We start from the raw sequence: 41,927 nt of genomic DNA on the forward strand, positions 1-41,927 counted from the left end.
CGCGAAGGGTCGTCGCGCGCCCTACTCCGCCGAAATCGCCATCCCCGCAGCCGCTGAATCCGCGAACTGTAGCTCGGCCAGATGGCGGTAGAGCGGGTTGCTCTCAAGCAGCTCGGAATGCTTGCCTTCGGCGATCAGGCGGCCGTCTTCCAGCACCAGGATGCGGTCCGCTTTCAGCACCGTGGCGAGGCGGTGGGCGATGACCAGCGTGGTACGGCCCGGCATGATGGCTTCGAGCGCCTTCTGCACGGCCCGCTCGCTTTCGGCATCGAGCGCGCTGGTTGCTTCGTCCAGCAGCAGGATGACCGGGTCGCGCAGGATGGCGCGGGCGATGGCGATACGCTGGCGCTGGCCGCCGGAGAGGCGCACGCCTTTCTCACCAAGGTGGGTTGCGAAACCTTCCGGTAGGGCCTCGATAAAGCTTTTCGCATTGGCTGCCTCGGCGGCGGCGATCACCTCTTCATCCGCCGCATCCGGGCGGCCGTAGCGGATATTCTCCATCGCATTGTCGGAGAAGATCACCGGCTCCTGCGGCACCAGGCCGATCAGCGAGCGGAAGGCGCGCGGGTCGGCCTCCGTCAGATCGACTCCGTCGATCCGGATATGCCCCGCCTGCGGGTCGTAGAAGCGCAGCAGAAGTTGGAAGATGGTCGACTTGCCGGCGCCGGACGGGCCGACGATGGCGACCCGCTCGCCGGGCTTCACGGACGCGGTGAAACCGGAAAGCGACGGGATGTCCGGCCGGGCCGGATAGCAGAAGTCGACATCTTCAAAACTGACCAGCCCCTTTGCCGGATCGGTCAGGGGCACAGGATTGGCCGGTGCGGAGACGTCGCTCTCCGCCTGCAGGAGGCCCATTAGACGTTCCATGGCGCCTGCGGCCCGCTGCAGGTCGCCAAGGACCTCTGAGAGGGCTCCTGTGGAGCCTGCGACGACGGCAGCATAGAAGACGAAGGCTGAAAGCTCGCCCGCACTGATCCGGCCGGCCAGAACGTCCCGGCCGCCGATCCAGAGAATCACGGCGATGGAGCCGAAGACCAGTGATATGACGATAGCGGTAAGAGCAGCGCGGGCCCTGATCCGGCCGAGGGCGGCACTCAACGCATTCTCGACCCGGGAGCCGAACCGCTCGCGGTCCACCGGCTCGTGCGCAAAGGCCTGGACCGCACGGATCCCGTAGAGCGTTTCCTCCGCGTAGGAGCCGAGATCAGCCACCCGGTCTTGGGTATCGCGGGACAGCCGCCGCACCTTGCGGCCAAGCACGATGATCGGGATCACCACGATGGGCACGACCAGCAGGACATAGCCGGACAGCTTGGCACTGGTGATCAGCAGCATGACCAGCGCGCCACAGAACAGCAGCGTGTTGCGCAAGGCGATGGAGACGGAGGAGCCGACCACGGTTTGCACCAGCGTGGTGTCGGTGGCCAGGCGGGACAGCAGCTCGCCCGTGCGAGTGGTTTCAAAGAAACCGGGGCTGAGGGAGATCACATGGTTGAACACGGCCTTGCGGATATCCGCCACCACACGCTCGCCGATCCAGGAGACCAGGAAGAACCGCGCATAGCTCGAACCGGCCAGCAGAACGACGACGCCCATCAGGACGATCACCGCTCCGTCCAGCAATGCCGGATCGCCTGCGGAGAATCCCTTGTCCACCAGCAGGCGCAGCCCGTTGCCCATGGCCAGCACCGTGACGGCGGCGACGATCAGCGCGACCGCGGCACCGGCAACCTGCAGCCGATAGGGCCGGATGAACGGCAACAAAGCCCTCAGGGGACCAAGATTGCGCCGGCTATTCTGTTCGCTCATATCGGATTCCCACAAAAACAGGTCCCTTCGCCCTTGCGCTCGGTCCCTGTCTCCTTTATATCGTCGCGCTCTTATTCACGGATTGATACCCGCGCCCATGAACGCTCGGGGGCAGGAGTACGAAAAATGAAGGCTGATATCCATCCCGAATATCACGCGATCACAGTCGTGATGACCGATGGCACCGAATACCAGACCCAGTCGACCTGGGGTAAAGAGGGCGACGTGCTTCGGCTCGAAATCGACCCGCTGACCCATCCGGCTTGGACCGGCCAGCACCGGATCCTCGACAGTGGCGGTCAGGTTGCGCGCTTCAACAAGCGCTTCGCCAACCTCGGTATCTAATACCAAGACGAATTGCCGCAGGCTTCGGCCGGCGGAAACTGAACGGGCGTCCTTCGGGGCGCCCGTTTTTGTTTGCGTATTTTTCCCTCTTGAATCCGTTTTCCCGCTTTCCCAGATCTTGGTCAGCGCCGTTGCCACCTTCGGGACGGTGCAATGAAACGCCACCCGGCCAGCGATATGGCGGGTGACAGATTGACGACCATGTTGCTTGGAAAGGATATGGATCCAATGCGTACGATCGATTTTTCTCCGATGTTCCGTAATTCCGTCGGTTTCGACCGCATGGCGCAGCTTGCCGATGCGGCACTTCGCGCGCCTGCCACCGGCAGCCAGCCAGCCTACCCGCCCTACAATATCGAGAAAGTCAGCGAGGACGACTACCGTATCTCAATGGCTGTCGCAGGATTTGCCGAAAAGGATATCGACGTCACGGTGAAAGAGAACTCTCTCATCATCACCGGCAAGGTCGAGAAGACCGAGGATGGCGAGGGCCGGGAATTCCTGCATCGCGGCATCGCCGAACGCGCTTTCGAGCGCCGGTTCGAGCTCGCCGACTTCATCAAGGTGACCGGCGCCAATCTGGAGAATGGCCTGCTCCATGTCTCCCTCGTGCGCGAAGTCCCCGAAGAGGCGAAGCCGCGCAAGATTGAAGTACGGCCATCCGTGAAGGCCATCGAAGGTAAGAAGGCGGCCTAACCCCCCACCGCTTTCTGCCCCCCGAACAAAGAATGCCCGGACCGCCTCCACTCGGTTCGGGCATTCTGTTTTTTTGCTCCGTCACCGCCCGAGTTCGATGAAATTTCATGAAAGACAGGCGCGCCCGACGATCGGTGGATCCCGACCTGCGTCGGGATGACGATTGCTTGTGGCTAATACTTAGCGAACTGTCAGACAGGAAATCCTCAAGCGCCCACCCCCTCCCCGTCATCCCGACGCAGGTCGGGATCCACGGACGGCAGGGTAGAGGCCGGTTTCAAGCAGCGACGGGCTGCAGCTCCAGCGCCGTCTCGCAGCGTGCAATCCAGGCTGTGAGGTTTGGTCGGACCGACAGATCGAAGCCACCCTCTCCGGCCAACCGCGTATAGGCCAGTAAGGAGATGTCGGCCACGGTAAGGGTCTCGCCGACAAGGAAGCTCTTGCCCGCGAGCTGGCTTTCCATGTGATCCAGCGCCTGCTCGCCCCGCTCCACCCGCCAGGCTTCCCGCTGATCGGCGGATTTTCCCTGATAGACCATGTGGAAACGGCAGACGGCGGCATAGGGCTCGTGGCTGTACTGCTCCCAGAACAGCCATTCGTTCACCTTGGCCCGCAGGAACGGATCCTGCGGCAGCAAGGCCGTATTCTCAGCCAGATAAAGCAGCACAGCGTTCGACTGGGCCAGCGTTTTGCCGCCGCCGAAATCAACTGCCGGCACCTGTCCCGCCGGGTTCACCGCCAGGAAGTCCGGTGTCCGGCTTTCGCCTGTCATGATGTCGACATCGACAAACCGGTAGCCGAGGCCGAGCCAGTCCGCCGCATAGACGATCTTCAGACAATTTCCGGAACGCCGGTCCCCATAGAGCGTGAATGCGGGCGCGCTCACGCACGCTTTTCCCGGCTGGAATAGCTGAGCGGCTGCGGCAGGCGGGCAATCATTTCCTTCGGCACGACCTGCCAGAAATGCCCAATCTCCTGCCCCCAGTTGATCAGCAGACGCTCGGCGAAGCGGGATTGAGTCTGCTCCACATGCTCCTGCACCAGACGCTTCAGGGCCGCTTCCCAGTAATCCGTCTCGATCCGCTGCCAAAGCACCGACTCCGGATTGACGTTACGCTCGAAACTGCCGTCCGAATCGTAGATGAAGGCCATGCCGCCGGTCATGCCGGCGGCGAAGTTCTCGCCCACCGGGCCAAGCTGCACGACGGTTCCGCCGGTCATGTACTCGCACCCGTTCGAGCCGCACCCCTCGACCACCGCATCGGCGCCGGAGTTCCGAACCGCAAACCGTTCACCCGCCTGACCAGCAGCGAAGAGCTGCCCCGCCGTCGCCCCGTAGAGCACGGTGTTGCCGACGATGGTGTTCTCGTTCGAGGCAAAGCGTGCCGCCGTCATCGGCCGAATCACGATCGAGCCACCGGAGAGGCCCTTGCCGACATAGTCGTTGGCATCGCCGAACACTTCCAGCTTCAGGCCCTGCACCGCGAAGGCACCGAGGGACTGGCCGGCGGAGCCGCGCAGACGCACGGTGATGTGCCCCGGCTGCAATCCGAACATGCCGTATTTCCGGGTGATCCGGGAACTGAGCTTGGTGCCGATGGCGCGCAGCGTGTTGGCGATATTGTAGGTGAGCTGCATTTTCTCACCGCCCTCAAGCGCCGGCTGCGCATCCTTGATCATCTGCGCGTCCAGCGTCTCCGGCACCTCGTTCCGGCCTTCGACCGCATTCATCACCGGCAGCCCGCCACTGTCGGCGCGCACCAGAATCGGGTTCAGGTCGAGATCGTCGAGGGACGGATCGCCGCGGCTGACCTGATGCAGCAGGTCGGTCCGGCCGATCACTTCTTCCAGCGACCGGACACCGAGTTCGGCGAGAATCTCACGCACTTCCTCGGCCACGAAGGAGAACAGGTTCACCACCTTTTCCGGCGTGCCGTCGAACTTGGCGCGCAGGCTCTGGTCCTGGGTGCAGACCCCGACCGGGCAGGTGTTGCTGTGGCACTGACGGACCATGATGCAGCCCATCGCCACCAGAGAGGCGGTGCCGATACCGAATTCCTCGGCCCCGAGAATGGCGCCGATGACCACGTCCCGGCCGGTCCGGAAACCACCGTCGACACGCAGCGAAACCTTGTGCCGGAGCCGGTTCAGGGTAAGCACCTGATGCACCTCGGAGAGGCCCATTTCCCACGGAATACCAGCATACTTGATGCTAGTCTGCGGGCTGGCGCCGGTACCGCCGCCATGGCCGGAAATCAGGATCGTGTCCGCTTTCGCCTTGGCGACACCGGCGGCAATCGTGCCGATGCCGGAGGAAGCCACCAGCTTCACACAGACGCGCGCATCCGGGTTGATCTGCTTCAGGTCGTAGATCAGCTGCGCCAGATCCTCGATCGAATAAATATCGTGGTGCGGCGGCGGCGAGATCAGGGTCACGCCCTCGGTCGAGTGCCGCAGCTTGGCGATCATGGAATTGACCTTGATACCCGGCAGCTGTCCGCCCTCGCCCGGCTTCGCGCCCTGGGCGACCTTGATTTCAAGCTCGCGGCAATTGTTCAGGTACTCCGCCGTGACGCCGAAGCGGCCGGAGGCGACCTGCTTGATGGCCGAGCTCGGATTGTCGCCGTTCGGGCGCGGCTTGAAGCGCGCAGGATCCTCGCCGCCCTCACCGGAATCCGACTTGGCGCCGATCCGGTTCATGGCGATCGAGAGGGTCTCGTGCGCTTCCGGACTGAGCGCGCCGAGAGAGATGCCCGGCGCCACCAGCCGCTTGCGGATCTCGGTGATGGAAGAAACATCTTCCAGCGCCACTTCCTCGCCGGTCGGCTTGAAGCCGAGCAAATCACGGAGATTGATCGGCTTCTGAGCGTAGATCTCGTTCGCGTACTTCTTGTAGAGGTGATAGCTGTCCGTCGCGACCGCGTGCTGCAGGGCATGCATCATCGGCCCGTCGAAGGCATGCCGCTCGCCCTGGCGGCGGAACCGGTAGAGCCCGCCGATCGGCAGCGTCACCACGGTTTCGTCGAACGCCTTGCGGTGCTGTTCCAGCGCCTTTTTCTGGATGCCGGGCAGGCCGAGGCCGGAAATCCGCGAGGACATGCCCGGGAAGAACCGGGCGACCAGCGAACGGGACAGCCCGACGGATTCGAAATTGTAGCCGCCGCGATAGGAAGACAGCACGGAGATGCCCATCTTGGACATCACCTTCAGGATGCCGTCCTGGATCGCTTTACGATAAGCGCCGACACAGTCGCTGAGCGTCTTGTCGCCGAACAGCCCGCGGGCATGCCGGTCCGCAATCGCTTCCTGCGCCAGATAGGCGTTCACCGTCGTGGCGCCGACACCGATCAGCACACAGAAGTAATGCGTATCGAGGCATTCGCCGGTCTGCACATTGACCGAGGTGAAGGTCCGGAGCTGCTGGCGCACCAGATAGGAGTGCACCGCACCGGTAGCCAAGATCATCGGGATCGCCGCCCGCGTCGCGCAGATCGCCTTGTCGGAGAGCACGACATGGGTGCAACCGCCGCGCACCGCGTCTTCCGCCTCGCGCTGAATCCGGTCGATGGCTTCCGCGAGCGCTGAGTCACCGCCGGAGACGTCGAAGGTGCAATCGATCTCCTCCGCCGTGTCGCCCATATAGTCCCGCATCGCCTGGAACTCGGCGTTCGACAGGACGGGGGATTCAAGCAACAGGTGTTCGCACTGCTCCTCGGTCTCATCCAGGATGTTGCCCAGATTGCCGAGGCGGGTCCGCAGGGTCATCACCCGGCGTTCGCGCAGGGAATCGATCGGCGGGTTCGTCACCTGGCTGAAATTCTGCCGGAAGAAATGGTGCAGGCCGCGGTATTTCTCGGACAGCACCGCCAGCGGCGTATCGTCCCCCATCGAGCCGATGGCTTCCTTGCCGCCATCCGCCATGGGCTGCAGGATCAGTTCCATATCCTCAAGCGACCAGCCGGAAACCACCTGGCGGCGGCGCAGGTCGTCGCGCTCCAGACCCGGCTTCTCCTCGTGGTGGCTCTTGATCAGCTTGTCGATCTTCGTGCTCTGCTTGATCCACTTGCCGAACGGCCGGGAAGAAGCGAGATGCGCCTTCAGCTCGGCATCGTGGTAGAGCTTGCCGCTGACCAGATCGACCGCAATCATCTGGCCCGGATCGAGCCGGCCCTTCTCGATGATGTTCTTGTCCTTGATCCGCACCATGCCGGTTTCGGACCCGGCGATCAGCAGGCCGTTATCGGTGACGCTGTAGCGCATCGGGCGCAGGCCGTTCCGGTCCATGCCGCCGAGCACCCAGTGCCCGCCATAAGCGGCAATCGCCGCCGGGCCGTCCCACGGCTCCATGACCGCGTTGCAATAGGCGTAAAGGTCGCGCAGTTCCTGGGTCAGGTTGCCGCCATCGGCGACCGCCTCCGGGATCATCATGCTCTTCACCATGGGCAGAGACCGGCCAGCCCGGACCATCAGCTCGAACACCGCGTCCAGCGCGGCGCTGTCAGAGCTGCCGTCCTGGATTACCGGCTTGATGTCCTCGATCTCGTCGCCGAACGTATCCACAGCCATACGGGTCTCGTGACTGCGCATCCAGTTCCAGCAGCCTTTCAGCGTGTTGATCTCGCCGTTATGGGCAAGCACGCGGAACGGCTGGGCAGCGCGCCAGGCCGGGAAAGTGTTGGTCGAATAACGCTGGTGATAGATCGCGAAATTGGAGACGAAACGCTCGTCCAGCAGATCCGGGAAGAACTCGGAAACCTGCTCGGCCAGGAACATGCCCTTGTAGATGATCGACCGGCAGGACAGCGAACAGATGTAGAAATCGGTGATGTTTTCGGCCAGCGCGGCGCGCTCGATCCGGCGCCGGATCAGGTAGAGATCACGCTCGAACTTGGTCTCATCCGCCCCGGCAGGACCGGAAACCATGATCTGCTCGATTTCCGGCCGGGTGGCGTTGGCCTTCTCGCCGATCACCTCGACATTCACAGGCACCTGGCGCCAGCCATAGATCTTGTAGCCGCGCGAGAGAATCTCTTCCTCGACGATACAGCGGCAGCGTTCCTGCGCCGCCAGATCGGTACGCGGCAGGAACACCATGCCGACGGCGATCAGACTGTCGCCTACCGCCTGCCCGGCACGTTCCACATGCTCGCGGAAGAAGTCCTGAGGGATCTGCAGATGGATGCCGGCGCCATCACCGGTCTTGCCGTCCGCATCGACCGCGCCCCGGTGCCAGATCGCCTGCAGGGCCTGAATGCCGGCCTCGACCACGTCGCGCCGCGGGGTGCCGTCGATGGAGGCAACGAAACCGACGCCGCAATTCTCGTGCTCGTCCGCCGGGTTGTAGGCGTGGGCGGCCTCAAGCCTCTCCACATTCGCCTTCCAGTCAGCCACGAAGGCGTCGCCGCCGGTCATCGGAAATTGGTTATCCTGTTTCATATCGATCACCCTCGGCTCAGGAAGCGAGATCGAGCGCGGCGTTGGCCTGTCGCTCGATATAGGCATGCATTTGATCGGCAACGTCACGACCGTCACGAACGGCCCAGACCACGAGAGACGCACCGCGCACGATGTCACCCGCGGCGAAGACGCCGTCGAGGCTGGTCATCATGGACGAGAAGTCGATCGAGAGAGTTCCCCAGCGGGACACCTTCAATTCTTCCTCGCCGAACATGGTCGGCATGTCCTCCGGATCGAAGCCGAGCGCCAGGATCGCCATGTCAGCCGGGATCGTGAAGCTGCTGTCCTCGACCACTTCAGGCGCCTGACGCCCGGTCGCGTCCGGCACACCGAGATGAATGCGGTGGCACCGCACACCGTCGACAACATCGTCGCCGGTGAAGGCCTCGGGGGCCGACAGCCACATGAACTCGACGCCTTCTTCCTCGGCGTTCTGAACCTCGCGCTGGGAGCCCGGCATGTTGGCCTTGTCCCGGCGATAGACGCATTTCACCGATTTGGCGCCCTGGCGAATGGCCGTGCGCACACAATCCATCGCCGTGTCGCCGCCGCCGATGACGACGATGTTCTTGCCCTCGGCATTCAGACTCCCGTCCTCGAAAGCCGGAACGGTGTCGCCGAGCCCCTTGCGGTTGGAGGCCGTCAGATAATCCAGCGCCGGATGGACATTGCCGAGACCGACGCCCGGGCATTTCATATCCCGCGCCTTGTAGACGCCGGTGGCAACCAGAACCGCGGCGTGTTTCTCGCGCAGCTCGGCAACGGTGATGTCCTTGCCGACATCGACCCCGGTATGAAAATGAATGCCGCTCTCTTCCAGAACCCGGGTGCGTCGCTGGACGACGTCCTTCTCCAGCTTGAAATTCGGGATGCCATAAATCATCAGGCCGCCGATCCGGTCGTACCGGTCGTAGACATGCACCTGATAGCCGCGCTTGCGGAGCTGCTCCGCCGCCGCGAGCCCGCCGGGGCCGCCGCCAATGATGCCGATGCTTTCCTTGCGCTCGGCAACCGGTTTCACAGGCTTCACCCAGCCCTGCTCGAAAGCGGTCTCGGTGATGTACTTTTCAACGGAGCCGATAGTGACCGAGTCAAAGCCCTTCTCGATCACGCAATTCCCCTCGCAGAGACGATCCTGCGGGCATATACGGCCGCAGATTTCCGGGAAATTGTTCGTGGCGCTGGAGATCTCGTAAGCTTCTTCCAACCGGCCTTCGGCCGTCAGCATCAGCCAGTCGGGGATGTTGTTGGAAAGCGGGCAATGCACCTGGCAATAGGGCACGCCACACTGGGAGCACCGGCTCGCCTGCTCTTGCGCCTGATCCTCGACGAACTCGTCATAGATCTCGCCAAAATCCTGCCGCCGGTCTTCGGCGTCACGCTTGGCCGGCATCCGCTTCGCGGTGTGGACGAATTTCAGCATACGGTCGGTAGTCATTGCGCTCTCTCCCGCGGCCCTTCGGGCCTTATTCCTCTTCAGGCTTGCACCGCCCGAATTGTCTTTCGGACGTCACTATACCTCATTGGGGAGCGCCTATCTACGGAAAGGAACCGAAAAGGTCAATAGTTAGGACTAATTTTCTTGGCCAACACGGGTGCGCTTGCGACGCACGGCAGCATGCGCAAACCACGATCAATATTTAGTCTCGATTCGAGACTTTATGCCATATTCTTTCTGTCGCAACGGGATGTTATAGTCTTATTCACGCTACATGCAGGAGATCGGGGGCTCCGGCGACGGTCGCGAGTTTCCTTACACCCTCGACAAAACCAAGACCGGAGCCTGACGGTGCCGATACTTCATCTGGCTATCCTTGCCCTCGTTCAGGGCATCACCGAATTCCTGCCCATCTCCTCCAGCGGTCATCTTGTCCTCGTCCCCTATGTGATGGAATGGCAGGATCAGGGTCTCATGCTGGATATTGCTGTCCATGTCGGCACGCTCGGCGCCGTGATGGTCTATGCATGGCGCGAGATCGGCATGATGCTCACCGGTTTCTGGAAACTGATACGGGGGCGTGTCGATCAAGGCACCCGGCTGATGCTGCAAGTCATCCTCGGCTCTATCCCGGTGGTCATTGCAGGTTACGCCATTGCCAAATATGCCGGCGGCATGTTGCGCAGCGTGGAAATCATCGGCTGGACGACACTCGGCTTCGGCCTGCTGCTCGGCCTGGCGGATCGGGTCGGCATGACGGTACGACGCCTTGAACACATGAGCTATGGCGGCGCCCTGGCCATCGGCTTGGCACAGGTCCTGGCTCTGATCCCCGGCACCAGCCGCTCCGGCATCACCATGACCATGGCGCGGTTTCTCGGCTTCGAGCGGGCCGACGCGGCACGCTTCTCCTTGCTGCTCTCAATCCCGGCAATCGCCGGCGCCGGGACCCTCTCCGGCATCGAGCTCTGGCAGAGCGGCGATGTCAGCCTGACCCGCGACGCCTTGACGGCGGCAGGCCTCGCCTTTGCCTCCGCCCTGGTCGCGATCACCCTGATGATGGCCTGGCTGAAACATGCCGGGTTCATGCCCTTCGTGGTCTATCGGATCCTGCTCGGCGCCCTTCTGCTCTATCTGGTTTATGCCGTCTGACGGCACTCATTGATGCCGGATCGGGCATCGACCGCAGCCGGCGGGATTTCTAGACTTCCGACAAAATCACACCGAAACGCCAGGGAGGCGGCATATGAGGTTCGCGACGTTTGAATTGGATGGCAAGACGGTCTGGGGACTGGCAACGGACAAAGGGCTGCATGCGGTCGATGCCGCCACACTTGCCCGCTACCCAAGCCTGAAGGCCGCCATAGCCGCGAACGCACTGACCGGGATCGCCGCCGCCCTTAAAGACAGCGCCCCGTCGGTCTCCCTGGAGGACGCACACTTCCTTCCAGTCATTCCCGATCCCGAGAAAATTCTTTGTGTCGGCCTGAATTACGAGGCGCACCGCATCGAGGGAGGTTGGCCGGAAGTAGAGCATCCGACGATCTTCGCCCGCTTCGCCAACACGCAGATCGGCCACCGCGAGCCGCTGATCAAGCCGAAGGTTTCCGACATGCTGGATTACGAGGCGGAGCTTGCCGTCGTCATCGGCAAGCCCGGGCGGCATATCACCGAGGCTGACGCGATGGACCATGTCTCGGGATACGCCTGCTACAATGAAGGCAGTGTGCGCGACTGGCAGCGCCACACCACCCAGTTCACGCCGGGCAAGAACTTCATCGGCACCGGCGCTTTCGGACCGTGCCTGGTGACGAAAGACGAAATCCCGGACCTTGGCCCTCTGGTAATGGAAGCGCGGCTGAACGGCGAGGTCATGCAGCACACGAAGCTGGATGACCTGATCTTTTCCATCCCGCGCCTGATCAACTACATCAGTACCTTCACCGAGCTGGTACCGGGCGATGTCATCGTTACCGGCACACCGGGCGGGGTCGGCTCTCGCCGGGACCCGCAAGTCTGGATGAAGCCGGGCGACGAGATCGTGATCGAGATCGACAAGATCGGCCTGCTGTCCAACACCATCGTCTCGGAAGCCTGACCCGGTGGCGACGGTCATTCCCTTCGACCGGAATTTCGAGCCGCCCTATGGCGTCATTGAGCGGCTCGCTCCCGGTCTCCGGCGGATCGTCGCCCGGAATCCCGGCCCCTTCACCTTTCGGGGAACGGCGACCTTCATCGTCGGCGAGGGGAATGTCGCCGTCATCGATCCGGGACCGGATCTGCCCGATCACGTTCAAACACTGCTGGCCGGGCTCGGTGACGAGACTGTGACGCATATTCTTGTCACCCATACCCATCTCGACCATTCACCCGCTGCCGCCGCACTGAAAGCAGCGACAGGCGCACCGACTTATGGCTTCGGCCCGCACGGCCGGGGGCCGGACGGCATTGAGGCCGGTGGGGACGCGGAGTTCTCGCCGGATATCGTGCTGCGGGATGGGGACCTGATAGACGGAGAAGGCTGGCGGCTTGAGGCCCTCCATACGCCGGGGCACACCTCGAACCACCTGGCCTTCGCCTGGCCGGACCGGCAGATCCTCTTTCCCGGCGATCTGGTGATGGGCTGGTCGACCAGCGTGGTCTCACCGCCGGATGGTAATATGGGGGATTACCTCCAGAGCCTTGACCGACTGCTCGAGCGGGACGACGAGATCTATTGGCCGACCCATGGCGGGCCAATCCGGAACCCGAAACCGTTTGTCGAGGCGTTCATCGCCCACCGCCGGGACCGGGAAGATGAAATCCTCGCCTGCCTCGGGGATGGCCTGGAATACATTTCAGACATGGTACCGGCGATCTACGCCGATGTGCCGCCAGCCGTACATGGCGCCGCCGCACGCTCCCTTCTGGCAGCCCTGATACACCTCGTGGAGAGTGGACGGGTGCACTGCGAAGGCACCGCCGATGAAGAGAGCAGGTTCATCTTATCTTAAGTATATTAATATTAATTTTCCCGGCTTGTGCCGTTTTGCACATGACGCATGTTTTACAAAACGAGCAAGAGCCAGGCTGCGCGCCTCTTCTCTGCGATCAGGGTATATGGCTTGAGCCAGGAAAACACACCGCCTCCCAGCACACACGATCAGATTTGGACTTCGGTCCAGGTCGCTGAGAACTCAGAGAACTTCGATATAGCGGAAGAAATCCTGTCAAAAGCAATCAGGCAGCGGATATCTCCCGAACATACTGCCCTCTATCTTGGCGAACTTGCGCTAATCAATCTTGCACGCAAGCGATACGACAAGGTGCTGGACATCTGCGGAAGCTTGCTTGGCGGGGACTCAGAGATTGAAGCGCGACACCCAAATCTCCATTTCAATCTGCTCGCCTGCCTGGAGATCGCGACATTTCTGCAGGCGGGGGGCGATGTTGCCGAGGTTCCCTTCCATGGCCACACCTTGAGGTTTGCGATCTCCGGCCAGAACAGCGAACTCGAATTTCAGCATATCCGGCAAAAACTCTACGAACCGGAAGAGGTCGAGCTTATTCTGAAGCATATGGGCGAGGAGGATATCGTCCTCGATCTCGGGGCGAATGTCGGGAACCATGCCATCGCACTGGCGACGGCCCGCCCCAACGCAACGATCCATGTCTTTGAGCCGATCAAGAAAACCTGCGAGCTCCTGCGCCGGAATATCGCCCTCAACGGCCTGACGAATATCGACGCGTCAAATCTCGATATCGCCGTCGATTCCGAAGACGGTTTTCTCAACATGGTGCAGCGAATCAATCTGGCGAGCAGTCGCGAAGCCAACGAAGGCATTGGCCCCGCCATTCCAAAACGCGCTTTAAGGTCGCTTTGGCCGGAACGGGTCGATTTCATTAAAATGGATGTGGAAGGCGCAGAACTGCGCATCATCAAATCGGTGCTCGACCTCATCCGCAGAGACCGCACCAAAATCATCCTCGAATGCTACAAAACCACGGTAGAGCAGGATTTTGCCGACCTGGCCGAGCTCGGGCTGGAACAGATCGACTGCATTGAACGATCAGCCGTTTTCAACGTCCTCGTTCAGCCGAAATAACGACCAACCGGCCTGTCCCTCAGCTGTATCGGATATACGGGGAATCAGTCCGATAGCTGAAGAAGGGGTATGTTTCCTTCGGCACCAGGTTCTCCGCATAGCGGCGCTGTACCTCCAGCAACATGAACTCGGTCACGTCCACGAGGGGGAGCTTCAGGGCTTCTGCCAGAGGGAAAAAATCAAGGTCGCTCAGCTCACCGCTGCCGCCAAGCTCGCCGGACATGTCATCCGCCCAGGCGAAGAAAAACCGGGCATTGAAGCGGGCCTTGCGTTTTGCCGGTGTGATCGCATGGCCGACGTAGCCAAGCTTGCCGAGATCGGGCGCAATGCCACGCTCGGCGAAATCCATCCACGTCTCGTGATTGGTCGCACCGACATCGGCCGCCCCCGCAAGCAACAGGCCGGTTTCTTCAAATGTTTCCCGAACCGCGGCCACGGAGAATCCCCGCGCACGTCGCTGATCTTTGGAAATACGGGTGAGAACATCGGGGGCGAGATCGCTGGCGAAACCGACAGAGCGGTCCGCGGCATCGACCTTGCCGCCCGGAAAGACGAAAACACCGCCGAAGACAGCTTTCCTGGCTCGTCGCCCCATCAGGACATCAAGGCTATCATCTTGACGCCGGAGCACAATCAGGCTCCCGGAATCCTTCGGGCGTACGGGCTTCTGTCCAGGCTCGGCGAGGCTGGGGAGGGATTTCGGCGGGGCGCGTCTCATGGGAACTCATAAACCAAGCGTCATTGATAGCGCCCAGTCTAGGCCGGTTGGAGCAAGACCTCCAACCCCGATCGGCACGCCCTTCCGAAAGGGCAGGTTTTAGAGGTTGTTCATCGCGCCGTAATAAGCGACGGAACCGAGCAGGCCGAGAATGCCGGCGCAGGTCAAAAGGGTCTGGGTGATGCTGAACTGGTTCATGTTCGTGTTCCTTTCAGAGGTGAACGAATGCACAAACCGAATATAGATCGCGAAGAGCCATGCAAGATTCGCATATATTGCAACGCACAATTGCGAGAAAAACATGGGTATCGAAAATTAAACGCCATTAATGCAAAAACAAGACGAATGTATAGACTCTCCTAGGCTGACACCCTCGGAACCTCCTGAGAGAAATCCATCAAAACAGAAAGGCGTCTCGCCGCCGTTCTCGCCAGCTTCAGGGTAAGGGACTTGCGGCGGGCGGCATTCAGTTTCGTCAGCTCCGCTTCCCGGGCAATCACGGCGTCGTACTGATCCGCCAGGATCAGACCGCAGCGCGGATCGTCCGGCAGGATCTCACGCGGAAAACCGGGCGCGACGGCGAAATAAAAACGGTCGCAGAAATCGAGATACTCATGCCATTTCCCGTCAGCATGATAATCGGCCGGGTCGGACTTCACCTCAACGACAGCGATGCCTCCGGATGCGTCGATCGCCATAACGTCAACCCGGCGTCCCGTGCGCAACGGCATCTCGGTCACGTGGCACCAGTCGAGATTGGTGAACAGGCGCGTCACCCCACGGGTGACCTGAAGGGTTATTTCCGGTCTGACCAGCATGCCGGCGCCGTCAGTCGAGGCGGAGATTGGTCGCTCCGCGCGTATCCGCCCCCGAGAGGTCCGCGCCACGCAGGTCCGCGCCATCGAATTCGGCATCGCGGAGCACTGCACCCCGCAGGTTGCAGTCACGCAGATCCGCGCCGGTGAAAACAGCACCGCTCATCTCGGCCTGATGGAAATCACCGCCGCGCAGAACGGCTTTGTCGAACCGGGCGCGGTCGAAATGTGCAGGCCAATGCTGCGTCTTCGCTCCCACGATCTGCACCGGGCTTGCCTGCACACCAACAAGCCGCGCCTCCATAAGGTTCGCGCGGCGCATGGTGGCTCCGCGCAAATCCGCATTGGACAGATCTGCCGTCCGCATATCTGCCAACGCCATGTCCGCCATCAGCAGATTGATGCCGGAGAGATCGGCCCCCGTCAGGACGCTGCATTCCATATTCGCCGCCGCCAGGTTCAGGCGACTGAGACTCTGGCGGCTGAGGTCTCGGCGAGCCAGATTGGCCCGCTCGCCCTGCTTGCCGTTGCTTTTGATCCAGACGTCATGGCGCACCATGATATCCGCCATCTCCGGGCCGAGGGCATCCAGCAGCTTCGGCATCCGCGCCAGACGGAACTGCGGATCGCCTGGATTCATGTTCGAGAACACCGCCCCGGCGAGGTCCGCATCCGTCAGGTCCGTACCACTGAAAACCGCGTTGTAGAGGATAGCGCCGTTCAGAATCGCGCCGGTCAATACAGCCTCGGTCAGGTCGGCACCTTCAAGGTCCGCGCCTGTCAGGTTTGAATGGCTGAGATCCGCGCGCACGAAGCGCGTGTTACGCAGCTTCGCATCGGTCAGGTCGGTCTGCACGATGAAGGCGTTTGAAAGCCGGGCCCCGCTCATGTCTGCCCGGGTTGCGTTGGCAACAGCCAGATCCGCATCCACGGTATTGTAGGTCACCGCGACGAGATTGCCCTTGTTGTCCGGCTTCAGCAGAACCCCGTCCCGGAGATCCGCCTCCATCAGCAAGACATCGCAAAGATCGGCACCACGCAGGCAGGCGCCACGGAGATCGGCTCTGGAAAGGTCCGTGCCTTTCAGGACGGCCTCGCGCATGTCGCAGGCGAAAAGGTTCGCCGTCTGCAGGTTTGCCTTCTCAATATTGGCGTTTCGCAATGAGGAGCCGGACAACTCGGCCCCGCGCAGGTCCTTGCCGGCAAGGTCCATATATTTCAGATCGTAGCCAGGCAGATTTGCGCGCGCGCCACCGGTCTGCCCGCGCAAGAACATGCCGTGGCGCTCGATAATGTCTTCGAGCTCCGGAGCAGAAATTTGCCTCAGGGGAAGATCGCCGGTCGCGGAAGCGCCGAGATCCAAACGTTTCTCCGATGCCGCCCATGCGACTTCGGACGGGATACCCGTCACCGAATCGTTGTCAGGGTCTTGTCCTGGCAAGAAGCGCGCCTACTCTCCAACTCTGTGCATCGGCATGAAGCCTGAATGCGGGTCCTTCAGTAAATTGTGTTTTGAGCGCGGATTGCAAAACAATAGTGACGGAAGAGGCGTTACATCCAGTCCTGAGCTTGCGGAAAATTATACGCCACAAACCTGTAGGTTGATTGCACCGCCTCACGAATTCCCTTGGAACGCGTCGAGAGATCAATGTCCCAGGTCTCAATCACTTCATCCCAAATCATGATCTTCTTGTGCAGTTCATCCCGCATCTCGCGAATGAAGTTGATCTGCTTGTCGTAGCTTCTCAGCACCGTGAGGATTTCACCGGTCTGGGCATCGACCTGATCGAAGATGAAACTGAAGTCCCTGATCGGAGGCTCCATCAGGGTCCGCACGCGCTGCACCTCACTGATGAACTGTCTGTCACCTCGATGCAGGGCGATCACCTGAACCAGCTTGGACTGGATCGCGCTCGCATAGGTGAAACGGTCACGCAGGGCTTCGATATAGGCAAGCTCGCGGGCGACCCGGTCAACCAGGTCGAGCACTTCCTGTTTACGCTCCTTGCCGAGGCCCAGCTTTTCGGCAATGTCGGCAACGCCATTCTGGATGCGCGCCTTGGTCTCGGGCTTTGCCAGTTCGGCCTGAATATCCGATTCGGCCATTGAGACATCTTCGCCGGAAACCCATTTTGCGATCTGGGCCATAAGACGGTTCTTGGCGCGTTCGAGATGCTTTTCATCAATCGACCAACTGGCCGAGCCATCGAGCAACTCGCGCGGGATGGTATCGCCAGGTCGGATATCCTTGACGTAATTCAACCCCTTACGGACCGAATCGAGCAATTTCCCATCCTGGGAATCCTCATCGATACCGAATTCCGTGCACAGTGACTCGAGCGGAACCGACGCCTCAAGATCGCCGACCTTCACACGCAAGGCCGGAATCCGATCCTGACCGGTCAGCATGAAATGCGCGCCGTTAACCTTGAAAATTTTATGCTCGAAAGCGAAGTGCGTGGATGGGTCCAGCGCGCCTTCTTCTTCAGCAGCGGTCATTTTCGCTCCAGATCACAGGGCCTAGGGCCGGTCGCCCCTGTCCAACCATGCCGTCATACGCCAGAAGATTGAACGAATTGCTAACATTATTATTAATCTAAACCAACGTATGCCTTCAGCAGAACTTTGATAGAGAAAATTGATTAACGGAAAATTAGGAACGCTCAGGTTATGGTGTAATCTAATTAGAGTGGTGTCGCGCAGAGTAAAGATCGAGCGCACCCTGAGGTCTAACAAGTGCTGAGGTCGCGCCGTGGGTGATGCTAAGGGAAGAGTTTTCTCGGTGGAGCGCCGCGCTCAAGAACGCGGACATCCGGTCCAATCGCCAGTCGCCGAGAAGGATGTCATGGCATCTTTCTCTTCCAGCGCGTTCGAACAGGCTCTTCTCGCCGAGATTTCGAGCCTGAGAACCGAGCTTTCGGAGATTCGCAAAGCCGTTGGAATGGGCGCACCGCCCCCGGCACAAGCACAGGCACAGGCGCCTGAACCGTCCGAGCCGGACGAACAGCCCCTGGAAATGACCGACATCGACCACGATCTGCGGATCGAGATCGCGCAGATGGTCCGGTCTATCGGCAAGGCCAAGACCCAGATCGCGGCGATCAAGCACCCGATGTCGGCGGAAGACCAGATGCAGACCGCCTCCCTGCAACTGGATACGATCGTACAAACGACGGAAACCGCGACCAACGAGATCATGGAATCGGTCGATGCCATCGAAGGCACCCTGAAGCAGATCCACGGCTTCACCCTCGATGATCCCGAAGTCCAGCAACTGATCGATCAAGCATCCAATCAGCTGATTTCGATCATCGAGGCCTGCAGCTTCCAGGATCTCACAGGACAGCGGATCAATCAGGTGGTGAAGACACTGCGCTTCATCGAGAGCCGGATCCTGGCCATGATCGATATCTGGGGCGGCCTTGAGGCGTTCAAGGATCTGCCGATACCCGAGGACGAAGCCGGCGTCAGTGAAGGCATTTCGGAAGAAGAAGAAGGCCTCCTCAACGGCCCGGCACTGGGCAGCCAGGGCCTCAGCCAGGACGATATCGACGCCTTGTTCGACTAGGTGGCCTGCCAGAGGCTGTCCACATATGCATCTTCGGAACCACTGGAAGCCATTGGACGGCGCCGGGATCTTGATCCGGGCGCGTCGATCACCTACATGAAGTAGGCGCGTGATCAATGAGGATGCGCGCCCTGAGTGCCGCGTCGCGGGCTCGAAGATCGTCTCGCTCATGCCATGAGGGGTTGGTCCCATGTCACGCATGTCAGTTTTCAATTCTCCGCTCTTGCTCGGCTTCGATCATTTCGAGCGGACGCTCGACCGGATATCCAAGTCCACGGCCGACGGGTACCCGCCCTATAATATCGAGCAAACCTCGAGTGACGGCCTCCGCATCACGCTTGCCGTAGCCGGTTTCGGCTCCGACGAACTCAGCGTGCAGATCGAGGACAATCAGTTGGTCATTCGCGGGCGGCAAGTCGAGGAAGACGACAGGATTTACCTGCATCGCGGCATCGCCGCGCGTCAATTCCTGCGCACGTTCGTCCTGGCGGAGGGTATCGAGGTCCAATCCGCAGACCTCGACAACGGTCTCCTTCATATCGATCTCCGCCGGCCGATGCCGGAGGTGAAGGTACAAACGATCGAGATCAATGCCGGGAAAAAACCGTCCACATCGGGCACAAGAAAGAAGCTTGATGTCGAGCGGGCGGACTAACGTCCGTCGACCTGTAGAATAGCAATCAGGACTTCAATAGGACATTGTCCGGAATACGGAGATGTAAATGGGAAGCGAAATGACCGAATCTAACAGCGTGCGCCAACTGAATTCGCGGGACTTCGCCGCACTCGGGCTGTTCGATATCGCTTTCGTTAAGCCGGTAACCAGTGACGGCGAAAAGAATTTCGAAATCCGCACCGCGGATGGTGAGCTGGTCGCCGACGCGCCGAGTTGGGAGGCTGCAGTCTCCCTGATCGCCGAGAACGAAATGCAGGCGGCCCGCATCCACTAGGACGCGGACGCGCCTGAACCATTTAAAAATACTGAATAACGGAAAGATCAGGCCGCGTTACTGGCGGTCGCTTCGGTCAGAAGCGCATAGATCGCGTCGACACTGTCCGCGCCGCGGATCTTCTCGCAAACGCCTTTGTCTCGCAGCAGACGGGAAACCCGGGCCAACGCCTTCAGATGGTCCGCACCCGCGGATTCAGGCGCCAACAACAGGAAAATGATATCCACCGGCTTGTCGTCGATCGCATCGAACTCGACTGCACGGTCAGCGCGCGCGAAGACGGCATAGAGCCGGTCAAGCGACGGCAGCTTGCCATGCGGTATGGCAATGCCATTGCCCATGCCGGTCGTGCCCAGACGCTCACGCTCCAGAAGCACGTCAAAGATTTCTCTCTGCTCAAGTCCGGTCACATCGGCAGCACGGCGGGACAGCTCCTGCAGTGCCTGCTTTTTCGATGTGACCTTCAGATGAGGGAGAACTCCCTCCGGAATAAGGATGTCCGCGACTTCCATCGTGTCTACCCTGCTCTCGTTTCATATCTGGCACAGCGCAGGCTTTCTCCATCGCGGGAGCAGCCTGGGCACCGTACCGGCCCACAAAGGATCAGGCTCATCCCTGAGCCAGCCCCTTCGGATCAATCCAACCAATATTCCCGTCACTGCGACGGTAAATCACATTCAACTCGCCGTGCGCCCTGTTCCGGAACATCACGACCTGAAGTTCGCCGAGTTCGAGACGCATCACGGCTTCTTCAACCGAGAGGTCTTCGATCGACGTCGTCATTTCCGCGACAACCACCGGCTGCCACTCATCCTCGATCACGGGCTCCGCGGAAGCTTGGTCCGCTGCGAGGACATACTGCTGCGCTGCAACTTTCACGCCACCATTCCCGCGATGATGATCGCGGACCCGACGCTTGAATCGGCGCAGGCGTTTGTCGATATGCTCACCGGCTTTGTCAGCGGACGCGTAAGCGTCCCCCGCAATACCTTGACCGCGCACGAACATCTCGCGTCCGACATGGACCGCGATATCGGTGCGGAAACTATTTCCCTCCTTGGAAACGGTCACGCTTCCATCGAGAGGGTCACCAAAGTATTTCTCGGATATCGCAGTCACCAAACGCTCGATATGCTCGTTGAGCGCTTCGCTGATCTGGACCTGCTTGCCGTTAATCGATAATTGCATGCTTCTTTTCGCGGTCGATGAAGTCTGACCTGTCTATGCCCAAACCAAGGCTCGCAGGCACCGGTAAAATAAGCCCGAACGCCGCCTATCCAGCGAAGGCGCGGAACTTATTCGCGCCCAAGGGGAGAGTCAAGCATTGCGCTTACCGGTTTCCTAAGCTCCCGACAATTAGATCAAATTCGCATCGACTTTTCGCGCCTCCTCTGAACCGACGAGGGAATTTTCATCGCTTCGCGATACTTGGCGATTGTTCGCCGCGCGATATCGACGCCTTGCCCTTTCAGTATTTCCACGATGCGATCATCCGACAGCACTTTGGTTGGTGGTTCCTCGTCGATCAATTTCTTGATTTTGAACCGGACCGCCTCCGCGGAAAGGGCATCACCACCCGCCGATGATGCGATGGCACTGGTGAAGAAGTACTTAAGCTCATAAATACCGCGCGGTGTCGCCATGAACTTGTTCGATGTGACCCGGCTGACGGTACTTTCATGCATTTCGATGGCCGCTGCGATATCGCGCAGCACAAGCGGCCGCAGATACTGGATGCCGTGCTGGAAAAAGCCGTCCTGCTGGCGGACGATCTCACCGGCCACTTTCAGAATCGTCGTCGCCCGCTGGTGCAATGATCGCACAAGCCAGTTTGCCGACTGATGGCACTCGCTCAGATACTCCCGGTCGGACTTCTGTTTCGGCGCCCGGCTGACCTGCGACAGATACGCGTTGTTCACCAGCACGCGCGGCAGGGTGTCGGGATTGAGCTCCACAATCCATGTTCCGTCCGGCGCCGGACGCACCAGCACATCCGGCACCACCGCTTCGCTACTGTCCGGCTCGAAGGCGAGGCCCGGTTTCGGGTTGAGGGAGCGGATCTCCTCGACCATCTCGGTCATGTCTTCGACATCCACACCGCAGACTTTCAACAATGCCTGCATGTCGCGCTTGGCCAGCAATGGCAGATTATCGAGCAGGGCCTGGATTGCCGGATCGAGCCGGTTCCGGTCCTTCAGCTGCAAGGCGAGGCATTCTGAAAGGTTCCGGGCAAAAATACCCGGCGGGTCCAGGCTCTGCAGTTTTCCGAGCACCGTATCGACGGCCTCGCTGGGACAGGCAAGCCGTTCGGCCACGTCTTCAAGGTCGCCCGTGTAATATCCGGCATCATCCAGGGAATCGAGCAGATCGGCGGCAATGATGCGCTCGTCCGGCTGGACGATATCGAGTGTTATCTGTTCAAGAAGGTGCTCACGCAGGGTCTTGTCCTGCCCGACGGACTCTTCCAGGCCCGGCAAATCCTCGCCACCGCGCCCACCGCCACCGCTGCCCGCACTCTCCCAGCTGCCGAGGGTCGGAGACAGGGAAGGGTCCGCCTCCTCGACACTGGCGCTGCTCCAGTTGTTGTCGTAGTCAGAATCGCCGGGATCATCATTACCCGCCGGCAAGGATTCCGCGCTCGTCCGGTCCACTGTATCGGGCCCGTCCGGTGCCTCGTCCCAGCCGCTTTCGGCCGCATCGCCCGGGGTGCTCTCCCCCTCGACCGCCTTGTCATAGGCCGCGAGATTATCCGCCTCGAGCGCTTCGAGCGTTGCCGGCCCGTCGCCGTCATCCCGTTCGAGCAGAGGGTTTTGTTCAATCTCCGCTTCGACGAATTCGTTGAGCTCAAGATTGTTGAACTGCAGCAGCTTGATCGCCTGCTGCAGTTGCGGCGTCATGACCAGGTTCTGGGACTGTCTGAGATCCAGTCTGGCTGAGAGCGCCAAGGTCGGTCTCCCTAGAGCCTGAAGCGGTCGCCGAGATAGACCCGGCGGACGTCAGTGTTGGAAACGATCTCGTCCGGCACGCCGTCCATCAGGACCTTGCCATCATGCAGGATGAAAGCCCGGTCGACGATATCCAGAGTCTCGCGCACATTGTGATCGGTGATCAGCACGCCGATGCCACGATCCTTCAGATGGGAGATCAGATCCCGGATTTCCCCGACGGCAATCGGGTCGATACCAGCCAGCGGCTCGTCGAGCAGGATGAAATTCGGGTGCGATGCCAGGGCGCGGGCGATCTCGACCCGGCGCCGCTCGCCACCCGACAGTGCGATAGACGGCGTCCGGCGGAGATGGCTGATCGAGAATTCCGCCAGCAGATCTTCCAGCAAGGCATCCCGCTGGCCGGGATTCTCCTCGACGATTTCAAGCACCGCGCGGATGTTCTGCTCGACCGTCAGTCCCCTGAAGATCGATGCCTCCTGGGGCAGATAGCCGATGCCGAGCCGGGCGCGCCGGTACATCGGCAGGTCCGAGATATCCGCGCCGTCGAGATGGATGGAGCCGTAATCCGCCGAGATCAGCCCGGTGATGACATAGAAACAGGTGGTCTTGCCGGCGCCGTTCGGGCCGAGCAAACCAACCGCCTCGCCGCGCTGCACGGAAAGGCTGACATCGCGCAGCACCGGCCGCGATTTGTACCGCTTGCCGAGATTTCGCACGACGAGCCCGCGATTGCTGCTCACTAGGCGTGGCCCATCGCCAGTTCCAACAGGACTGTCGGCCGCACCGATATTGCTGTCGCTCATCCCTAGCCTATGCCCCGCTTTCCGGTGTGCCGTTTGCCGTGACGGGTCATTTCTTGCCCGTCTTCGGATTGAACAATCCCCTGACCCGCTGCCGTGCTCCGTTCGGACCAGCCAGCAGCTTGCTGATACCGGTCTTCAGATTCACTTCGGCCCGTTCGCCGTTCAGCTGGTTATCGCCCCGGGTGATCCGCACATTCCCCTGAAGGATAGCGGTCTCCGAATCGACATTGTAGATGCCTTCGTCCCCGCGCGCGACCTCCTCGGCCGTGGTGATCACGACATTACCGACCGCATCCATGCGTTTCGCGACCAGAGTGCCCTGGGCATCTTCCTCGAACCGGGCGATCAATGTGTCAGCCCTGATCGTCCGATCATCCTTCTTCGCCTCGGCGTTACCGCGAGCAACGGCGATCTGACGCTTGTCCCAGTATTCCAGGCTATCGCGCGCCGTGATGGTCTCCGTTCCGGTTTCCAGACGAGGCGGCGCCTTGGTTCCGAGCATGACGGCGACGGCCTCGTCCAGATCGTAGACTGCCCGCTCGCCATAGCCGGTCTGTTTATCGGAGGTGATCACGACATTGCCGATCGCCTCGAGCCTGTAGATATCCGTAGCGCCGTCCTGGTCGCGGTAGAGCGCAGTCAACGTATCGGCGGCAACGGTCACCCCGCCCCGCTCGGCCCTGGCATTGCCACGCGCCACATACATCTGCTCTTCGCGGATCCACTCAATACCGTCATCCGCCTCGACGGTAACGGGCGCATCGTCACCATTGGCAGATTGAAGCGATTGGCCGTATGCATCGGCGGAACCATAGAGGGTCGCCACAAGAAGAGACACGGCACCAAAAACAGCACAGAATTGCCGATGAAAAGACTGATAACGCATTAATTCACGCCCTGGGGCTTGCCGCCCTGGAATTGAGCCGGGAAGAAGACAATCCTGCTTTTGCCGGTAAACACAATGCGCTCGCCCCGGTCATAGATCCGGAACCCCTCTCCGGTCGCGATTCCACTCTGACCATGGGCACTGACCGGATCATCGCTCATCGCCATACCTTTATCCAGCAAGACCCGCGCGGTATCTGACGTCACCGTGTAGCCATGATCGTGGAATACCGTCACACCGCCGGCCAGATCGATCGTTTTCTGCTTTTTGTCGTAAATTCCGGTGGCAGCGGAAAGCGCCATCCATTCATCCTCGTTGACCGCGAGGTCGGCCTGCGGATTGACCAGATCGAGCCGGTCGTCGCCATGAGACTGCTGGCTCGCCCGGGACGCCGTCACTTCGTACGGACGGTGCTCCTCATCAACGCCGACATAGCGTGGCTGATCCATGCTGAGACCGTCTGTCGCCGCGACAAGAACGTTCTTCACCTTGTCGCCAAGCCGGAATTTCGTGTGGTCGGGGATCAATTGCGGCCAGCTGATGATGAGCGCGATGATTGCCAGCGCCAGCGCCGGCAGGATCAGCTTCATCAGCACGACAATACGGCTGGCGCGAAACTGGGCGGCTCTCAGGGAACGCGGACCGCTCGGAGTAAACCGGCGGCCGTCAATATTCTCCCCCAGCTTTTCCGCAGTTTGGTCGGCCATCCATTCCTCTTTCGTGATTCACTTGGAATCACCTCGGATTCCCGCGTGTGGCACCAGCCCGTTCAGATCGGCATCGACATGCGCGCCACTTTGGCCCGACAATTGCTTGTCTATACGGCGAGAGTATGGCGAATGACCGCTAAAGGGTCAACGAATCCCGATGATTCCGCCGTCAATGAGCAAAAATATCCTCACCGCCATAGCCGATCAGATCGAGTGCCGCACGGGTCGGAAGATAGCCAAAGCTTGCAGCGGCGATCCCGTCACGGCCTTCACGCACAAGGCGGCGATCCAGCTCTTCGCGCAGTTTGTGCAGATAGAGCACGTCGGATGCCGCATAGGCCATTTGTTCCTCGGTCAACTCGTCCGCACCCCAATCCGAAGATTGCTGCTGCTTTGACATGTCGATGCCGAGCAACTCCCGGCACAGATCCTTGAGACCATGGCGGTCCGTATAGGTGCGCACCAGCTTGGACGCGATCTTCGTGCAATAGATCGGAGCCGTCACCACGCCGAGATAGGCCTGCATGACTGCGACGTCGAAGCGGGCGAAGTGGAACAGCTTCAGGACATTCGGGTCCGTAAGCAGCCGGGCCAGATTCGGAGCATTGTGCTCGCCCCTGGCGAACTGAACGAGATGGGCATTGCCGTCACCGGAGGAAAGCTGAACCACGCAGAGCCGGTCCCGCTCGGGGCGCAGCCCCATGGTCTCGCTGTCGATCGCCACCACCGGCCCGAGATCGAGACCGTCCGGCAGATCGCCCTTGTGCAATGTGATCGTCATGGGGTTCTCCTGCTCCGTCTCGCCCAAGGCCGCTGAACGGCCACGTGTAAATCAGGTCCTACGACAGAATATCGGGACCCGCCAACGGTTTTGCGATTTCTTTTAGGAGAGATGGTGCCCCAAGGCGAAGCCGGATCGAACAAACATCCGGGTATCAGATCGACTTCAGGAGAGATGGTGCCCAGGAGAAGACTCGAACTTCCACGACCTTGCGGCCACTGGCACCTGAAGCCAGCGCGTCTACCAATTCCGCCACCTGGGCACAACCGGCGGGTAGGTGTCCGCCGGTGAGGCCGGGTAAATGCCAGCACGCGGCGCGTCTGTCAAAGGCTTTTTACCGTGAGATGACAATCCGGTTGCCCATCATGTCGTGGACCGGGATTTTTGATCGCCCGGGCCGCTCTGCTATATTATAAGCGGCGGTAAGATTATGGAATGCGCCTCCGGTTTTGCTGGGACCGAAATGGCGCGCTTGAGAAGGACAACAACCATGTTCCGAGGCAAGAAGGTCACCGTTTTCGGCGGCTCCGGTTTTATCGGCCGTAACATCGTGCGCGAACTCGCGCAGCAGGGCGCCCGGGTGACCGTCGGCTGCCGCGATGTCGAGGGCGCCAAACACCTCAAGGTGCAGGGTGTTGTCGGGCAAGTGACGCCAGTGCATGTCGATGTGACCAAGGGAGATGGCATTGCCGCAGCCCTGGAAGGCGCGGACATGGCCATCAACCTGTGCGGCATCCTGTTCGAGAGCGGACGCAACCGGTTCGACGCAGTTCAAGGCACCGCAGCAGGTGTGATTGCAGCCGAAGCCGCGAAAGCAGGCGTTACCAAGTTCGTTCATGTTTCCGCCATCGGCGCGGACGAGAACTCAGCATCCCGCTATGCTCGCAGCAAGGCCGCTGGCGAAGCGGCCGTGAAAGGTGCCTTCCCTGCCGCAACCATCCTGCGGCCAAGCATCGTCTTCGGCCCCGATGACGATTTCTTCAACCGCTTTGGCGGAATGGCGGAAACGATGCCGTTCCTGCCTCTGATCGGTGGCGGCCATACAAAATTCCAGCCGGTCTATGTCGACGATGTCGCCCGCGCCACATTTGCGGCTCTGACGTCGGATGCAGCAGAAGGCAAGACCTACGAGCTCGGCGGCCCGACCATCTACAGCTTCAAGGAACTGATGGAACTGGTGGTGGCACAGACCGGACGCAAATGCCGGCTGATCGATATCCCGTTCTGGCTTGCCTCCCTTGAAGCAACCTTCCTGGAATTGCTGCCGACACCGCCACTGACCCGCGATCAGGTGGTCCTGCTGAAATCCGATAATGTGGTTTCAGAAGGCGCAGCGACTCTGCAAGATCTGGGCATCACCCCGACCGCCTGCGAAGCGATCCTGCCGACCTATCTGGACCGGTTCCGTCCCGGTGGCCGGTACAACCGCTTCCGAGCCGCTTGAAATTATTCAGATCCTACGCCCCTCCGTTAAAGCGTGAATCTAGAGACAAGCAACCGATAGCCCGTGCCTGCTTTCAGCCTATATGTGATCGCTGAATACGACGGGAGATAGGCTTAGACACCAGCTGGTGTCTAAGCCTTGCGGCAATATTCACGATTAATCGGCCATCCAGTATCGAGCAGGGCGAAACGCCGCTGCCCGCGCCCTCGCGCGCGCGGTTGGCTGACGTTGACTAATGCAAACTGGCGCACAAACCCCAAACACGCCAGAGCCCCACAATGACCAGAATAAAAATAATAAACCTGCCTGAATTAGCAGGTTTTAAAATATTTATTCAAAACATATAATCAATTCCTATCTTTTTACCGAATATTGTGCGCAGGTGTGCGCAGTCAAATATTGCAAATATATTTTGCATCAATAAGAAAAAGATATTTGTGTGAAATAAATATTTGACGTTTTGAAACCATTACACTGGAAAGGGAACCGCGCTTACAGAAAGTGCCGGATCCTACCCGAAGAAACGTCACACTGAATTTGAACCTGCGGCCATGGCGCCGCCAGATGGAGTATCGGAAATTGACATTACCTGAATGGCTTAAGCCAGCCGTGCTTGGCTTTGGACTTGGTGCAGTCACTGTCATGATAGTGGGCTTTTCCTGGGGCGGCTGGGTGACCGGCAGCAAAGCGGACAAAATTTCCTCTGACAGGGCAGATGTCGAAGTCGTAAAGGCTTTTGTTCCAGTCTGCGTTGCCAGGTCAATATCGGACCCGAATGCAGCCAAGACACTGGCCGAACTGGAAAAAGCGCAAACCTATAATCGCGACGATGTGATCATGGACTCCGGCTGGGCCACGCTGCCCGGTGCAAACAGTCCCTCCCGGCCACTGGCATTGGCCTGCATCGAAAAAATCATGGAAAAAACCTGAGGAAACACCGCCATTCAGGCGCAGTGGTGCCTGACCAAATCGTGTGTATACAGGGCAAGCAAGACCAGCGACGCCGAAGCCTTACCGCTTCAATGCGGTAAGGTTGACGTTCTGAGATTCTCCGGAAGAAATTTTTCAAGCTGAGGCACGAACTTTCGTGCCTCGATCGGCTTGGTGATATAGCCGTCAAAGCCGGAATCGAACACTTTCTGCTCGACACCGTCCGTCACCAGCGCGGTGACCGCGACCAGTGGAACTCTCTTAAGAATCGTGTCCCCGCGAATCTCACGGGCAACCCCGAACCCATCAAGACCATCCATCAGAAGATCGCACAATACGAGATCGGGACGCGCTTCCCTGGCGGTTTGAAGCCCGGCATAGCCATCCTCGGCAGCCAGAACCTTATAACCAAAGGCCTCGAGGATAACACGCAAGAGCTTCAGGTTCGCCGGCAGATCCTCGATGACCAGAATCTGAGTCGTCATTTCATACTCCCTTTTGGGGTAATGACAGGGTGAATTTACTGCCCTGTCCTTGCGCCGAGGAGAACTCGATACGCCCTCCCAGCCGCACAGCCAGTTGTTGGCTGATGAAAAGCCCTATCCCCGTGCCTTCTTTTTCCTGGTCCCGGTTTGCCCGGTAGAACATTTCGAACAGGCGCTCCCGCGCCTCGTCGGGAATCCCTATGCCGGTATCGGTGACTTCAAACTGAACGGCAGCACCGTCGCCTCTTCCGCAACGGCGGATCCGGACTGTCACGTCTCCCCGGTCGGTATATTTGACGGCATTTCCGACGAGATTGATCAGAATCTGCGTCAGCATGCGGTGGCTGCTCTTGAGCTTGATCGGCTTCTCCGGGCCATCCAGCTTAAAAGACAGGCCCTTGGCCGATGCTTCCCGCTCCATCATCTTGCACACCGCCGAGGCGGCATCGCGCCCATCGATTTTCTCGATAATCATGTTCTCGGAATTGAATTCGGGCTGCATCAGCGAGAGAAGCTGATTGATCAGGGCCAAAAGATGTTCCGCGCTTTGCTCGATCGTTTTGAGGTGATCCTGCTGCTCGTCGTTGAGTGGCCCGGAGAGCCCCATCAGAAGAGTGGCCGCAAACCCAGATATCGCGTTCAGCGGCGTGCGGAGCTCGTGAGACAGGCTGAACAGGAAGCGGTTCACATTCACCAGCTTCTCGAGCTCAACCTCGTTTGCACGCGCCCGCCGCTCCCGCTCAAGGCGCTCCGTCACGTCCCGGATAGCACTCAGTATGAGTATGTCGCTTCCGACAGGAACAGGACTGAGGCTGATTTCGACAGGGAACTGCTCCCCCGACCGCCGGACCCCCTGCAATTCATAATTGGAGGCCATATTGCGGGCTCGCGGCGCCTCGACATAGCGTTCACGGAAGCCGACATGGCGTTTGCGATGCGCTGCCGGCATCAGCATCTCGACCTGACTACCGACCAGTTCGGATTTTGAGTAGCCGAACAGTTCCTCGACGCGGCCGTTCGTCATGGCGATCTGACCACCGGAATCGACGATCAGCATGGCGTCGGGAACTGACTCGAGGAAGAGTTCCAGGTTTTGAGCACTAAGCAATTTCTGTGCATCTCCAGCGCCAATAAAGCGCTTCAGCATTCAGTCATCACCGGCCCCAATGTCCGACGCTAAAGTAGATTTATGATGAAAATCAATTTTTAATTGGCATAAAGGTGAAATTGAACAACCTGGTATTAACGCGCGCAAAACACGAGCTCTCGGAGATACCCGCCAAGCGATGCTGCGTGCTCCATTTTTTTACGGGAGCGCAGAAACTAGGGAACCCGTAATTTCCGAATGAAAGAGGCCTGAAATGGACGAAGCCCGCCAGTTTCCCGGCGGGCTTCGATGGTGGAGCCAAGCGGGATCGAACCGCTGACCTCTACAATGCCATTGTAGCGCTCTCCCAGCTGAGCTATGGCCCCGATAACCTTGCGCCGGTTTGGGCCCCGGCGCGGGTGGGCTCGCTATGTAGCGAGCCCAGTCCGTCGGATCAAGTGCTTTTTGACGATATCGTCAAAAGACCTGCGATCAGAGATCTTCGTCGTCTTTTTTGACAACAACGACATCATCGTCGTCATCGTCATCGTCATCGAGAAGAGCGTCGTCAACATCGGCGTCATCGTCGATATCGGCGATCAACGTGTCGTCACCGTCGGCATCATCATCATCGCTGTCATCATCAGCGTCATCTGCGACGACGGCCTTTTCGTCATCCGAGGCAAGTTCCTCGACGCCATCGTCCTCTTCCTCGAGTTCAGCGTCCTCAGCCTCTGCTGGTTTCTTTTTCTTCACGTCCGCCACCGGAACCGGACGCGCCCGACGGCTTTTCAGCACCGCCTCGGGATCGTACTCGGTTTCGCATTTCGGGCAGACGATGGGAGATTTCATCAGGTCATAGAAGCGCGCGCCGCATGATTGACAGGTGCGCTTGATGCCCCATTCCGGTTTTGCCACGTCGTTTCTCCGACAGCCACTCGACTCAAAATCGCTATTCAACGAGGCGCCGAATAGCTGTGATGCATGTATCTGTCAAAGTGAAAATGCACAATGGAGAACCCCGATTCCCGCCAATCGTGCCTATTTCTCCCAGACAGGCCGCAAGCCTCTGTGATAGAGAGCCTTCGGTCAACCCGAAGCCGACGCGTTTTTTTAAGCGGCGCAAAGCCCCGTGAGAGCCCCATGACGACCCTAAGCTCATCCAAAAGCACCGCCCTCACCGGAACACTCAAGGTTCCAGGCGACAAATCGATCTCCCACCGCTCCCTTATTCTCGGCGGCCTCGCCATCGGCCGGACAGCGGTTTCCGGTCTGCTGGAAGGCGAGGATGTACTCGCGACGGCCGCCGCCATGCGCGCACTCGGCGCCAGCGTGAACAGGCTGGACGACGGCACATGGGAAGTCTTCGGACGCGGTATCGGCACACTCGACGAGCCGGAAGACGTGCTCGACCTCGGCAATTCCGGGACGGCTGCCCGTCTTCTCATGGGACTGGTCGCCGGCCACCCGATCAATGCCGTCTTTACCGGGGATGCATCCTTGCGCCGCCGCCCCATGGGCCGGGTCATTACCCCGCTAAGCCAGATCGGCGCCGCCTTTCATGGCCGTACCGGGGGCCGCCTGCCGCTGTGCGTCGAAGGCGCCACCGATCCGCTGCCGATCCGCTATACGCTTCCTGTCGCCTCTGCCCAGGTGAAATCGGCGATCCTGCTCGCCGGTCTGAACACGCCGGGCGAGACCACGGTGATCGAGCCGGAAAAAACCCGCGACCATACCGAAACCATGTTCCGCCATTTCGGAGCGGAGGTGCGGGTCGAGGATCTGCCCGAGGGGCGCGTTATCACGCTCACCGGCCAGCCTGAATTCAAGGCGCGCGATATTGTCGTGCCGGCCGATCCTTCTTCAGCCGCCTTCCCGGCCGTGGCAGCTCTTGTTACGCCGGACTCCGACATCACCCTGCCCGCCGTTGGGCTGAACCCGCTGCGCTTCGGCGTATTCGAGACCCTGATAGAGATGGGGGCGGATATCGAGATCTCGAACCGCCGGGTCGAGGCCGGCGAGCCGATCGGCGACATCCGGGTCCGCAGCAGCGCGCTGAAGGGCATCGAGGTTCCAGCCGAACGCGCACCGAGCATGATCGACGAATACCCGATCCTCTCCGTCGCCGCCGCTTTTGCCGAAGGCGCAACCATCATGCGCGGTGTCGGTGAGCTGCGGGTCAAGGAGAGCGACAGACTGGGTGCCATGGCCCGCGGCCTTGCCGCCACAGGCGTCCGTGTCGAGGAGGGCGAGGATACGCTTGCCGTCACCGGCTCCTCCAACGGCGTGGCGGGCGGCGCGACAATTGCGGCCGATCTCGACCACCGGATCGCCATGTCGTTTCTCGTCCTCGGCATGGGGGCACAGGCGCCGGTCGTCATCGACGATGGCCGGACCATCGACACCAGCTTCCCCGGCTTCGCCGACCTGATGCGCGGCGCCGGCGCGAAAATCGCCAAAACCATGACAGACGGCGGAGCCGCTGCATGATGATCGCCATCGACGGACCTGCGGCTGCCGGCAAGGGCACGCTCGCCCGGCGCCTGGCCGATCATCTGGGCTATGCCTATCTGGACACGGGATCCTTATATCGTGCCGTCGCGGTCATGTTGCTGCGTAGAAACGGTGACCCGGAAGATGCCGAGGCCGCCACGGAAGCAGCCCGCACGCTGGATCTCGACCTGCTGGGCAGCCCCGATCTGCGCACGGGCGAAGCCGGTGCCGCCGCGTCCAAGGTCGCAGCGGTCCCCATGGTCCGGGCTGCACTGACCGATTTCCAGCGGCAATTCGCAACGCATCCTCCGGGCAATGCCGGTGGCGCGATTCTGGATGGCCGGGACATCGGTACGGTGATCTGCCCGGACGCAGACCGGAAACTCTTCGTCACCGCCTCTGTGGAAGCGCGGGCCGAACGGCGATTCAAAGAGTTGCAGGAACGGGGCGAGGCCGCTATATATGCGCGCGTTTTGCAGGATATGCGTGAACGTGATGCCCGCGACGCCGGTCGGAGCGATGCCCCGATGAAGCAAGCGGACGATGCGATCCTGATCGACACGTCGTCGATGACCCCTGACGAGGCCTTTGCGGCCGCACTTAGGGTAGTCGGAGACGCGGGCTGATCAACACAGACTGCTGAACATGAGAGATGCCAGTCATTAGGTCCGATGACCGGTTTTGGAAACCAACGGTGGCTGACAGGCTCAGCCGCGTTCCAACCCCGGACCGGGTGGAACGGTCCCGCGATGCGGGACGCAAATCCAATTTGCACAGCCACCATGAACAGATGCCGGCGAACCTCGGTTTTCCGGCAAGACCCATTGAGGAGCTTACATGGCTGATACAGCCGGAGCGGTCCAAGAACCGGAAATGACTGAAAATTTTGCTGCCCTGCTCGACGAGTCCTTTGGCGACGTCACGAGCATCGAAGGCAGCGTCGTAAAGGGCACCGTTGTCTCTGTAGACAATGATGCGGCTCTGATCGACGTCGGACTGAAGTCCGAAGGCCGTGTGGCGCTGAAGGAATTCGGCAACCCGGGCCAGAAAGCCGAACTGAAGCCTGGCGATATCGTCGAGGTCTATGTCGAGCGCATGGAAGACCGTAACGGCGAAGCCATGCTGAGCCGTGAGAAGGCCCGCCGCGAAGAAGCCTGGGCGGTTCTGGAAACCGGTTTCGAAAACAACGAGCGTGTCACCGGCACCATCTTCGGCCGGGTCAAGGGCGGCTTCACCGTCGACCTCTCCGGCGCCGTGGCCTTCCTGCCGGGCAGCCAGGTCGACATCCGTCCGGTTCGCGACATCGGCCCGCTGCTTGGTACGCCGCAGCCGTTCCAGATCCTGAAAATGGATCGTCGCCGTGGCAACATCGTCGTTTCCCGCCGTGCCGTTCTTGAAGAGTCCCGCGCCGAAGCTCGCTCCGAGCTGGTTGCGAACCTCCAGGAAGGCCAGGTCCTCCAGGGTGTGGTCAAGAACATCACCGACTACGGTGCGTTCGTGGATCTCGGCGGTGTCGACGGTCTGCTGCACGTCACCGACATCGCGTGGCGCCGCATCAACCATCCGAGCGAAGCCCTGCAGATCGGGGCGACCGTCAAGGTCCAGGTCATCCGCTTCAACCCGGAGACCCAGCGTATCTCCCTCGGCATGAAGCAGCTTGAGGCCGATCCGTGGGAAGGTGTGGATCTGAAGTATCCGGTCGGCACCAAGTTCACCGGCCGCGTGACCAACATCACCGACTACGGTGCGTTCGTCGAACTCGAGCCGGGCATCGAAGGCCTGGTCCACGTCTCCGAAATGAGCTGGACCAAGAAGAACGTGCACCCGGGCAAGATCGTCTCCACCAGCCAGGAAGTCGAGGTCATGGTCCTCGATGTCGATCCGGCGAAGCGGCGTATCTCTCTCGGTCTCAAGCAGTGCATGGCCAATCCGTGGGACGATTTCGTCACCGCATATCCGGCCGGCACCGAGATCGAAGGCGAAGTCAAGAACATCACCGAATTCGGTCTGTTCGTTGGCCTCTCCGGCGAGATCGACGGCATGGTTCACCTCTCCGACCTCTCCTGGGAGCAGTCGGGCGAGGAAGCCATCAAGGAATTCAAGAAGGGCGACATGGTCAAGGCGAAGGTCCTTGACGTGGATACCGACAAGGAGCGCATCTCCCTCGGAATCAAGCAGCTCTCCGAGGATCCCTTCGAGTCCGGTGCTTCCGATCTGCGCAAGGGTGCGGTTGTCACCTGTACCGTGACCACGCTGACCGACAACGGTCTCGAGGTTGCTGTCGGCGAAGGTCTGCACGGCTTCATCCGCAAGTCCGACCTGTCCCGGGATCGCTCCGAGCAGCGTCCGGACCGGTTTGCGGTTGGCGAAAAGGTCGATGCCAAGATCACCCAGATCGACAACAAGACGCGCAAGCTGACCCTGTCGATCAAGGCCCGCGAAGTCGAGGAAGAGAAGAAGGCCATGGCCGACTACGGTTCCTCCGACAGCGGCGCCAGCCTGGGCGACATTCTGGGCGCGGCCCTGAAACAGCGAGAAGAAGGACAGCAGGACTAAGGCATAGCCTGTCCTACTGTTTCTCGAAATGCGGCGCCGCCCCGGTTTGGGCGGCGCCGTTTTCGTATCCATCGTGACAAATCCGCACTTCTGATTTCATGAAGTGCGTTTTTATTATGCAAATGAGAGACTTACACTTGACGAACCACGGTAAAATTCGGTTTTATTGTGGCGATGTCCAGTCCTGGCGCGGGAAGAGCGAGCCAGACGGTCAATTGGGGGAGCGTGGCAAACATGACCAAATCTGAGTTGATCATGCGTCTTGCCGAGGCGAACCCTCACCTTTATCAGCGCGACGTGGAACGGATTGTCTCCGCAATCTTCGACGAGATCTCCGATGCCCTGGCAAGCGGCGACCGTGTCGAACTCCGCGGCTTCGGTGCATTTTCCGTGAAAAAGCGTGACGCCCGTGTCGGCCGCAACCCGCGCACCGGCGACTCTGTGCCCGTTCAGGAAAAGTTTGTGCCCTTTTTCAAGACCGGCAAGCAGCTGCGCGACCGCATTAACGACGGCTAGAGCTTTCCGGCTTCCGGACAGAATCACAAATACATTCGGACAATGCGTCACGGGGGCTTCGATCCGCGTGTGTGATCGCCTATATTCAATGGCAGTTTCGTAATTACGGTAGTGCCATGGCCCGCAGATCCTTTTTTGCAAAGACGCTTCTCCTGCTGATCGGGCTACCGATCATGGCGGTTGTCGTCCTGTTCGCGATCTCCAACCGTCACCTTGTCGAGGTCGGCTTCTGGCCGTTGCCGATGATTGTCGAGGTGCCTGCCTATATTCTCGGCCTCTGCACCATGGCGTTCGGCTTCATCCTCGGTGTCGTCGCCACCTGGATCAGCGGCGGGTCGACCCGCCACCGGGCCCGCCTGGCCGAAGGCAAGGCGCGGCGGCTGGAAGAAGATCTGGATCACAAGGCCCACGAAGTCGAGGATCTCCGGAAAGCCCTGCCGGCCCCGGAAAAGCGCTGAGAACCGAGAAAGTCGAGACACCAATGGACGTCAAGATCTGCGGCTTGAGAACGCCGGAAGCCGTCGAGGCAACCGCTGCGTCCGGGGCCAGCCATATCGGTCTTAATTTCTTTCCGCCCTCTCCGCGCTCTGTCACGCCCGAGGAGGCGAAGGAACTTGTGCGCCATGTCCCGGAAGGAGTGAAGGTCGTCGCCCTCGTTGTCGATGCCGACGACGCGCTCCTCGATGCAATCTGGACGAACGTGCACCCGGACATCTTCCAGCTGCATGGCAAGGAGAGCCCGGACCGGGTCCGCGAGATCAAGGCCCGCTACGGCGTTTCGGTCATGAAGGCGATACGTGTCGCCGAGGCTGAGGATGCGCGCTCGGCGGAAGCTTATGACGGGATCGCCGACGTCATCCTGTTCGATGCCAAGCCGCCGAAAGACAAGGACAAGCTGCCCGGCGGTAACGGGCTCATTTTCGACTGGGTGGCGCTCCAGGCCTACAGGGGCAAGACACCCTGGATGCTGGCAGGTGGGCTTGATGCGTCGAACGTTGCAGAAGCCATCCGGGTAACCGGCACAAAGGCGGTCGACACCGCCTCCGGTGCCGAGGATGCGCCCGGCGTGAAGAACCCGGACAAGATCCGGGCATTCGTCAACGCCGCGTTGCAGGCAGATTAACGCCCGAAATGCCCTTCCCAGCCTTGCCTTACAAAGGCGCGCAACGCATTATGCGGCGTTTCGCGAGCGTCCTGAATACACGCCTCGACTCCACAAGCCCCGATCCGACGAGGAAGCCTGATAAATGGCAAGCTCCACGCCAGTCCTGAACTCATTCCGCAATGGCCCCGACGAGAACGGCCATTTCGGTATTTTCGGCGGCCGTTTTGTCGCCGAGACCCTGATGCCGCTGATCCTGGAGGTCGAAAAGGCCTACCTGACGGCGAAGGGCGATCCGGACTTCTGGGCGGAGATGGAATATTACCGGAAGCACTATATCGGCCGTCCGAGCGCGCTCTATTTCGCGCCCCGGCTGACAGAGCATTTCGGCGGCGGCAAGCTCTACTTCAAGCGGGATGAGCTGAACCATACCGGTGCTCACAAGATCAACAACGTGATGGGCCAGGCCCTGCTCGCCAAGCGGATGGGCAAGACCAAGATCATCGCCGAGACCGGCGCCGGCCAGCACGGTGTCGCCACCGCGACCGCCTGTGCCCTGTTCGGCATGGAATGCGAAGTCTTCATGGGCGCCGAAGACGTGAAGCGGCAGAAGCCGAACGTCGACCGCATGCGCCTGCTTGGGGCGAAGGTGGTTCCGGTGACCTCCGGCTCCTCCACCCTGAAGGACGCCATGAACGAGGCCCTGCGTTACTGGGTCTCGAAGGCGGAAACCCATTTCTACATCATCGGCACGGCCGCCGGCCCGCATCCCTATCCGGCCATGGTCCGCGATTTCCAGAGCATCATCGGCGAAGAAGTCCGCTGGCAGCTTGAAGAAGCCGAAGGCAAGCTTCCGGACGTGCTGGTCGCCTGCATCGGCGGCGGCTCCAACGCCATCGGCCTGTTTCACCCGTTCCTGGATGACGAGAGCGTCGAGATCTTCGGTGTCGAAGCGGCCGGACACGGCATCGACAGTGGTGAGCATGCCGCATCGCTCACCGGCGGAAACCCGGGTGTGCTGCACGGCAACCGGACTTACCTGCTGCAGGACGATGACGGGCAGATCACCGAGGCGCATTCGATCTCGGCCGGTCTCGACTATCCGGGCATCGGCCCGGAGCATTCCTGGTTGCATGAGAGCGGCCGGGTGAAATATGTCAGCGCCACCGACACGGACGCACTGAAAGCCTTCGCCCTGTGCTCCAAGCTGGAAGGCATTATTCCTGCTCTGGAGCCGAGCCATGCGCTGGCCTATGTCGGCTCCATGATCGGCGATCTGGCGAAAGACAAAATCGTGGTCATGAATCTCTGCGGCCGTGGCGACAAGGATCTGGATGCGGTGATTCCGCGGCTCGAAGAAATGGGCGAACTCTGATGGCTTACACCGCTTCCCGCCTCGACACGTCTTTCGCGGCCCTGAAGGCCGAGAACCGCGCCGGTCTCGGCATTTTCATCACCGCCGGCGATCCGGACCCCGAGACCTCCCTTGCCATCATGAAGGCTCTGCCGGGTGCAGGCGCTGACATGATCGAATTCGGCATGCCATTTTCCGATCCGATGGCGGACGGCCCGTCGGTCCAGGCCTCAAGCCAGCGGTCGCTGAAGGCCGGCGGCAGTATGGTAAAGACCCTCGCTCAGCTCCGTGCTTTCCGGGAAGACGACAAGACCACGCCGGTCGTTCTCATGGGCTACTACAACCCGATCTATATCTACGGGGTCGAGCGGTTCCTCACCGACGCAATCGAGGCCGGAGCCGACGGTCTGATCGTTGTCGATCTGCCGCCTGAGGAAGACGAAGAGCTGTGCCTGCCCGCCGTAAAGCGCGGCCTGCCTTTCGTCCGGCTGGCAACGCCGACAACGGACGATGCCCGCCTGCCGACGGTACTGACCAACACCAGCGGTTTCCTGTATTATGTCTCGATCGCAGGGGTCACCGGAACAGCCGAAGTCCCGATCGACATGGTTACGGCGGCCCTGGCACGCCTGCGCAAGCATACCGATATTCCGATCGGTGTCGGTTTCGGTATCAAGACGAAAGAGCAGGCCGCAGCCGTTGGTACGGTGGCAGATGCCTGCATTGTCGGATCGGCCGTGGTCGATGCCATCAGGGATTCGCTCGACGGGTCCGGCAAGGCGACCGGCAAGACCGTCGGCGCCGTGACCGCGCTTGTCTCCGACCTTGCAGCCGGTGTACGGAACGCCCGGTCTTAGAACAGTATAATCACCGCAGCCTGCGGAGAGGACGGATATGAACTGGATCACCAACTCGGTCCTGCCGAAGATCAAGGCGCTGGTGCAGCCGCGCGATGTTCCGGACAATCTCTGGATCAAGTGCGGCGGCTGTGGCGAGATGATCTTCCACCGCAATCTCGAGGAAAATCAGCAGGTCTGCCCGAACTGCCAGCATCACATGCGGATCGGCGCGGAAACCCGAATGGAAATGCTGTTCGACGATGACAGCTACAACCGGATCGAGCTGCCGAAGCCGGTTCTCGACCCGCTGAAATTCCGTGATCGCAAGCGCTATACGGACCGCCTCAAGGAAGCCCAGGCAAAGACCGGCGCGGATGATGCAATCATCGTCGCGCACGGCAAGATGGGCGGGGCGCCGGTGGTTCTGGCCCTGTTCCGGTTCGATTTCATGGGCGGCTCCATGGGCGCCGCGGTTGGTGATGCGCTGGTCCGCGCGGCCGAACTTGCGAAAGCCCAGAAAGCTCCGCTGGTGGTCTTCCCCGCATCGGGCGGCGCCCGCATGCAGGAAGGCATCCTGTCGCTGATGCAGATGCCCCGCACCGTGATCGCGCGGGAGATCGTCCGCGAGTCCGGGCTGCCCTTCGTCGTCGTGCTGACCGATCCGACCACGGGCGGCGTCACCGCCTCTTTCGCCATGCTCGGCGACATCCATATTGCCGAGCCGGGAGCCATCATCGGTTTCGCCGGTCAGCGGGTCATCCAGGAAACCATCCGCGAGCAGTTGCCGGACGGCTTCCAGCGCTCGGAATATCTGCTTGAGCACGGCATGGTCGACATGGTCGTGCACCGCAAGGATCTGCGCGACACGCTGATCCGCGTCTTCTCTATGGTCCGCGACCCATTGCCGAAGGCAGTCGTCGTCGCCCTGCCGAAAACGGACAAGCCGAAGAGCGAAGAGGACGACAGCGAGAGCTGAGCGTATCCCGCCGCTGGAGGATCCTGAGATTTCCGTACCCGCGCTCTCGCCGCAGACGATCCTGGACCGGTTGCAACGCCTGCACCCGAAGCTGATCGACCTGTCTCTCGATCGCCTTGAAAGGCTGCTCGGCCTGCTCGGCAATCCGGAGCAAAAGCTGCCGCCGGTGATCCATGTCGCCGGCACCAACGGCAAGGGTTCGACCATTGCCATGCTGCGGGCGATCTACGAGGCCGCGGGCCGCAAGGTCCACGCCGACACCTCGCCGCATCTCGTCTGCTACAACGAGCGCTTCTATATCGCCGGCAAGGAGATAGAGGACGCGCCCCTGGTCGCGATTCTGGAAGAGTGCGAGCGGGTCAATGGCGGCACGCCGATCACCCATTTCGAAATCACCACGGCAGCGGCTTTCCTTGCCTTCTCCCGCACCCCGGCGGACGTTCTGCTGCTTGAAGTCGGGCTCGGCGGCCGGTTCGACGCGACCAACGTGATCGACAAGCCCGCCGTCTCCGTCATTACGCCGATCTCGATGGACCATATGGGTTTCCTCGGCGACACGATCGAGAAGATCGCTTTCGAGAAGGCCGGCATCCTGAAGCCCGGCGTCCCGGCGGTAATCGGCCCGCAAGACCCGGCGGCGCTCGCAGTGATCGAGGCCCGCGCGGCGGACGTCGGCGCTCCGCTCTACCGGTTCGGTCATGAATGGACCATTGCCGAGGGCGGCGACGGCATGCTTTTCAGCACCGGCGGCAAGACCCGGCGCTATCCGCGCCCGGGGCTGCTCGGCGCGCATCAGGTTCTCAATGCGGGACAGGCGCTGATGGCGGCCGATCTCGCCGAAGCCTCCGTCAAGACAACCGAAGGCGCCCGCGCCAAGGGCATTGCCGAGGCTTCGTGGCCGGCCCGGATGCAGCATCTGGAAAGCGGCGCTCTGACGGAATATCTCAATCCCGGCTCCAGCCTCTGGGTCGATGGCGGCCATAACGAGAGCGCCGGCGAAGCGGTCGCGAAAATCCTCGACGGCTGGGCGGCCGAGCCCGGTGCCCTGCCGGTCTACCTGCTGTTCGGCTCGCTCAATACCCGCGATCCTGCCGCCTATCTGAAATACATGCGCGGACGGGCTCAGCGGCTCTATGTCCTGCCGATCCCTGGCGAGGAAAACAGCCTCACCGAGGACGCACTGATGGACGGCGCCAAGCGCGCGGCCCTGCCCGCCATTCCGGTTTCCAGCGTCAAGCAGGCGCTGCGCGACAGCCAAAAAAAGGGCAAGTCCGTGCGCTTCCTGATCTGCGGCTCTCTCTATCTCGCCGGGCACGCGCTCGGACTTAATCAAAACGCCTGATCTCTCGGGCGTTATCTTGTTTTCAGTCGTCATCCCTGCGAAAGCAGGGAGGTGGAGATCATAGGATTGTTTCTGTGATCGCTGGGTTCCCGTGTGCACGGGAATGACAATTTTCAAATGGGGAGCGGCAGTATGGATCTCGGACTCAAAGGCAAGAAAATCATCGTCACCGGCGGCACCCGCGGCATCGGACTGGCAATCGCCGACGCCTGCGCGGCGGAAGGCGCGTCCGTCTCGATTTGCGGTCGGACCGAAGCCAGTCTCACGGCTGCGGCGGAGCAGCTCGCGCGCCATGGCGGCGTGGTCCATACCGCGCCCTGCGATGTTGCGGACGCGGATGCGGTTGCAGCCTATATAGACGCGGCGGCAACAACGCTCGGCGGCATTGACGGGCTGGTGAACAACCCCTCCGGCTTCGGCGCCTCCGATGACGAGGATGGCTGGGCGAAGAGCATGGATGTCGACCTGATGGGCGTGGTCCGGGCGACCTGGGCGGCCTATCCGCATCTGGTTGCGAGCAAAGGCTCCGTCCTCACGATCTCCTCGATCTCCGGTATCGGCGCTTCCGGCTCGATCCCCTATGGCGCGGTCAAGGCGGCCGTCATCCAGCTGACCCAGAGCCACGCCAAGAAATTCGCCGCCGACCGGGTCCGGGTAAACTGCATCGCCCCCGGCTCCATCGAGTTCCCCGGCGGCAGCTGGGAGCGGCGCAAGACCGAAGCGCCGGACGTCTACACCTCCACCCTCGCCGGTATCCCGTTCGACCGCTACGGCACGCCGGAGGAAATCGG

Annotated in this window: 40 protein-coding genes and 2 tRNA genes; 22 read left to right on the forward strand and 20 right to left on the reverse strand. The window is 60.7% G+C overall.

Annotation, left to right across the window (positions count from 1 at the left end):
- Window positions 1–21: 21 nt before the first annotated feature.
- Window positions 22–1,812 (reverse strand): ABC transporter transmembrane domain-containing protein, encoded by a 1,791-nt coding sequence (locus IG629_RS18345; protein WP_193173376.1) that lies wholly within the window; start codon window positions 1,810–1,812, stop codon window positions 22–24.
- 126 nt (window positions 1,813–1,938) lie between these two features.
- Between IG629_RS18345 and rpmE the strand changes: the two genes are divergently transcribed.
- The gene (gene rpmE, locus IG629_RS18350; RefSeq protein WP_028467674.1) at window positions 1,939–2,157 is read left to right on the forward strand and encodes a 50S ribosomal protein L31; all 219 of its coding nucleotides are present in this window, start codon (window positions 1,939–1,941) and stop codon (window positions 2,155–2,157) included.
- A gap of 228 nt (window positions 2,158–2,385) precedes the next feature.
- Window positions 2,386–2,853, forward strand: coding sequence for an Hsp20 family protein (locus tag IG629_RS18355; RefSeq protein WP_193173377.1), 468 nt, complete (start codon window positions 2,386–2,388; stop codon window positions 2,851–2,853).
- 277 nt (window positions 2,854–3,130) lie between these two features.
- On the opposite strand, the gene IG629_RS18360 is transcribed toward IG629_RS18355, so the two are convergent.
- The 3 genes from IG629_RS18360 to IG629_RS18370 are packed head-to-tail and all read right to left on the reverse strand — an operon-like array spanning window position 3,131 to window position 9,748.
- Window positions 3,131–3,739, reverse strand: coding sequence for a glutathione S-transferase family protein (locus IG629_RS18360; RefSeq protein ID WP_193173378.1), 609 nt, complete (start codon window positions 3,737–3,739; stop codon window positions 3,131–3,133).
- Window positions 3,736–8,289 carry a glutamate synthase large subunit gene (gltB, locus tag IG629_RS18365; protein WP_226886917.1) on the reverse strand — a complete coding sequence of 1,518 codons (4,554 nt, stop codon included), beginning with the start codon at window positions 8,287–8,289 and terminating at the stop codon, window positions 3,736–3,738. The genes IG629_RS18360 and gltB overlap by 4 nt, the downstream gene beginning before the upstream one ends.
- Before the next feature lie 16 nt (window positions 8,290–8,305).
- Entirely contained in the window at window positions 8,306–9,748 is a 1,443-nt protein-coding gene (locus IG629_RS18370) for an NAD(P)-dependent oxidoreductase (RefSeq protein WP_193173379.1), read from the reverse strand.
- Window positions 9,749–10,099: 351 nt separating this feature from the next.
- Here IG629_RS18370 and IG629_RS18375 point away from each other — a divergent pair, with 351 nt between their 5' ends.
- The 4 genes from IG629_RS18375 to IG629_RS18390 all read left to right on the forward strand — a co-directional run bounded on the left by IG629_RS18375 (window position 10,100) and on the right by IG629_RS18390 (window position 13,833).
- On the forward strand, window positions 10,100–10,900 hold the full coding sequence (locus IG629_RS18375; protein WP_193173380.1) for an undecaprenyl-diphosphate phosphatase: 801 nt from the start codon (window positions 10,100–10,102) through the stop codon (window positions 10,898–10,900).
- Window positions 10,901–10,994: 94 nt separating this feature from the next.
- Window positions 10,995–11,846 (forward strand): fumarylacetoacetate hydrolase family protein, encoded by an 852-nt coding sequence (locus tag IG629_RS18380; RefSeq protein WP_193173381.1) that lies wholly within the window; start codon window positions 10,995–10,997, stop codon window positions 11,844–11,846.
- Window positions 11,847–11,850: 4 nt separating this feature from the next.
- The gene (locus tag IG629_RS22975) at window positions 11,851–12,741 is read left to right on the forward strand and encodes an MBL fold metallo-hydrolase (protein ID WP_193173382.1); all 891 of its coding nucleotides are present in this window, start codon (window positions 11,851–11,853) and stop codon (window positions 12,739–12,741) included.
- Between the two features lie 111 nt (window positions 12,742–12,852).
- Entirely contained in the window at window positions 12,853–13,833 is a 981-nt protein-coding gene (locus IG629_RS18390; protein WP_193173383.1) for an FkbM family methyltransferase, read from the forward strand.
- A gap of 19 nt (window positions 13,834–13,852) precedes the next feature.
- Here the strand turns inward: IG629_RS18390 and IG629_RS18395 are convergent, their stop codons facing one another.
- From IG629_RS18395 to IG629_RS18410, 4 genes are all read right to left on the reverse strand, one after another.
- The gene (locus IG629_RS18395; RefSeq protein WP_193173384.1) at window positions 13,853–14,464 is read right to left on the reverse strand and encodes an NUDIX hydrolase; all 612 of its coding nucleotides are present in this window, start codon (window positions 14,462–14,464) and stop codon (window positions 13,853–13,855) included.
- A 446-nt stretch (window positions 14,465–14,910) separates the two neighbouring features.
- On the reverse strand, window positions 14,911–15,369 hold the full coding sequence (locus tag IG629_RS18400; protein WP_193173385.1) for an MmcB family DNA repair protein: 459 nt from the start codon (window positions 15,367–15,369) through the stop codon (window positions 14,911–14,913).
- 10 nt (window positions 15,370–15,379) lie between these two features.
- Window positions 15,380–16,729, reverse strand: coding sequence for a pentapeptide repeat-containing protein (locus IG629_RS18405; protein ID WP_226886919.1), 1,350 nt, complete (start codon window positions 16,727–16,729; stop codon window positions 15,380–15,382).
- A 188-nt stretch (window positions 16,730–16,917) separates the two neighbouring features.
- Complete coding sequence (locus IG629_RS18410) at window positions 16,918–17,865, reverse strand: hypothetical protein (protein ID WP_193173387.1); 948 nt, start codon at window positions 17,863–17,865, stop codon at window positions 16,918–16,920.
- A gap of 346 nt (window positions 17,866–18,211) precedes the next feature.
- On the opposite strand from IG629_RS18410, the gene IG629_RS18415 reads away from it, so the two are divergent.
- The 3 genes from IG629_RS18415 to IG629_RS18425 all read left to right on the forward strand — a co-directional run bounded on the left by IG629_RS18415 (window position 18,212) and on the right by IG629_RS18425 (window position 19,884).
- Window positions 18,212–18,934 carry a protein phosphatase CheZ gene (locus IG629_RS18415; RefSeq protein WP_193173388.1) on the forward strand — a complete coding sequence of 241 codons (723 nt, stop codon included), beginning with the start codon at window positions 18,212–18,214 and terminating at the stop codon, window positions 18,932–18,934.
- A 190-nt stretch (window positions 18,935–19,124) separates the two neighbouring features.
- Window positions 19,125–19,589, forward strand: coding sequence for an Hsp20 family protein (locus IG629_RS18420; protein ID WP_193173389.1), 465 nt, complete (start codon window positions 19,125–19,127; stop codon window positions 19,587–19,589).
- Window positions 19,590–19,668: 79 nt separating this feature from the next.
- Window positions 19,669–19,884: a hypothetical protein gene (locus IG629_RS18425; protein ID WP_193173390.1), complete on the forward strand. Its 216-nt coding sequence runs from the start codon at window positions 19,669–19,671 to the stop codon at window positions 19,882–19,884.
- Window positions 19,885–19,931: 47 nt separating this feature from the next.
- Here the strand turns inward: IG629_RS18425 and ptsN are convergent, their stop codons facing one another.
- The 8 genes from ptsN to IG629_RS18465 all read right to left on the reverse strand — a co-directional run bounded on the left by ptsN (window position 19,932) and on the right by IG629_RS18465 (window position 26,274).
- Window positions 19,932–20,396 carry a PTS IIA-like nitrogen regulatory protein PtsN gene (ptsN, locus tag IG629_RS18430; RefSeq protein ID WP_193173391.1) on the reverse strand — a complete coding sequence of 155 codons (465 nt, stop codon included), beginning with the start codon at window positions 20,394–20,396 and terminating at the stop codon, window positions 19,932–19,934.
- A 97-nt stretch (window positions 20,397–20,493) separates the two neighbouring features.
- Window positions 20,494–21,072: a ribosome hibernation-promoting factor, HPF/YfiA family gene (gene hpf, locus IG629_RS18435; protein ID WP_193173392.1), complete on the reverse strand. Its 579-nt coding sequence runs from the start codon at window positions 21,070–21,072 to the stop codon at window positions 20,494–20,496.
- Window positions 21,073–21,245: 173 nt separating this feature from the next.
- Window positions 21,246–22,829 (reverse strand): RNA polymerase factor sigma-54, encoded by a 1,584-nt coding sequence (gene rpoN / locus IG629_RS18440; protein WP_193173393.1) that lies wholly within the window; start codon window positions 22,827–22,829, stop codon window positions 21,246–21,248.
- Window positions 22,830–22,840: 11 nt separating this feature from the next.
- A complete protein-coding gene (lptB, locus tag IG629_RS18445; protein WP_193173394.1) occupies window positions 22,841–23,635 on the reverse strand; it encodes an LPS export ABC transporter ATP-binding protein in 795 nt (264 codons plus the stop codon).
- Between the two features lie 46 nt (window positions 23,636–23,681).
- Window positions 23,682–24,521 carry an LptA/OstA family protein gene (locus IG629_RS18450; RefSeq protein WP_193173395.1) on the reverse strand — a complete coding sequence of 280 codons (840 nt, stop codon included), beginning with the start codon at window positions 24,519–24,521 and terminating at the stop codon, window positions 23,682–23,684.
- A complete protein-coding gene (gene lptC / locus IG629_RS18455; RefSeq protein ID WP_193173396.1) occupies window positions 24,521–25,228 on the reverse strand; it encodes an LPS export ABC transporter periplasmic protein LptC in 708 nt (235 codons plus the stop codon). The genes IG629_RS18450 and lptC overlap by 1 nt, the downstream gene beginning before the upstream one ends.
- A gap of 172 nt (window positions 25,229–25,400) precedes the next feature.
- Entirely contained in the window at window positions 25,401–26,012 is a 612-nt protein-coding gene (locus tag IG629_RS18460) for a ribonuclease D (RefSeq protein ID WP_193173397.1), read from the reverse strand.
- Between the two features lie 175 nt (window positions 26,013–26,187).
- Window positions 26,188–26,274: transfer RNA gene (locus IG629_RS18465), tRNA-Leu, on the reverse strand.
- Between the two features lie 228 nt (window positions 26,275–26,502).
- Between IG629_RS18465 and IG629_RS18470 the strand changes: the two genes are divergently transcribed.
- Both IG629_RS18470 and IG629_RS18475 read left to right on the forward strand, forming a co-directional pair.
- Window positions 26,503–27,456 carry a complex I NDUFA9 subunit family protein gene (locus tag IG629_RS18470; RefSeq protein ID WP_193173398.1) on the forward strand — a complete coding sequence of 318 codons (954 nt, stop codon included), beginning with the start codon at window positions 26,503–26,505 and terminating at the stop codon, window positions 27,454–27,456.
- Between the two features lie 579 nt (window positions 27,457–28,035).
- Entirely contained in the window at window positions 28,036–28,386 is a 351-nt protein-coding gene (locus IG629_RS18475; RefSeq protein ID WP_193173399.1) for a hypothetical protein, read from the forward strand.
- Between the two features lie 89 nt (window positions 28,387–28,475).
- Here IG629_RS18475 and IG629_RS18480 read toward each other — a convergent pair whose 3' ends face one another.
- From IG629_RS18480 to IG629_RS18495, 4 genes are all read right to left on the reverse strand, one after another.
- Complete coding sequence (locus IG629_RS18480; protein ID WP_193173400.1) at window positions 28,476–28,871, reverse strand: response regulator; 396 nt, start codon at window positions 28,869–28,871, stop codon at window positions 28,476–28,478.
- 1 nt (window position 28,872) lies between these two features.
- Window positions 28,873–29,979 carry a sensor histidine kinase gene (locus tag IG629_RS18485; RefSeq protein WP_193173401.1) on the reverse strand — a complete coding sequence of 369 codons (1,107 nt, stop codon included), beginning with the start codon at window positions 29,977–29,979 and terminating at the stop codon, window positions 28,873–28,875.
- 289 nt (window positions 29,980–30,268) lie between these two features.
- Window positions 30,269–30,344, reverse strand: a tRNA-Ala gene (locus IG629_RS18490).
- Window positions 30,345–30,450: 106 nt separating this feature from the next.
- Window positions 30,451–30,876, reverse strand: coding sequence for a TIGR02300 family protein (locus tag IG629_RS18495; RefSeq protein WP_193173402.1), 426 nt, complete (start codon window positions 30,874–30,876; stop codon window positions 30,451–30,453).
- A gap of 225 nt (window positions 30,877–31,101) precedes the next feature.
- Here IG629_RS18495 and aroA point away from each other — a divergent pair, with 225 nt between their 5' ends.
- From aroA to IG629_RS18550, 11 genes are all read left to right on the forward strand, one after another.
- Window positions 31,102–32,448, forward strand: coding sequence for a 3-phosphoshikimate 1-carboxyvinyltransferase (gene aroA, locus IG629_RS18500; RefSeq protein ID WP_193173403.1), 1,347 nt, complete (start codon window positions 31,102–31,104; stop codon window positions 32,446–32,448).
- Complete coding sequence (cmk, locus tag IG629_RS18505) at window positions 32,445–33,077, forward strand: (d)CMP kinase (RefSeq protein ID WP_193173404.1); 633 nt, start codon at window positions 32,445–32,447, stop codon at window positions 33,075–33,077. Before aroA ends, cmk begins: the two co-directional genes overlap by 4 nt.
- Window positions 33,078–33,288: 211 nt before the next feature.
- The gene (rpsA, locus tag IG629_RS18510; RefSeq protein WP_193173405.1) at window positions 33,289–35,007 is read left to right on the forward strand and encodes a 30S ribosomal protein S1; all 1,719 of its coding nucleotides are present in this window, start codon (window positions 33,289–33,291) and stop codon (window positions 35,005–35,007) included.
- 234 nt (window positions 35,008–35,241) lie between these two features.
- Entirely contained in the window at window positions 35,242–35,523 is a 282-nt protein-coding gene (ihfB, locus tag IG629_RS18515) for an integration host factor subunit beta (protein ID WP_028467651.1), read from the forward strand.
- 116 nt (window positions 35,524–35,639) lie between these two features.
- Complete coding sequence (locus tag IG629_RS18520; RefSeq protein ID WP_193173406.1) at window positions 35,640–35,981, forward strand: LapA family protein; 342 nt, start codon at window positions 35,640–35,642, stop codon at window positions 35,979–35,981.
- A 23-nt stretch (window positions 35,982–36,004) separates the two neighbouring features.
- The gene (locus IG629_RS18525) at window positions 36,005–36,646 is read left to right on the forward strand and encodes a phosphoribosylanthranilate isomerase (protein WP_193173407.1); all 642 of its coding nucleotides are present in this window, start codon (window positions 36,005–36,007) and stop codon (window positions 36,644–36,646) included.
- A 124-nt stretch (window positions 36,647–36,770) separates the two neighbouring features.
- Window positions 36,771–38,000, forward strand: coding sequence for a tryptophan synthase subunit beta (gene trpB / locus IG629_RS18530; RefSeq protein WP_193173408.1), 1,230 nt, complete (start codon window positions 36,771–36,773; stop codon window positions 37,998–38,000).
- Window positions 38,000–38,836, forward strand: a complete 837-nt coding sequence (gene trpA / locus IG629_RS18535) for a tryptophan synthase subunit alpha (RefSeq protein ID WP_193173409.1) — start codon at window positions 38,000–38,002, stop codon at window positions 38,834–38,836. Before trpB ends, trpA begins: the two co-directional genes overlap by 1 nt.
- Before the next feature lie 37 nt (window positions 38,837–38,873).
- On the forward strand, window positions 38,874–39,794 hold the full coding sequence (gene accD, locus IG629_RS18540; protein ID WP_193173410.1) for an acetyl-CoA carboxylase, carboxyltransferase subunit beta: 921 nt from the start codon (window positions 38,874–38,876) through the stop codon (window positions 39,792–39,794).
- Between the two features lie 70 nt (window positions 39,795–39,864).
- Window positions 39,865–41,136 carry a bifunctional folylpolyglutamate synthase/dihydrofolate synthase gene (locus tag IG629_RS18545; protein WP_226886920.1) on the forward strand — a complete coding sequence of 424 codons (1,272 nt, stop codon included), beginning with the start codon at window positions 39,865–39,867 and terminating at the stop codon, window positions 41,134–41,136.
- 132 nt (window positions 41,137–41,268) lie between these two features.
- Window positions 41,269–41,927, forward strand: a 659-nt coding sequence (locus tag IG629_RS18550; protein WP_193173411.1) for an SDR family NAD(P)-dependent oxidoreductase, incomplete at its 3' end; no start/stop codon positions are given.

The organism is Nisaea nitritireducens, assembly GCF_014904795.1.
GTDB classification, from domain to species: domain Bacteria; phylum Pseudomonadota; class Alphaproteobacteria; order Thalassobaculales; family Thalassobaculaceae; genus Nisaea; species Nisaea nitritireducens.

Coding starts and splice junctions, on each gene's coding strand:
- cmk (WP_193173404.1), top strand. CDS start 32,445: ATGATGATCGCCATCGACGGACCTGCGGCTGCCGGCAAGGGCACGCTC.
- IG629_RS18345 (WP_193173376.1), bottom strand. CDS start 1,812: ATGAGCGAACAGAATAGCCGGCGCAATCTTGGTCCCCTGAGGGCTTTG.
- IG629_RS18425 (WP_193173390.1), top strand. CDS start 19,669: ATGACCGAATCTAACAGCGTGCGCCAACTGAATTCGCGGGACTTCGCC.
- hpf (WP_193173392.1), bottom strand. CDS start 21,072: ATGCAATTATCGATTAACGGCAAGCAGGTCCAGATCAGCGAAGCGCTC.
- lptC (WP_193173396.1), bottom strand. CDS start 25,228: ATGGCCGACCAAACTGCGGAAAAGCTGGGGGAGAATATTGACGGCCGC.
- IG629_RS18470 (WP_193173398.1), top strand. CDS start 26,503: ATGTTCCGAGGCAAGAAGGTCACCGTTTTCGGCGGCTCCGGTTTTATC.
- IG629_RS18370 (WP_193173379.1), bottom strand. CDS start 9,748: ATGACTACCGACCGTATGCTGAAATTCGTCCACACCGCGAAGCGGATG.
- ihfB (WP_028467651.1), top strand. CDS start 35,242: ATGACCAAATCTGAGTTGATCATGCGTCTTGCCGAGGCGAACCCTCAC.
- IG629_RS18480 (WP_193173400.1), bottom strand. CDS start 28,871: ATGACGACTCAGATTCTGGTCATCGAGGATCTGCCGGCGAACCTGAAG.
- rpsA (WP_193173405.1), top strand. CDS start 33,289: ATGGCTGATACAGCCGGAGCGGTCCAAGAACCGGAAATGACTGAAAAT.
- gltB (WP_226886917.1), bottom strand. CDS start 8,289: ATGAAACAGGATAACCAATTTCCGATGACCGGCGGCGACGCCTTCGTG.
- aroA (WP_193173403.1), top strand. CDS start 31,102: ATGACGACCCTAAGCTCATCCAAAAGCACCGCCCTCACCGGAACACTC.
- IG629_RS18415 (WP_193173388.1), top strand. CDS start 18,212: ATGGCATCTTTCTCTTCCAGCGCGTTCGAACAGGCTCTTCTCGCCGAG.
- ptsN (WP_193173391.1), bottom strand. CDS start 20,396: ATGGAAGTCGCGGACATCCTTATTCCGGAGGGAGTTCTCCCTCATCTG.
- trpA (WP_193173409.1), top strand. CDS start 38,000: ATGGCTTACACCGCTTCCCGCCTCGACACGTCTTTCGCGGCCCTGAAG.
- rpmE (WP_028467674.1), top strand. CDS start 1,939: ATGAAGGCTGATATCCATCCCGAATATCACGCGATCACAGTCGTGATG.
- IG629_RS18410 (WP_193173387.1), bottom strand. CDS start 17,865: ATGACCGCTGCTGAAGAAGAAGGCGCGCTGGACCCATCCACGCACTTC.
- IG629_RS18355 (WP_193173377.1), top strand. CDS start 2,386: ATGCGTACGATCGATTTTTCTCCGATGTTCCGTAATTCCGTCGGTTTC.
- lptB (WP_193173394.1), bottom strand. CDS start 23,635: ATGAGCGACAGCAATATCGGTGCGGCCGACAGTCCTGTTGGAACTGGC.
- IG629_RS18450 (WP_193173395.1), bottom strand. CDS start 24,521: ATGCGTTATCAGTCTTTTCATCGGCAATTCTGTGCTGTTTTTGGTGCC.
- IG629_RS18460 (WP_193173397.1), bottom strand. CDS start 26,012: ATGACGATCACATTGCACAAGGGCGATCTGCCGGACGGTCTCGATCTC.
- IG629_RS18380 (WP_193173381.1), top strand. CDS start 10,995: ATGAGGTTCGCGACGTTTGAATTGGATGGCAAGACGGTCTGGGGACTG.
- accD (WP_193173410.1), top strand. CDS start 38,874: ATGAACTGGATCACCAACTCGGTCCTGCCGAAGATCAAGGCGCTGGTG.
- trpB (WP_193173408.1), top strand. CDS start 36,771: ATGGCAAGCTCCACGCCAGTCCTGAACTCATTCCGCAATGGCCCCGAC.
- IG629_RS18420 (WP_193173389.1), top strand. CDS start 19,125: ATGTCACGCATGTCAGTTTTCAATTCTCCGCTCTTGCTCGGCTTCGAT.
- IG629_RS18520 (WP_193173406.1), top strand. CDS start 35,640: ATGGCCCGCAGATCCTTTTTTGCAAAGACGCTTCTCCTGCTGATCGGG.
- IG629_RS18400 (WP_193173385.1), bottom strand. CDS start 15,369: ATGCTGGTCAGACCGGAAATAACCCTTCAGGTCACCCGTGGGGTGACG.
- IG629_RS18525 (WP_193173407.1), top strand. CDS start 36,005: ATGGACGTCAAGATCTGCGGCTTGAGAACGCCGGAAGCCGTCGAGGCA.